Raw genomic sequence first — 56,246 nt, 5'->3', positions numbered from 1 at the left:
CCGGAGAAACAGAGCGGCCTGGCTGAACATGCCGAACGCAGGCAGATGCAGCAGTGGTATGTGCAAGAGCAGGGCGGTGCGCGCGATCTGCCCTTGCTGTACCGGCAACTGATAGCGGCCATTCGCGAAGAAGACGCTGATACGCCGATCATGGTCGATGCCGGCTGGTATGCAGGTGCAGACGCGTTCGGCTACTGGCCAGCCCCGCTGGAAGATGCGCGAGTGCTGTACAGCGTGCACATGTACGAGCCCTATGCCGCTACCAGTGCGCCGAACATGGCGCGCAAACATCCCATTGCCTATCCAGGTCCCGTACCTTTTGCCGGGCAGATCCAGCTGTGGGATGGGCAACGAGTGGAACGCTATCTGCGCCAGCCGCTGGCATGGGCCGAAGCCATGGGTGTGCCGCTTTCTCGCCTGGTGGTGGGCGAGTTTGGCTGCATGCGCAGGCTGCCGGGTTGCCGGCAGTATCTTGAAGATGTGCTCGTCGTGCTGGATCGCAACCGGTTGCACTGGGCGTTCTATAGCTTCCGTGAAGACAACTGGGATGGCATGGACTACGAACTGGGCACTGCGAAGGTGCCGTGGCGCTACTGGCAGGCGATCGAGCAGGGCGCGCCAGACCCCTTGGCGCGCAAGGCCACGATTGAGTTCGAGCCGATCCGCAGGCGCTTGAACCCGGACTGACGCTTCTCATCCCTTGTGAAACTTCTTGCAACAGTCAGTATGCGGGTATATACACGTATCCATGCTGACCAGTGAATGTATCTGTACCCATCTGCGTCGTGCCGCCCGCGGGGTGAGCCGGCATTACGACGAAGCCCTGGCCGGCTTTGGGGTCAATGTCGCCCAGTTTTCCCTGCTGCGGCACCTGCAGCGGCTCGACCGGCCCAGTATCACAGCATTGGCCGAAGCCATGGGGCTCGAGCGCAGTACCCTGGGCCGCAACCTGCGTGTGCTGGAGGCGGATGGGCTGGTCGCTCTGGGCGATGGCGACGACCAGCGTAACCGCGTGGTGCTGTTGACCGAGGCGGGTAAGCAACTGCTGCACGTTGCCCACCCAGCCTGGGAGCAGGCCCAGAAAGAACTGGTTGAACGGCTTGGGGTGGGGCAGCGGGATGAACTGGTACGACTGCTGGAACAACTGGCCTGAATTGATACGACTATAAGCGGGTATATACCCGTAAAAACCTTGCGATGTGCTGGAGATAACGACAATGACTTCGGTGTGGCGAACCAGCGGATGGGTATTGGTGGGGGCGGCCTTGATACTGGCGCTGTCTCTGGGCGTACGGCACGGCTTCGGACTGTTCCTGGCGCCGATGAGTGCTGACTTTGGCTGGGGGCGTGAGGTGTTTGCCTTCGCCATTGCCCTGCAGAATCTGATCTGGGGGCTGGCGCAGCCGTTCGCTGGTGCCTTGGCCGACCGGCTTGGCGCGGCACGGGTGGTCATCATCGGCGGTATCCTCTATGCCGTCGGTTTGGTCCTGATGGGCATGGCTGATTCGGCCTGGTCGTTGTCGCTGAGTGCGGGCTTGCTGATTGGCATCGGCCTGTCCGGCACGTCGTTCTCGGTCATCCTCGGTGTGGTCGGGCGTGCTGTGCCGGCTGAAAAGCGCAGCATGGCCATGGGTATCGCCAGCGCCGCCGGGTCATTCGGCCAGTTCGCCATGTTGCCGGGCACCCTTGGCCTGATTCAGTGGCTGGGCTGGTCGGCAGCGTTGCTGGTGCTGGGGCTGATGGTGGCGTTCATCGTGCCTTTCGTCGGCTTGCTGCGCGATCGCCCGTTACCCAGTCACGGTGGCGAGCAGACCCTGGGCCAGGCGCTGCGCGAGGCGTGCACGCACTCCGGTTTCTGGTTGCTGGCGCTGGGCTTTTTTGTCTGTGGCTTCCAGGTCGTATTCATTGGCGTGCACCTGCCGGCCTATCTGGTTGACCAGCACCTGGCTGCGACCACCGGTACAACAGTGCTGGCGCTGGTCGGCCTGTTCAACATCGTCGGTACCTTCACCGCTGGCTGGTTGGGCGGGCGCATGTCCAAGCCACGCCTGCTGACCGGGTTGTACCTGCTGCGTGCGGTGGTGATCGTGCTGTTTCTGTGGGCGCCGGTGAGCGAGTTCAGTGCTTACCTGTTCGGCATTGCCATGGGCCTGTTGTGGTTGTCCACGGTACCGTTGACCAATGGTACCGTGGCCACCGTGTTCGGGGTGCGCAACCTGTCCATGCTGGGCGGTATCGTGTTCCTGTTCCATCAGTTGGGCGCGTTCCTGGGAGGCTGGCTGGGAGGGGTGGTGTATGACCGCACCGGTAGCTACGACCTGGTTTGGCAGATTTCCATCCTGCTCAGCTTGCTGGCTGCTGCCCTTAACTGGCCGGTGCGTGAACGCCCGGTCTCACGCCTGCAGGCCCAGGCTGCATGAACCGCTACCTGATACGCGGCCTGTTGGCTATTGCCGCTTTGCTGCTGCTGGCACTGGTGTGGTGGGGCTGGCATCAGGGTGGGATGGCGCTGATGCAACTGGGCATGAGTGTGTGTTAGGCGCTACCCTGCAAGCTCAAGGATTGTCATGCGGGAGAAACGAGTCATGCGTGCACATTGGTTGACGGTGCCGGTGCTGGCCCTGCTTGCCAGTACATCGAGCTGGGCAGCGGATTGCCCGGCGTTGTTGCAGGGCAGCCTGCCGGAATTGCGCGGCAAGGGGCAGGTCGAGCTGTGCGAGCGCTTTGCCGGCAAGCCGCTCGTGGTAGTGAACACTGCCAGTTATTGCGGTTTTGCCCCGCAGTTCGAGGGGCTTGAGGCGACGTACAAGGAATATCACGAGCAAGGGCTGGAAATGCTCGGCGTGCCGTCCAATGACTTCAAGCAGGAGGACGCCGACAGTGAGAAGACGGCCAAGGTTTGCTATGCCAACTACGGTGTCACCTTCACCATGACCAAGACGCAGGCGGTGCGGGGCAAGGATGCGATACCGCTGTTCGCGGAGCTGGCCAGCCAGAGCAGTGCACCGAAGTGGAATTTCTACAAGTATGTTGTCGACCGCAAGGGCAAGGTGATCGGTAACTTCTCCAGCCTGACCAAACCGGATGATCCCGCGTTCCGCGCCGCTATCGAAAAGGCCATCGCCTCTCAGCAGTAACCGGACTGCACCGGCATCGCCAGCTGGACGGCCTGTGCTTCGAAGCGGCATTCGGCAGTGTATTTCGATGCCCTGAGTTAGATGGCATCGTGCGTCGAACCTGGCATTAGGTGCCTGGGTAGTGCCCGGGCGACAGCTGGCAAGTGCAGGCATGAAAAAAAACCGCCACGAAGGCGGTTTTCATGTAACGCGCAAGAATCAGAAGCGGTAGGTGAGGGAAGCACCGATGCCGTGAGCGCTGTTCTCGTACTTGGCCTGGTAGCTGCCTTTCAAGGCGCCTTCCGTCAGTGAGTCTGGCTGATTATTGACCTTGGTGTCCTCTTCCCACAGATAGGAGTAGGCAACATCGATGGTCATGTCATCGTTCGGGCTCCAGCCGGCACCAAAGCTGACCGCTTTGCGGTCGCCGGTAGGAATACGTGGCGAGCGATCATGGTTGTTGGTGGGCGACTGATCGACGGAGAAGCCTGCACGCAGGGTCCATTCCTTGTTCACCTTGTAGGCAGCACCGATGGCGTGTGCCCAGGTGTCATGCCAGTTCTGTTCCTCGGTGATGGTCTGCAGCGGGTAGCTTGCTAGTGCTTCGTTTTTGACGACGATGCTTTCCAGGCGGCTCCAGCGCGTCCAGGTGCTCCCCGCATACAGTGTCCAGTGGTCATCCAGTTCATGCGTGACCGAGAAGTCTACGGACTCTGGTGTCTTGATTTTCAGGCTGGCGTCGAACTTGCCACTGAGACCAGCAAGGGCAACCGGGTAGGAAACACGGGTATCGCCTTCAAGCTTGTAGTCGACCATCGAGTGGTAGGTCAGGCCCAGGCGGGTGCGATCTGTGGCTTGAACAAGGACGCCGATGTTGTAGCCGATAGCGGTGTCGTCGCCCTTGATTTTGACTTCGCCATCAGGGCCGCCACCCACAACCCCGGGGAAGGCCTTGCTGCTCAGGTTCGAACCCAGTTCACCCTTGATGCGGTTGATGGTCGGGCCAAAACCGATCGACACCTTGTCGTTGAAGGCGTAGCTGACGGTTGGCTGGAAGGTGACAACCTCGACCTTACTCTTCTTGCCCCAGTAGCGCGCGGCATCGTCGCTGCCGTAGTCGGTTACCAGGCCGAACGGTACGTAGACACCAAAACCGACGCTCCAGTGGTCATCGATCGGCTTGACGTAGTAACCCATGGGTACGCCAACGACAGGCACCATGTCACCATCGGTTTCCCCCCCGAAGTTGCTGCCTGGGCCCGATATATCGGTCTTGGCGATGACGGCAGCGCCGCCCACGGTGAATTGTTCGCGTTTGAGGCGGGACATGCCGGCCGGGTTGCCATACACAGTGCTGGCATCTTCGGCAGAAGACGAGCGCCCCGCGAAACCGGTTCCCATGCCGCTGATACTTTGTTCGTTCAGCGCGAACCCGGCGGCGAACAGTTGGCTGGAAGCAAGCGCAACAGCTACGCCGAGGGAGGTTTTGAGCATTACTTTTTTCATTATTAGAAAACTCCTTGGGATCTCCGGGGCGAAAAGCTACCAACAAATCACGCGCTGCGCTATAGGCTCAATCGCAGGAGTTAGAGCTGTTTTGTAGGACAATCCGACCAAAATTCCCTTTTTTCCGGTTTAGTTGTAGGACGCGTCTCAAGATGCCTGTGGCATTTTCTGATTTATGCAGGCCTGCCAGGCGTGGGTGAAGTCGCGCAGGCGACCTTGGGGGTTGAAAATCTGTCGCCAGATCCGCGCCAGTGCCAATAGATCGTCCGCCGCAGGCAATGGTGTGGCCTGCTCTTCGATGAGCATCCAGGCAATGGCGGTGGAATAGCGCAGGTTGACGGTGAGCTCCAGGTGCGGGCCACCAAGGAAGGCGTGCTGGCTGGCCAGGCCGCGGACCAGGCTGGCCAGGTCGGGGTCACGGGCCAGGTAATCGTCCCAGAGCGCCTGGTGACGCTGTTCACCGATACGGTAAAGACCATGGCCGCGTCGGTCATGCAGGGCTGAGCCGAGGGCTGACTGGCTGGCAGCGATGCCCAGTAACAAGGCTTCGGCGCTGGCGCAGTGACGGTTCAGGTAGACCAAGGTGGGTCGGATCACATACTGACACAATTCATTCGCCGCAATACCCATGATGCCCTCGAGCAGGTAAGGGCCGGACGGGCGCTGGAGCTTGGCAGCTGGTGAATGATCAGGCCCGCCGGGAGCGGAAAGCACCGCTCGAGTTGAAGTGTAGTGTGATAATCGTGGTGTAAAGAGCTGTTTTTAAATCGATTGCTGCCTGATGCTCCGGGCTATATGCCCTACGGCAATTATGCCGCGAGCGTTCAGGCAGGCTTGCGATGGGATGATTCAGCGCTTGAATACACCGGTATTCGCCGGTCACGCGGTGAGCGACTGACGAGTCCGGGCGATCACCGCCTGCAGCGGTTCGTTGCGGCTGTACTGCTCGTGGTACAGGCGTTCGGTATGGCAGGCAACGCCGTGTTCGTCTACCAGGGTGAAGCTGAAGCTGCCCTTGCGTGGGGCAACGATAAGGCACTTCAACGGCGAGAAGGCCTGGGAGAGGGTGCCAATGGCAGCCTGAATCTGATGATGAGTTTGCATATTGTTGGAGGTTCCTGCTTTAAACACGGGGGATATGATCCGTGCATGATAGAAACGTTCCAGTGACGCCTTTATTAAGGGACGAACGAACCTGACTGGAACAGGGCAGCCAGAGGGGGCGCAATCAAATGTAGGCGCTTGGGCTGACTGGTAGGTACTTCGGAAGGCAGGCAGCACGCCGGGGCCAAGGTTCTAGGCCGTCGAGGTGGGATCCTGATCAATCTGTCATGTGATTCGTGCTTGCGCAGCGCTAGGCTGGCGAGTGAACCATTGAATGGGCCGGTCCTGGTTTCAGCAGAGCTGCTTTTGGGGGAGCGAGTCTGCAAGGACGCTTGCGGCCAGAATTGACTTTCAGCTTGGTACTAACGAGGGGCACCTTACCGGAAGTGCAGATGTTTGGCAAGCACTACGTTTGTTCAGGTGAGCCGCGCAGTATGGCGCGAATTCTCGCTGCTGGGAAGAGGGGGTAAATGGCCCAAATGCCGGCCGATGTGCCCTTTTCGGGCACCCAAATGGAGGTTTATGGTGCACTTGTTCACATTCGGGGCAGCGCTTGTAACGGCTTGGCAACACCACCCCGCAGCCTCGCCAATGCCTTGACTGCGTGGTTAAGTCAATGAAAAAAAACACTATTTTTAGCTGGTGAAAAAATCGTCAGTTTGACCAAAACCCCCAATTCATGGGGGTTTGAGGGGTGTGAGAGGGGGTTGTCCACCGAGTTATCCACAGGAACTGTGGATTGTCCCGAGCGCTTGCTCTAGCACGGGCGTGCCAGCAATGGGATGAACTGTCCGACAATCGTCATGCTCCAGCAGACCGGTTGGTCATCCACCTGAAAACGTCAAGAAAAGATCATTGAATTTTTTTTCAATCCGCCAGAAATCGACAGGCCAAGGCGAAAAAAAAAGAGTAGAGTGGCGCGCCTTTCGAGTCACCAAACCTGTTGCTCATGAAGTTTCGCGGTAAACACCTCGCCAGCCCCACTGCATCGACACTTGCACCTCCCGCTAAACGCTTTTCCCTGAAAGTGGCCCTGTGGTTGCTCGACAGCCCGCGCCTGGGCGACAAACCTCAGGTCAAGCACCTAGCCGGGCACCTTTTGAAGCAGCCGGCGCGCGAGGGGGTGGTAGTGGCGCAAAGCCGACTGGGGCAGATGTTGTGCCGCGATTGTGGCAACGCCCGCGACCGCCGTATTGGCCATGAGCTGCTGCGTCAGGCAGCCCGCGCAGGGGATCGGCGGGCGCAGCTGGAGTACGCTCGGCTGTGTCAGCACAACGAGCCGGAGCAGGCGCGCTATTGGCTCGAGCTTGCCGCAGGGCAGGGGTCGCAGGAAGCGCGCCGGTTGCTGCGACAGTGGTTTGCTGCCTGAGCGCTGTTGCCTGCGCGGGCCCTTTCGCGGGCAAGCCCGCTCCCACCAGATTACCTCTGTCTTCAGGCTTGCGCGGCACTTGCAGAAGCGGGTTTACCCGCGAATACGGTAGCAGCAGCAAAGGTGGACGGCGGGTGATAATTGGCCAGCAGGCCCGGTCCTTTCGCGGGTAAACCCATCTACAGGCGACCGCGCAGGCTTTTCAGATTTTGAGCAAGACAGTTGCTTCCACCTGTGGGAGCGGGCTTGCCCGCGAAGAGGCCGATGCAGGCAACACACCAGTCAGGCTGATAAGCTGCACTCAATTTGCATCAGAGCGTTCGGGGTAAGCATGACAGTGGATCTGGCCAGCATTCTGCTGGGCTTGGTGGCAGGCGCAATACCCTGTCTGGTGTGGGTCATGCAGGTGCAGCGCCGCCAGGGCGCACGGCAAGGTGAGCAGGCCTTGCTCGAAGAGCGCCTCAACGCTGCCCAGTTGGCCCAGGCCGGTCTGCAGGCGCAACTGGATGCCAGTCGCGACGAGGTCAGCGACCTCAGTGAAGCCAATGCCGTCAAACAGGCCCAGCTGGCCGCCCAAGGCCGTGAGCTGGAGCTGCTGCAGATCGACCGCGACAATGCCCGTGACGCCGCCCACGCCTGGAGCCTTGAGCGCGCCAACCGCGAAGCTGAACTGCGCCGCCTGGAGGCGCAAACGGCGCGCCTGGACGCAGAACTGCGTGAACAGCAGGAAAGCCACCAGCAACGTCTGGAAGACCTGCAGGAGGCCCGTGACACCTTGCGCGCCCAGTTCGCCGACATGGCCACCAAAATCTTCGACGAGCGCGAACAGCGCTTCGCCCAGACCAGCCAGCAGCACCTGGGCCAGTTGCTCGACCCGCTCAAGGAGCGCATCCATGCCTTCGAAAAACGCGTGGAGGAAAGCTACCAACAAGAGGCCCGCGAGCGCTTCTCGCTGGGCAAGGAGCTGGAGCGCCTGCAACAGCTCAACCTGCGTCTGTCCGACGAAGCCACCAACCTTACCCAGGCCTTGAAAGGCCAGAAGACCCAAGGTAACTGGGGGGAGCTGATCCTCGAACGTGTGCTGGAGCATGCCGGCCTGGAAAAGGGCCGCGAATACCAGACTCAGGTCAGCCTGAAAAGCGCCGACGGCGAGCGCTTCCAGCCGGATGTGCTGATCATGCTGCCCGGCAACAAGCAGGTGGTGGTGGACGCCAAGGTCAGCCTCACGGCGTACCAGCAGTTCGTTGCCGGCAACGACGAAGCCGCGCTCAAGCAGCATGTGCAGTCGCTGCGCAGCCACGTCAAAGGCCTGTCGAGCAAGGACTACAGCCGCCTCGAAGGCCTGCACAGCCTGGATTTCGTGTTGTTGTTCGTGCCCATCGAGGCGGCCTTCTCGGCGGCCCTGCAGGCCGAGCCGAACCTGTTCCAGGAGGCCTTCGACCGGCAGATCGTGATTGTCAGCCCTACCACGTTGCTGGCGACCTTGCGGGTCATCGACAGCCTGTGGAAGCAGGAACGTCAAGGACAGAACGCCCGCGAGATTGCCGAGCGTGCCGGCTGGCTCTACGACAAATTCGTGCTGTTCATCCAGGACCTGGACGAGCTGGGCAGCCGCCTGCAGCAGGTGGACAAGGCTTATGCCGCAGCGCGCAACAAGCTGTGCGAAGGGCGTGGCAACCTGGTCAGCCGAAGCGAGCAGCTGAAGCTGCTGGGGGCCCGCGCCAGCAAGAGCTTGCCGGCAGACCTGCTGGAGCGGGCGCTGTCCGACGAAGCGCTGCCCGACGTAGCGGTTACTGAGCCAGGCTCAGATGGCGATTGAGCAGGGCGCGCAAGGCCGCCGGCTTGACCGGCTTGGCCAGGTAGTCCAGGCCTGATGCGTGTACCAGGGCAATGGTTTCCTTGCTGCCGTCGGCGCTGATCACTACACCGGGTACCGGCTCACCCAGCCGTGCTCGAAGCCAGCCCATCAGCCCTGTGCCGGTCTCGCCGTCGTCCAGGTGATAGTCCACCAATGCCAGGTGCGGGCGCATGCCCTTGGCCAGCAAGGCTTCGCATTCGGCCTGGTTGCGCGCGGTCCATACCTGGCAACCCCAGCGGCTCAGCAGGCTGTTCATGCCGATCAGGATGCTGTCTTCGTTGTCCACGCATAGCACTTGTAGCCCGGCCAGTGGCTGGCCGCCCTGTTGTTCCACGGGGGCGCTTGGCGCCGCGGCGGCCTGGCGCGCAATCGGTACGCTGACGCGGAACACCGTGCCTTTGCCCGGCCATGAGCGCACTTCCAGCGGATGCCCCAATACCCGGCACAGCCCGTCTGCGATTGCCAGACCCAGGCCTAGCCCCTTCTCGGCGCGGGTCTGGTGGCTGTCCAGGCGCTTGAACTCCTGAAAGATCACTTGCAGCTTGTCGTCAGCAATGCCCGGGCCACGGTCCCAGACCTCCAGCCACAGGCGCTCGCCCTGTCGGCGCGCGCCCAGCAGGATCGGGCTCTTGCCATAGCGCAGGGCATTGGTGAGGAAGTTCTGCAGCACCCGGCGTAGCAGTTTCATGTCGCTGTCCACCCGCAGGCGGCTGCCGCGCAGGCGGAACTCCAGGCCCTTCTCGGCCGCCAGCAGCTTGAACTCGGCGCCCAGGGTGTCGAACAGCTCATTGAGGGCGAAGGGTTTGGCATCCGGGGTGATCTTGCCGTTTTCCAGGCGCGAGATGTCCAGCAGGTCGCTGATCAGCTCTTCAGCCGAGCGCAGCGAGCTGTCCATGTGCTGTACCAGTTGCTGGGCCTCTTCGTTCATGCCCTCGGCCTGTTGCGACAAGGCGGCAGAGAAAAGCCGTGCGGCGTTCAAGGGTTGCATCAGGTCATGGCTGACGGCGGCCAGGAAGCGGGTCTTGGACTTGCTCACTGCTTCGGCCTGGCTCTTGGCTTCGGACAGCGCCTGGTTCAACTGCGACAGTTCGTGGGTGCGCTCCGCCACGCGTTGCTCAAGGCGTTCGTTGGCATCGCGCAGGGCCTGCTCGGCCTCGCGGAACGGGGTGATGTCGGTGAAGCTCATGACAAAGCCGCCGCCCGGCATGGGGTTGCCGATCAGCTCGATCACCCGGCCATTGGGGAACAGCCGCTCGGAGGAGTGCGCGCGGCCCTGGCGCATCCAGTGCAGCCGCCGCGCCACATGCACCTGCGCTTCGCCGGGGCCGCACAGGCCGCGCTCGGCGTTGTAGCGGATGATGTCGGCAATCGGTCGCCCTACGCTGATCAGCCCGTCCGGGTAGTTGAACAGCTCCAGGTAGCGGCGGTTCCAGGCCACCAGGTGCAAGTTCTGGTCGACCACGCTGATGCCCTGGTTGATGTTTTCGATGGCGCCTTGCAGCAGGGCGCGGTTGAACTGCAGCACCTCACTGGCTTCGTCAGCGATGCGCACCACGTCTTCCAGCTGCATGTCGCGGCCTTCGATGGCTGCTTTGACCACGGCACGGGTCGAGGAGGTGCCGAGCACCCCGGCCAGCAGGCGTTCGGTGTGCTCGATCCAGTCGCCATCGGCGTTCTGGTTCGGGTTGAAGCCCTTGCCCTGGCGGTAGGCAAAGCGGATGAAGCTCTGCCGTGCGCGCTCTTCTCCGACAAAGCGCGAGGCCAGGGTCAACAGGTCGTCGATCTGCACCGCCAGCAGCGGCTTGCTGCTGGGCCGCGCGCTGGTCTGCTGGCCAATGAAGCGGCCGGCCTGCCAGTGCTCGGAAACCCGTGTGCGCGACAGCACCGAAACCCAGGCGAACAGGGTGAAGTTGCCTGCCAGTGACAGCACCACACCTTGGGTCAGCGGACTGATCGGCAGGTTCAGCGGGTTGCCATGCAGCCACGCAAGGCCAGGGAACAACTGCAACGACCAGCCCAGGCTGTGCGCGGCAATCGGCAGCACCAAGGTGTAGAACCACAGGAAAATGCCGGCGGCCAGGCCGGCGAACACACCGCGACGGTTGGCCTGCTTCCAGTACAGCGCGCCAAGCATGGCCGGGGTGAGCTGGGTCACGGCGGCAAAGGCGATCTGGCCGATGGTCGCCAGGCTGGCGGTGGAACCCAGCAGGCGGTAGCTGACATAGGCCAGCAGCAGGATCACCACGATGGTTACCCGGCGTACCGAAAGCATCCAGTGGCGGAATGCTTCGAAAGGCCGCTCGGCGTTATTGCGGCGCAGCAGCCAGGGCAGCAGCATGTCGTTGGACACCATGGTCGACAGCGCCACGGCCTCGACGATCACCATGCCGGTGGCCGCCGAGGCGCCGCCGATGAACGCCAGCAGGGCAAGGCTCGGGTGCGCCTCTGCCAGCGGCAGACTGATGACGAACGAGTCGGAGATCACCGTGCCTGGCAGCAGCATCTGCCCGGCCAGGGCAATCGGCACCACGAACAGCGCGGCCAATGCCAGGTACATGGGGAATACCCAGCGCGCCAGGCGCAAGTCCTGCGGCTCGATGTTCTCCACCACGGTAACGTGGAACTGCCGGGGCAGGCAGATGATTGCCATCATCGCCACGGCGGTTTGCACCACCATGGACGGCCAATTGATGGTTTCTTTCCAATAGTCCTGCAAGTGGATCGACTGGCGGGCCTGGCTGAACAGGTCGTCGAAACCGTCATACAGGTTGAAAACGATGAAGATGCCCACGGCAAGGAACGCCAGCAGCTTGATCATTGATTCGAAGGCGATCGCCAGGACCATGCCACGGTGGTGCTCGGTCACATCCAGGCTGCGGGTACCGAAGACGATGGCGAACAGCGCCAGTACCAGCGATATCACCAGCGCGGTGTCCTGCACGCGGGTGCCGGTGGCATCGGCGTTGGCGCCGATCAGCAGGTTCACGCCCAGTACGATGCCCTTGAGCTGCAAGGCGATGTACGGCAGCACGCCGACCAGGCAGATCAGCGCCACCACCACTGCCAGGGTCTGCGACTTGCCGTAGCGCGCGGCAATGAAGTCGGCGATCGAGGTGATGTTCTGCTGCTTGCTGATCAGCACCATCTTCTGCAGCACCCAAGGCGCGAAGATCAGCAGCAATACCGGGCCCAGGTAGATTGGCAGGAACGCCCAAAGCTGTTCGGCGGCCTGGCCCACCGCGCCGAAGAAGGTCCAACTGGTGCAGTACACGGCCAGCGACAGGCTGTACACCCAGGCGCGCAGCTTTGGCGGCAAGGGCGTGCTGCGACGGTCGCCGTAGAAGGCGATGGCGAACATGATGGCCATATAGGCCAGGGCGACCACGGCGATCAGCCCGCTGGACAACGACATGAAGACTCCGAAGCAAAAAGGTAACGCGGTCCCGATCAATCAGTCTGGCACGCAAGTGCCGCTTCGTCAGCGCAGACGATGGTTGTAGGAGCGGGTTCACCCGCGAATAGGCAGGAACAGGCAACATCAAACCGTGCGGGTACCCAACCCGTAAAACACCCCTGCCAGTATCACCGACAACACCAGCAGGTAGAAGACCGCCCCTGGCCACAGGTGTGCCAGTGCAAACCCCACCATCACTGGGCCCAGCGCCGCCCCCAGATTGGACAGGTTCTGTGCGCCGTAATACACCCCGCGCAAGTGCTCCGGTGCAATCAGGTCGATGAACATGTACTCGGCCGGGATCACGATGATTTCACCCAGCGTGAACACCAGCATCGCCAGGCACCAGGCCAGCACCGAGCCAGCCAGTGCAAAACCCAGCAAGCCGGCGATAAACAGGCCCATGCCGGCCAACAGCCACGGCATCAGGCGCTGGCGGCTGATACGCCGGCCAATCAGATACTGCAAGGCAATGACCGTCACGGCGTTGGTGGTGACCAGATAGCCGATCAGCCGTGCGGCTGCGGTGGGGTTGCTGGTTACCACCAGGTACTGGGACAGGTAGGCGGTGAACTGGCCGAACACCACCGCGCTCAGCACCCCTCCCGCGGTAAAGCACACCAGCCGACGATCCCGCGCCAGCCCCAGCGCCACTTGGCCGAAGCCGGCCGCAGGTTTGTCCGGCGCGCTGGCCTGCAGGCTGCGATCACCCAGGCGCCAATAAGCCAGGCACATGGCCAGGCCAAGCAGGGCAGAGGCGAGGAACGGCACATGGTCGTTCAGTTCAAGCATGGCCACGCCCAGCAACGGGCCGGCGGCGTAGCCAACGTTGCTGAGGGTGTACTTGATGGCGAAAACCTCGGCCCGCTCATCCACTGGCAGTAACGCGCAGAAGCCCGCCTTGGCGGCGATGTCGACCACTGCCAGGGCCAGGTTGATCAACACCAGACAAAAGAAGAACGGCAGTGCCGAACGGCTGGCGACCGCGCCGACGAAGGCCAGGGCGAACAGCAGGGTACTGATGCTGACCAGCGCGTGGTTGCTCAAGGTGTCGACCAGATGGCCACCGTACAGACTCAATAGCGAGGCGACGATCAGCGCGCCACCGATCAGCAGGCCGATCTGGCTGATCGGCAGCTGGAAATTGTCTGCCAGGTAAACCACCAGGTAGGGCAGGGTGAGGGCGCGGGCGATGGTAAGCGTGAAGGTGGTGGTGAGCAGCAGGCGAACGGTGTGCGGGTAGCGTTTTATGGCGGCGAGCATTGCCACGTCCTTGTTATGCGGGTTTGCCGGGCACAAGCATAAGCCACAAGCGGCCCTTGCAGCAGCACCGACAACATTCGAGTGAATGCGGGAATTCTCCGGCCGCTTCACAGCCCTCCGCGACACAAGGCCGCGTCACAAGCAAAAGGGCGACGGGCGGAGGATTGACAGCCCGACAGGCTGGGGGAATACTCTTGAAAAATTCATATATATGTTTATATAACAAGACGAGAGCGAGACCCATGCACCCATTGACCGGTGATGCTCGACTGCCCCGCTACCAACAACTGCGCGACCACATGGTCGCGCAAATTGCCAACAACCGCTGGCGTCCGGGGGAAGCGATCCCGACCGAAGCAGCCTTGGCCACCGAGTTCGACCTGTCGATCGGCACCGTGCGCAAGGCTGTCGATGTGCTGGTAGCCGAAGGCGTGCTGGAGCGTCAGCAGGGTCGCGGCACCTTCATTCGCCGCCCGCAGTTCCAGTCGTCGCTGTTCCGCTTCTTCCGTTTCGAAGCCGCCAATGGCGAGCGCGTGGTGCCGGAAAGCCGCATTCTCTCTATCGAGCCGCTTCCGGCGCCTTCGGCGGTGGCCGAGGCATTGGGCCTGGCGGGGGAGGCTGATGTGATCCGCATCGTTCGCACCCGTCTGCTTGGCGCCCAGCCGGTGCTGGCTGAAGAGATCTGGCTGCCGCGTCAAACCTTCCAGCCGCTGCTGGACGTGGATTTGAACAGCAAGGGCCCACTGCTGTACCCGATCTACGAAGCGCTGTGCGGTCAGGTGGTCGCCTACGCCGAAGAGACCCTGACCGCCGAAGCGGTCGACGCGGTGCATGGCCGCTTGCTGCAACTGCCGGCCGACAGCCCGGTGGTAGTGATCGAGCGCCTGGCCCGGGATTACGCCGGCAAACCTCTGGAATGGCGCCGCTCGCGCGGCCATGCGCAGCACTTCCGCTACCGCATCGACATTCGCTGAACCGGTCGCTTCACCCTTTTACCTGTCTGCGCCGTGCTGCCACGGCGCAGTGGCTTCGCCTGCCCGTCACACCCACGACTAGAAGGATAACAATCATGTTCAGCTGGTATCGCGAGATCACCTCACGGGAACGCAAGACATTCTGGGCCTGTTTCGGCGGTTGGTCGCTCGATGCGCTGGAAGTGCAGATGTTCGGCCTGGCCATCCCCGCGCTGATCGCCGCGTTCTCCCTGACCAAGGGCGACGCCGGCCTGATCAGTGGCCTGACCCTGGTGACCTCGGCAATCGGCGGCTGGCTGGGTGGCACCCTGTCCGACCGCTATGGTCGCGTGCGTACCCTGCAATGGATGATTCTCTGGTTCTCGTTCTTTACCTTCCTTTCGGCATTCGTCACCGGTTTCTACCCGTTGCTGTTCGTCAAGGCCATGCAAGGCTTTGGCATTGGTGGCGAATGGGCAGCCGGCGCTGTGCTGATGGCCGAAACCATCAACCCCAGGTATCGCGGCAAAGTCATGGGTACGGTGCAGAGTGCCTGGGCTGTGGGGTGGGGGCTGGCGGTGGCACTGTTTACGCTGATTTACTCACTGGTACCGCAGGAGTTTGCCTGGCGGGTGATGTTCTTCGTCGGTCTGCTGCCATCGCTGCTGATCATCTGGGTACGCCGCAACGTGCCTGAGCCGGACAGTTTCCAGCGCCTGCAGAAAGAAAAAGCCATCCCCTCCAGCTTCTTGCAGTCGATGGCTGGCATCTTCCGCCCGGAACTGCTGCGTGTGACCCTGCTGGGCGGCTTGCTCGGCCTGGGTGCCCACGGTGGCTAGCACGCGGTGATGACCTGGTTGCCGACCTTTCTCAAGACAGAGCGCAACCTCTCGGTGCTTAACTCTGGCGGTTACCTGGCGGTGATCATCCTGGCCTTCTGGTGTGGCTGCGTGGTCAGCGGCCTGCTGATCGACCGTATTGGCAGGCGCAAGAACATCCTGCTGTTCGCCCTGTGCTGTGTACTGACCGTGCAGGCCTACGTGTTCTTCCCGCTGAGCAATACCCAGATGCTGTTCCTCGGCTTCCCGCTGGGCTTTTTCGCCGCCGGCATCCCGGCCAGCCTTGGCGCGTTTTTCAATGAACTGTACCCGGCTGACGTACGCGGCGCCGGGGTGGGCTTTTGCTACAACTTCGGTCGCGTGCTGTCGGCCGTGTTCCCCTTCCTGGTCGGGCACATGAGCGAATCGATGTCGCTGGGGAGTGCCATCGGCATCGATGCCGGCATCGCGTATGGCGTTGCGGTGATCGCAGCCCTGTGCCTGCCCGAAACCCGTGGCCGCAACCTTGAATCTGCACCTGCGCCGGAAGCGGCCGGTGCCGTCGCCAAGTAACCTGAACGTGTTTGTATGAGAACCATGCCCCACGCACCCGCTTTGCACCTGACCGCCATCGACAGCCACGCCCACGTGTTCAGCCGTGGCCTGAACCTGGCCAGCCAGCGGCGTTATGCGCCCAGTTACGATGCGCCGCTGGGCGACTACCTGGGCCGGCTGCGGGCTCATGGTTTCAGCCATGGCGTACTGGTCCAGCCCAGCTTCCTGGGTACCGACAACCGCTATTTGCTCAGCGCCTTGCAGACCGTGCCTGGGCAACTGCGCGGGGTGGTGATGCTGGAGCGGGATGTCGAGCGCGCGACGTTGGCGGAAATGGCCCGGTTGGGGGTAAGGGGTGTACGCCTCAACCTCATGGGGCAGGATATGCCTGACCTGACCGACGCGCAGTGGCGGCCGCTGCTGGAACACATCGGCGAGCAGGGGTGGCACGTGGAACTGCACCGTCAGGTGGCGGACATTCCAGTGCTGGTGCGGGCATTGCAGCCCTATGGCCTGGACATCGTGATTGACCATTTCGGCCGGCCAGATGCCCGCCTTGGCCTGGGCCAGCCGGGGTTTGCCGAACTGCTCACCCTGAGCGGTCGGGGCAAGGTATGGGTGAAGGTGTCCGGCATCTACCGGCTGCAGGGCTCGCAGGAACAGAACCTGGCATTCGCCCGTCAGGCGCTGTGCGCGCTGGAAGCCCATTACGGCGCAGAGCGGTTGATGTGGGGCAGTGACTGGCCGCATACCCAACATGAGTCGGAGGTCAGTTTCGGCACCGCTGTCGAACAGTTCGAGGCCTTGGGGTGTTCAGCGCAGTTGCGCCAGGCACTGTTGGTGGATACCGCGCGGGCGTTGTTTGGCTTCGAGTGACTTAGCGCCAGTGCTGCAACTGCCAGCAGGTCCTTGAAAGCAATCTCGCCTGGCCATGCCTGAGCTGGTGCTTGCCAGCCAGCGCATTTCCCATGCAGATTTGTGGCCCGGCGCGCTTGGCGAGCCTCCAATTGAAAAGCCCTCAGGACCAAGGACGATGAGTCACTCTTCGCAATTCACCTTGCTCGGCAAGCGGCGTTTCCTGCCGTTTTTCATCACTCAGTCGCTGGGTGCCTTCAACGACAACCTGTTCAAGCAGTCGCTGATCCTGGCGATTTTGTTCAAGCTCAGCCTGGGCGATGGTGACCGATCGATCTGGGTCAACCTGTGTGCCTTGCTGTTCATCCTGCCGTTTTTCCTGTTTTCGGCGCTGGGCGGGCAGTTTGGCGAGAAGTTCGCCAAGGATGCGCTGATCCGCGCAATCAAGCTGGCCGAAATCGTGATCATGGCGATTGGTGCGCTGGGCTTTGTCACCAACCATCTGGCGCTGATGCTGGTGGCGCTGTTCGGTATGGGGACCCACTCGGCGCTGTTCGGCCCGGTGAAGTATTCGATCCTGCCGCAGGCCCTGCGCGAGGAAGAGCTGGTGGGCGGTAACGGGCTGGTGGAAACCGGTACCTTCCTCGCCATCCTCGCCGGCACTATCGGCGCCGGGGTGATGATGTCGGCCGACAGTTACGCAACGGTGGTGGCCGGTGGCGTGGTCGGCACGGCGGTACTCGGCTACCTGGCCAGCCGCTGGATCCCCCGGGCTGCTGCCGCCTCGCCGCAAATGCCGCTGGACTGGAACATCTTCAAGCAGTCGTGGGTGATCTTGCGCATGGGCCTGGGCCAGCCGCCGGCGGTGTCGCGTTCGATCGTCGGCAACTCGTGGTTCTGGTTTGTCGGCGCCATCTACCTCACGCAGATCCCGGCCTATGCCAAGGATTGGCTGCACGGTGACGGCACGGTGGTGACCCTGGTGCTGACACTGTTCTCGGTGGGCATCGCCCTGGGCTCACTGCTGTGCGAGCGGCTCAGTGGACGTAAGGTGGAAATCGGCCTGGTGCCGTTCGGCTCGTTCGGCCTGACCCTGTTCGGCCTGCTGTGGTGGTGGCACTCCGGTGATGTGCCGGCTGCAGCAGCGCCGCACGACTGGCTGGCATTGCTGGGCATGAGCCAGGCCTGGTGGATCTTGCTGTCGATCATTGGCCTGGGCGTGTTCGGCGGCTTCTACATCGTGCCATTGTATGCGTTGATCCAGGCCCGCACGGCCGAGGACGAGCGCGCCAGGGTGATCGCGGCCAACAACATCCTCAATGCCTTGTTCATGGTGGTGTCGGCGGTGCTCACCATCATCCTGCTAGGCGTGGCCAAGCTGAGCATCCCGCAGCTCTTCCTGGTGGTGTCGCTGCTCAATATCGCGGTCAACACCTATATCTTCAGGATCGTCCCCGAGTTCACCATGCGCTTCCTGATCTGGCTGCTCAGCCATTCGATGTACCGCGTGCAGCACCGAGACCTTGAGCGCATCCCCGACGAGGGTGCAGCGTTGCTAGTGTGCAACCACGTGTCGTTCGTCGATGCGTTGCTGCTGGGCGGGGCTATCCGCCGGCCGATCCGCTTTGTCATGTACTACAAGATCTACAACCTGCCGGTGCTCAACTTCGTGTTTCGCACTGCCGGTGCCATCCCGATTGCCGGGCGTAACGAAGACCAGGCGACGTACGAGCGGGCCTTCGCGCGCATTGCCGAGTACCTGGCGGATGGCGAGCTGGTGTGCATTTTCCCGGAAGGCAAGCTGACGGGCGATGGCGAAATCGATGTCTTCAAGGGTGGGGTCAGCCGCATCCTCGAAGAAACGCCGGTACCGGTGATTCCGCTGGCCTTGCAGGGGTTGTGGGGAAGCTTCTTCAGCCGTGACCCGGCCAAGGGTTTCTTCAAGCGCCTGTGGTCGCGGGTGACCATCGTGGCAGGCGCCGCCGTCCCGGTGGAGGCGGCGCAGCCTGAAGTGTTGCGTGAACAGGTCAGCCGCCTGCGCGGCCATCTGCGATAGGGGCTAGCTGGCGCTGACTTTCAGGCCGACAAGGCCGCAGACGATCAGCGCCACACTGACCAGCCGCACCAGGGCCATGGACTCGCCGAACAGAATGATCCCGGCGATGACCGTACCGACTGCGCCTACGCCGGTCCAGATGGCATAGGCGGTGCCCAGCGGCAATTCCTTCATGGCCAGGCCCAACAGGCCCAGGCTGATGACCATGGCGCCGACGGTAAGGACAGTGGGTAGCGGTCGAGTGAAACCGTCGGTGTATTTGAGGCCGACGGCCCAGCCGACCTCGAACAGGCCGGCGAAAAACAGGATGATCCAGGACATGAGTGTGTCTCCATCGTTTGAATGATGGGGCCGTCCCCGGAGTGGTCACGCGGTGCGTCGTGAGGTCGTCCTCACCGTGGGCATCATGGTGCCTGTCTGCGGCCTTGCGGGCAAGACCGCGCCTGCAAGGGGTTACCACTTGCAGGCGCGGGTTTACCCGCGAAGAGGCCGGTGCTGGCAGAAAACGATTCAGGCCAGCACCTGCATTTCATACCAATCAGACCCCTTGCGGGATCTCTTCCCCACCCAGCGCCTCGAACAGCACCGGCAGGAATTCGGCAAAGGTCATCATCATCAGCTGGAAGCTGGCATCGAACTGCTGCGCAGCCTCATCGCCACCGTCCTGCTCGGCCTGCTCCTGCAGCAGCTCTTCGAACTTCAGGCGCTTGATGACCATCTTGTCGTCGAGAATGAACGACAGCTTGTCTTGCCAGGCCAGGGCCAGCTGGGTCACCACCTTGCCAGTGGAAAGGTGCAACTGGATCTCTTCGCCGGTCAGGTCCTGGCGCTTGCAACGCACGATACCGCCATCTTCGGCGGTGTCACGCAGTTCGCACTCGTCCAGTACATAGAAGCCTTCGGCGGCTTGCTGCGATTTGACCCAGTCGGTCATGGTGGCCACCGGCGCAATCTTCACCGTGGCCGGGCGCACCGGCAGCGAGCCCATCACTTCACGCAGGGTCGACAGCAGGTCTTCGGCGCGCTTGGCGCTGGCCGAGTTGACCAGGATCACGCCCAGGCGCGGGGCAATGGCAGCGAAGATCATCGAGCGGCGGATGAACGCACGCGGCAGGAACGCCTGGATGATTTCGTCCTTGATCTGGTCGCGCTCCTTTTTATAGACCTTGCGCATTTGCTCGGTCTCGATCTCTTCGACCTTTTCCTTGACCGCGTCGTTGACCACGCTGCTCGGCAGGATGCGTTCTTCCTTGCGCGCGGCAATCAGCAGGTACTCGCCGCTGACATGCACCAGGGGAGCGTCTTCGCCTTTGCCGAACGGCGCGACGAAACCATAGGTGGTCAGCTCCTGGCTGGCGCAGGGGCGGGCCGGCTTGCTGGCCAGGGCGGCTTCCAGCGCTTCAGGCTCGAACGGAACTTCCTGGGTCAGGCGGTAGGTCAGCAGGTTCTTGAACCACATGAGGGGCAATCTCTCCTTAATGCATAAGGCGGGCATTATTCTCCGAGCGGTGAGTTGAGGCCAGCCCTGTCAGAGGGCCAGCAGTGGCTTATGCATGAAAGAATCGGCCGACAACGCTAGGTCTTTGAAAGGCCTGAGGTTTTTTTTGCAAAAAGTTTAAAAAGTGCTTGCCAGGGTGCGGGACGCTCCGTAGAATGCGCGCCACACCGAGACGAAGGGTGATTAGCTCAGCCGGGAGAGCATCTGCCTTACAAGCAGAGGGTCGGCGGTTCGATCCCGTCATCACCCACCACTCGATGTATAGCGCAGCGGTAGTTCAGTCGGTTAGAATACCGGCCTGTCACGCCGGGGGTCGCGGGTTCGAGTCCCGTCCGCTGCGCCATATTCCACTTCCAGGGCCCACTGAACACCCGGAAGTAACAAAGAAAGCGACCTTAGGGTCGCTTTTTTTGTGCCTGATTTTTGGTGTTTGACCGAAGTGTGAAAAAACTTCGATAAGTGCTTGCCAGAGCGCCAAGTCGCCCGTAGAATGCGCGCCACACCGAGAGACATGGGTGATTAGCTCAGCCGGGAGAGCATCTGCCTTACAAGCAGAGGGTCGGCGGTTCGATCCCGTCATCACCCACCACTCGATGTATAGCGCAGCGGTAGTTCAGTCGGTTAGAATACCGGCCTGTCACGCCGGGGGTCGCGGGTTCGAGTCCCGTCCGCTGCGCCATATTCCACTTCCAGGGCCCACTGAACACCCGGAAGTAACAAAGAAAGCGACCCTAGGGTCGCTTTTTTTTGTGCCTGAATTTTGTACTCATACCTGCAAGCGTTTGCCGCAGCTTCAGCCACGACGTTCCTCCTCCCGCAATGTCAGCACCTCATACCCACCCTCAGTCACCGCCACGGTATGCTCCCACTGCGCCGACAGGCTGTGGTCACGGGTAATCACCGTCCAGCCATCCTTCAGCGTGCGCGTCCCACGCCCACCCTGGTTGATCATCGGCTCGATGGTAAACACCATGCCCGGTTTCAGTTTCATGCCCATGCCACGTTGGCCAATGTGCAGCACCTCTGGCGCTTCATGCATCTGCTGGCCAATACCGTGCCCGCAATACTCGCGCACCACGCTGTAACCCGCCGCCTCGGCATGTGCCTGCACGGCATGGCCGATATCGCCCAGCGTTGCCCCAGGGCGCACCTGCTCGATGCCTTTCCATAACGCGTCATAGGTGGTGTCGACCAGGCGCCGGGCTTCATCGCTGATCTTGCCGATGCCATACATCTTCGACGAATCGGCAATGTAGCCGCCCTGTTCCAGAGTGATGTCGACGTTGATGATCGAGCCTTCCTTGGAGTACCTCATCGACCTTGGGGATGCCGTGGCATACCACGTGGTCCACCGACGTATTGAGCGAGTAAGGGAAACCGTACTGGCCTTTGCTTGCAGGCCGTGCCTTAAGCGTATCGACGATGAACGCCTCGGCGCGGTCGTTGATCTGCATCGTGGTCACTCCGGGGCGGATGAAGCTGTCGAGTTCGGCGAACACCTGGGTCAGTAGCTGGCCGGCGCGGCGCATCAGGTCGAGCTGGGTGGGGGTCTTGAGGATCACCTGGGACATGGGGGGAGGGTAGTTGCTCATGCTGGAAATTGCCCCAGCATAGCGCCAGCGGGTACCGGCTTGCCACCGCATGGTGCGTAGCCTGTGCAGGCCTCTTCGCGGGCGTGCCTGCTTCCATAGGTACGGCGCCGCCCTCAGGCCTTGCGATATCCCTGTGGGAGCGGGCATGCCCGCGAAATGGCTGGTATAGCTGGCCCATAAATTGCTGATTTACCCTCATCCCGGGCTATCAACGTCGACAGCCCTCACCACTTCACGACAAAGGCGCCGTGTTGCCCCGCGTGCATCAGCATGCCGGGGCAGCCGGCGCCTTTTTGCGTTTTCACAGGAGCCCGCCCATGGCCAACAGCGAAGTACGCAGCGTCTGCCCCTACTGCGGCGTGGGCTGCGGCATCGTCATGAGCGTTGCCGATGGCAAGGTCGGCAAGATCAGCGGCGACAAGCTGCACCCGAGCAACTTTGGCCGCCTATGCACCAAAGGCCTCACCGCACACCTGCCACTGAGTGCCAGCGGGCGCATGGCCGATGCCTACGTGCGCCAGCAACGCAGCCAGCCGCCAGTGCGCACCAGCATGGACCAGGCCATCGCTGCCACCGCCGAGCGTCTGCGCGGCATCATCGACCAGCACGGCCCGGATGCCATGGCGCTGTACGTGTCCGGGCAAATGTCGCTGGAGGCCCAGTACCTGGCCAACAAGCTGGCCAAGGGCTTTATCCGTACGCGCCACATCGAGTCCAACTCGCGCCTGTGCATGGCCAGCGCCAGCAGTGGCTACAAGCTGTCGCTTGGCGCCGATGGCCCACCTGGCAGTTACCAGGACTTCGAGCACGCCGAGGTATTTCTGGTGATCGGCGCCAATATGGCTGACTGCCACCCGATCCTGTTCCTGCGCCTGCTTGACCGGGTCAAGGCCGGCGCCAGGATGATCGTCGTCGACCCGCGGCGCAGCGCCACGGCCGACAAGGCCGACCTGTTTCTGCAGGTGCGTCCCGGCAGCGACATGGCCTTGCTCAACGGCCTCTTGCACCTGCTGCATCGCAACGGCCACACCAACCCCGACTTCATTGCCCGCTACACCGAAGGCTGGGACGAACTGCCGGCCTTCCTCGACGACTACACCCCCGAGCGCGTAGCCGCCATCACCGGGCTGGCCGAGGCCGATATCATCAAGGCCGCCGAATGGATCGGTAGCGCCAGCAACTGGATGAGCTGTTGGACCATGGGCTTGAACCAGAGCATTCACGGCACCTGGCACAGCAACGCCATCTGTAACCTGCACTTGGCCACGGGGGCTATCTGCCGCCCCGGTAGCGGCCCGTTCTCGCTGACCGGCCAGCCCAATGCCATGGGCGGCCGCGACATGGGCTACATGGGCCCTGGCTTGCCAGGCCAGCGCTCAGCGTTGGTGGAAGATGACCGCGCATTCGTCGAACGACAATGGCAACTTCCACCCGGCAGCCTGCGCAGCGAGGGCGGCGAGGGTACGGTGGCGCTGTTCGGGCAGATGAAAACCGGTGAAGTGAAAGCCTGCTGGGTCATCTGCAGCAACCCGGTGGCCAGTGTCGCCAACCGCCAGCAAGTGATCGACGGCCTGCGCAAGGCCGAACTGGTCATTACCCAGGACGCCTTCCTCGACACCGAAACCAATCGCTACGCCGACATCCTGCTGCCGGCCGCGCTGTGGGCCGAAGGCGAGGGTGTGATGATCAACAGCGAGCGCAACATGACCCTTATGCCACGCGCTGTCGAGCCGCCCGGGCAAAGTTTGCCGGACTGGCAGATCATTGCCCGCGTGGCGTGTGCCATGGGCTATGCGGACGCCTTCGACTACCCCAATGCCGAAGCGGTGTATGAGGAAATACGCCGCTTCCACAACCCTGTGACCGGTTATGACCTGCGCGGTATCGGCTATGCCGAATTGCGTACGCAGCCGCGCCAGTGGCCCTGTGCGCCGGGCAGCCAACAGCAGCGCAGCCCGCTGCGCTACCTCAACGACGGCAGCAGCCAGGCGCTCCTGCTCGATGCCCAAGGTGGGCGGCCGGCACTGGCTTTCCCCACCGCCAGTGGCAAGGCGCGCTTCTTTGCGCGGCCCTGGTTACCGGCAGCGGAATTGCCGGACGATGACTACCCCATGGTGCTGAACACTGGCCGTGTGCAGCACCAATGGCACACGTTGACCAAGACCGGCAAGGTGCCGGCACTGAACAAGCTGGAGCCCGGCCCCTACCTTGAGATTCACCCCGAGGATGCTGCCCGGCTGGGTGTTGCTGAAAAGGACCAGGTGGCCGTTCGTTCGCGTCGGGGTCAAGCCGTGCTGCCGGCGCGCATCAGTGACCGGGTCATGCCGGGCAACTGCTTTGCGCCGTTTCACTGGAACGACCTGATCGGCGAGCAATTGGCGATCAATGCCGCGACCTGCGATGCGGTCGACCCGCTGTCGCTGCAGCCTGCCTTCAAACACTGCGCCGTAGCCCTGGAGCGGGTCGCAGGCGAGCGCATCGACGCCCTTGATCTGAACACTGCCACTGTAGAGCCTGTCCGCATGCCAACCGCCACCCTGTCCCGTCTGCTTGGTCTGCACACCCTGCCGGTTCCGGTGCTGGCCGAAGAAGAGCGTCATTACCTGCAAGGGTTCCTGCTGGGCCTGGACCAGGCCCGCGCTGAGGGCGTACCCCGCCTGCCGGCCAGTGCGCCGCTGGCTGCCAACCGTCGTTTGTTTGTCGACGGCTTGCTGGCCGGGCTGTTCGCCCAGCCTGCAACTGCACCCATCGCAGCACAGGCCGCGCCATGGCATCAGGTGCTGTGGGCCTCGCAGACCGGCAATGGTGAGCAACTGGCCGAACGCTGTGCCGCGCGCCTGCGCGATGCCGGTCTGAACGTGCAACTCAGCTGCCTGGAGGCGGTCAGCCCAAGCCAACTGCAGGGTGTTGCCAGTGTGGTGTTGATCGCCAGCACCTTTGGCGATGGCGACGCGCCCGACAGCGGCGCGGCATTCTGGCAGGCCTTGCAGGGCGAGGAGGGCGCCCACTGCGCCGGGCTACCCTATGCCGTACTGGCCTTGGGCGACTCCAGTTACGACCAGTTCTGCGGTTTTGGCCGCAAGCTCGACCAGCGCCTGGCCGAGCTGGGAGGGCAGCGCCTGCTGCAACGGGTGGACTGCGAGCCAGACTTCGACGAAGCCTTTGCCAGTTGGCTCGAAGCGTTATTACCTGCACTGGGCACTGCCGCGGCGCCACCTCCGGCGAGTGAACCTGCACCCGTATCGGCCTTCAGCAAGCAGCAACCCTGGATGGCCACCGTACTGGAAAATCGCCTGCTCAATGGCCCCGGCGCCAGCAAGGAAACCCGCCAGCTGGTCTTCGACCTGAGCGGCAGCGGCTTCAGTTACGCTGCCGGCGATGCCCTGGGCGTATGGCCGCGCAACTGCCCGGTCCTGGTAGAAGAACTGCTGACGCTGATGCAGCTCGATGGCCAGGCGATGGTCGAGCTTAAAGGTCATTGCGCCATGCCATTGGCCGAAGCCCTGCAAGCACATCTGGAAATTGCCAAGGTCACTGCGCAACAACTGCAGGCATTTGCCAGCAATGCGCCTGACCTGCAGCGGTTGCTGCAGCCTGAATGCAAGGCCGAGCTGCAAGATTGGCTGTGGGGCCGGCAGTTGGTCGATGTGCTGCGCGCCTTCCCCCAGCAGTTGCCGCTGGCTAGCTGGCTGGAACTGCTCAAGCCATTGCAGCCGCGGCTCTATTCGATCAGCTCCAGCCCACTGGCGCACCCAGGCCAGGTGCATCTGACGGTGTCGACGGTGCGTTATGGCGAACGTAAAGGCGTGTGCTCAAGCTACCTTGCCGACCGTGCGCAGGTGCAGAAAGTGGCGATCTTCCCGCAGGTGTCGAAGCACTTCCGCTTGCCCGAGGACGACAGCGTGCCGGTGATCATGGTGGGCCCTGGTACTGGCATTGCACCGTTTCGTGCGTTCCTCGAGGAGCGAGAGGCACGGGGGGCAAAAGGTGACAACTGGCTGTTCTTCGGTGAGCAGTACGCAGCGACCGACTTCTATTACCAGGAGCAGTTGCAGGCCTGGCAGGCGGCGGGGCACCTGCGGCTGGACACGGCGTTCTCGCGGGACCAGGTCGAGAAGATCTATGTGCAGCAGCGCATGCTCGAGCAGGGTGCGCAGCTGTGGCAGTGGCTGCAGGCGGGGGCGTATTTCTATGTGTGTGGCGATGCGCAGCGTATGGCCAGGGATGTGGATGCGGCGTTGCGGGTAATCGTCGCCGAGCATGGCCGGATGGATGCGGCGGCGGCGGCGGTGTATGTCGAAGGCTTGAGCAAGGCCGGGCGTTATCGGCGCGATGTGTACTGAAGTGCTCCAAAATGGGGTGTTGTGCCCTTGGAATGTGCATTGGATGGGCTGACCCCTTCGCGGGTGAACCAGTGGAGGCCAGTGTAGGAGCGGGTTTACCCGCGAAGAGGCCGGCACAGGCAACCCAGACAACCCGATTGGCACGCTCCCTGCTTAACCTCGAATACAACAAAGCCCACTGATCAACGGCGATCAACCCGGGCCCCCCACCGTGATGAATACAGGCAAAGGCGCCTGGAGCTTCGGCTCCAGGCGCTTTTTTTTTGATCGAGGATCGGCTTATGAAGGCAACAGCGAGCAGCGGGCAACGAGAGCGACTGGTCATCGTCGGCAACGGCATGGTCGGCCACCATTGCGTCGAACAACTGGTCAGTCGCGGCGCCCTGCAGCGCTTCGAGGTGCGGGTATTTGGCGAAGAGCGCCAACGCGCGTATGACCGCGTGCACCTGTCCGAATACTTCGGTGGCAGCTGTGCCGAAACCCTGGCCCTGTGTGAGCACGATTTCTATGACGCCAATGGCGTGCACCTGCACCTGGGTGAAGCCGTGCTGGAGATCGACCGTGAGCGCCGCGAAGTCGTCACTGTCGAAGGTCGCTATGGCTACGACCAACTGGTGCTGGCCACCGGCTCCTATCCCTTTGTGCCGCCAATCGAAGGCTCCAGCGGCAATGCCCGCCTGGTCTACCGCACCCTGGACGACCTCGATGGCATTCGTGCTGCCGCAGCCGGTGCCCGCCGAGGGGTGGTGGTCGGCGGTGGCCTGCTTGGCCTGGAAGCGGCCAACGCCCTCAAGTCGCTGGGGCTGGAAGCCCACGTGGTGGAATTCGCCCCACGGCTGATGCCGGTGCAGCTGGACGGCGAGGGCGGTGCCGCGTTGAAGGCGCAGATCGAAGCGCTGGGTGTGGGGGTGCACCTGTCGCGCGCCACCCAGTCGGTCAGTGCCGGTGAAACCTACCGCTACCGCATGAACTTCGACGGCGGTGAGCACCTGGAAACCGACCTGATCGTGTTCTCCGCCGGTATCCGCCCACAGGATGCACTGGGCCGGGGCTGCGGCCTGGACATTGCGGCGCGCGGTGGCGTGGTCATCGACAACCACTGCCGCAGCAGCGACCCACGCATCTTCGCCATTGGCGAGTGCGCCTCGTGGAACGGCAGCGTGTTCGGCCTGGTCGCCCCGGGCTACAGCATGGCGCGCAACTTGGCTGGGCTGCTGATGGGCGAGGCGGCGGTGGCGTTCACCGGCGCCGACATGTCGACCAAGCTCAAGCTGCTGGGTGTGGATGTCGGTTCGATCGGCGATGCCCACGGTGCCACGCCGGGCGCGCGCAGCTATCGCTTCATCGATGAAGCCAACAGCGCTTACCGCCGTTTGGTGGTGGATGCCAGCGGCAAGCACGTGCTCGGCGCGGTGCTGGTCGGCGACAACAGCTATTACGACACCCTGTTGCAGTACGCCCAGAACGGCATCGCCCTGCCGGCCGACCCGGCAGCGCTGATCTTGCCACAAGGCGGTGGTGCGCCGGCCCTGGGCGCCGATGCGCTGCCCGACAGTGCGACCATCTGCTCCTGCCACAACGTCAGCAAGGGGGCGGTGTGCGCCGCGATCGACAGTGGCTGCAGCGACCTCGCTGCGGTCAAGGGCTGCACCAAGGCCGCAACCGGCTGCGGCGGTTGCGCGGCCCTGCTCAAGCAGGTCTTCGAGCACGAACTGACGGCCCGCGGTGTGGCGGTGGACAAGAGCCTGTGCGAGCATTTTGCCTACACCCGGCAGGAGCTGTACGGGTTGGTGCGGGTGGAGGGTATCCGCACCTTCAGCGAACTGCTCGAGCGCCATGGCAAGGGCCATCTGGGGTGTGACATCTGCAAGCCGGCGGTGGGCAACATCCTTGCCTCGTGCTGGAACCAGCCGATCATGGACCCGGCGCTGGTACCGCTGCAGGACACCAACGACACCTTCATGGCCAACATGCAGAAAAACGGCACCTATTCGGTGGTGCCGCGCATTCCCGGTGGTGAAATAACCCCCGACAAGCTCATCGTCATCGGCCAGGTGGCCAAGAAATACGACCTGTACACCAAGATCACCGGTGGCCAGCGCATCGACCTGTTCGGCGCCCAGTTGCACGAGCTGCCGCTGATCTGGGGCGAACTGATCGAGGCCGGTTTCGAAACCGGCCACGCCTACGGCAAGTCGACCCGCACGGTGAAGTCGTGTGTGGGCAGTACCTGGTGCCGTTACGGCGTGCAGGACAGTGTCGCCATGGCCCTGCGCCTGGAAGACCGCTATAAGGGCCTGCGCAGCCCCCACAAGCTCAAGTTCGCGGTATCGGGTTGCACCCGTGAATGCGCCGAGGCGCAGAGCAAGGACATCGGCGTTATCGCCACCGACAAGGGTTGGAACCTGTACGTGTGCGGCAACGGCGGCATGCGCCCGCGGCATGCCGAGCTGTTCGCCACCGACCTGGACGACGAAACCCTGGTACGCCTGATCGACCGCGTGCTGATGTTCTACATCCGCACGGCCGACAAGCTGCAGCGCACCTCGGTGTGGCGTGAAAACCTGGAAGGCGGGCTGGACTACCTGAAGCAGGTGATCATCGACGACAGCCTGGGCCTGGCGGGCGAGCTGGAAGCGCAGATGCAGCATGTGGTCGACCAGTATGAATGTGAGTGGGCCAATGCCCTCAATGACCCGGAGAAGCTCAAGCGCTTCCGCACCTTCGTCAACGACCGTCGTGCTGACCCGGACGTGCACTTCGTGCGCGAACGCGAACAACGCCGGCCCGCTGCACCGCTGCACCTGATCCCAACTGTCGAGGAGGCTGTCTGATGAACCTGGCCAATGCTGCTGTGAACACGCAAGAAAACTGGCAGGCGGTGTGCCAGGCACAAGACCTGGTGGCCGACTCTGGCGTCGTGGTTTGGCTCGATGGGGCCCAGGTGGCGTTGTTCTACCTGCCGGGGCAGGCGCAGCCGTTGTACGCAGTGGACAACCGTGACCCGCGCTCCGGCGCCAACATCATCGGCCGTGGGCTGGTGGGTAGTGTGCAAGGTGAGTTGGTGGTGGCAGCGCCGCTCTACAAGCAGCACTTCAGCCTGCTGAGTGGGGAGTGCCTGGAGGATGCCGGGCAGAGGTTGCGGGTATGGCCGGTGCGGTTGAAGGGTGAGGCGGTGGAACTGGCGGTGGCTTGATACCCCTTTGCTGCCTGTGCCGGCCTCTTCGCGGGCAAGCCCGCTCCCACAGAGTCTGCACCGTCTTCAAATACGGCGCTGGGCGAGCTGGCGCGGCTTTGTTGAATTGCCGACGAAGCCTGCTTTTCTCGGTATTTCCGCCAGATCCTCGGACTGCCGCTCGGGTCATCCCGCCGCCAGCAGCGCGACCCGGATACGCCGCAGGTAGCGATGCGGTAAGCTTGCTGCCATGAACCTCGACACCCGCATCAAATACCGCCACCTGCTGTGCTTCCTGGAGATTGCCCGGCAGGGCAGCCTGGCCAGGGCGGCCGATAGCCTGTCGATCAGCCAGCCGGCGATTTCCAAGACCCTCAAAGAGCTTGAGGACCTGCTCGAGGCGCGCCTGTTCGAGCGCAGCCGGCAGGGTGTCGAGCTGACCCCGGCCGGCACCCGCTTCATGCGTTACGCCGGGCCCAGTGTGCAGGCACTGCGCGATGGCGTCAGCAGCCTGCGCGGTGAAGCGCGGGCGCCGTCGCAGGTGCGCATTGGTGTGCTGTCCACGGTCGAAGGCCTGCTCATGCCCGAGGTGCTGTGCCGCCTGCATCAGCGCCATGAAGCGCTGGTGATCAGCGTGGTCACCGGGGTCAGCGCGCAGTTGCTTGGCCAGCTTCACCTGGGGGAGCTGGAACTGGTGGTGGGGCGCATGACCGACAGTCCGCAAATCCAGGGGTTGTCCTTCGAGCACCTGTACAGCGAGTCGATGAGCCTGGTGGTGCGCCCGGGTCACCCGCTGCTGGCCTGCACACCCGTGGAGCGGGGGCAGGTGGGGCGTTACCCGCTGGTGCTGCCACCCGTCGGCACCACCATCCGCCAGCACGCCGACAGCCTGTTTGTGCAATGCGGCATCCAGATGCCGGCGCAGCGCCTGGAAACCCTGTCGCTGGCCCTGAGCCGGCGCTATCTGCTGGGCAGCGATGGCCTGTGGGTGGCGCCGCGTGATGCCGTGCTGCTCGACCTGCGCCGTGGCGAACTGGTCGAGCTTGACCTGGGTGTGCGCGAGCCGGGAGGGTCGGTGGGGATTTGCCGCAATGCCGCCTTGCCGTTGAGTTTGCCGGGGCAGTGGGTGGGCGAGGTGCTGCGGGAGGTGGCGGGGGAATATCGAGAGGGTCGGTATCCTTGAGGTTTTCCGAGGCCTGCCTGCCCTGATATTTCCGCCCTCAGAACCCGCAGAAATAAAAGGCCACAAAAGCCCGGCGAGCCCGGCACAAAGGGTCAATACTGGCCAATGGCTGTAAAGCTTCGATGAAGAAGCTTTTAACGACTGAACTTCCTTACGAAAACCCGCTCCTATGCCGGTAGCCATTGGTCATGGCCGCCTGCTAAGCTCGCGGCTTTACCCTGATTGCCCTTATGGCGCATGAACAAGGAAATAGCATGAAACAGCATCGTTTGGCGGCTGCGGTTGCCCTGGTAGGCCTGGTACTGGCTGGCTGCGATCAACAAGCCAGCAGCCCCGAGCTGAAGACTCCGGCGCAGAAAGCCTCCTACGGTATCGGCCTGAACATGGGCAAGAGCCTGGCTCAGGAAGGCATGGAAGACCTTGATTCGAAAGCAGTCGCCCTCGGCATCGAAGACGCCGTTAGCAAGAAAGAACAACGCATCAAGGACGAAGAGCTGGTAGAGGCCTTCACCGCATTGCAGAAACGCGCCGAGGAGCGCCTGGCCAAGGCCAGCGAAGAAGCCGCCTCCGCCGGCAAGAAGTTCCTCGAAGAAAACGCCAAGAAGCCAGGCGTGGTCACCACTGCCTCGGGCCTGCAGTACGAAGTGGTCAAGAAGGCCGACGGCCCGCAGCCCAAGCCGACTGACGTGGTCACTGTCCACTACGAAGGCAAGCTGATCGACGGCAAGGTATTCGACAGCTCCGTCGAACGTGGCAGCCCGATCGACCTGCCGGTTAGCGGTGTGATCCCAGGTTGGGTCGAAGGTTTGCAGCTGATGCACGTCGGCGAGAAGTACAAGTTGTTCATCCCGGCTGAACTGGCCTATGGCGCACAAAGCCCAAGCCCGCTGATCCCGGCCAACTCGGTACTGGTGTTCGATCTGGAACTGATCGCCATCAAGGACCCGGCCCAGTTGCAAGGCGCCGAGCCGCAAGCCGAAGCCCCTGAAGAAGCACCTGCCAAGTAACATTGGCTGGTTGTCGAAAACGCCCCACATTGATGGGGCGTTTTCGTTTGTGCCGATTGGACGAACCTGCAACAGCTGATACTGTCCGAAGAAATGCAGCGTGAAGAAGTAGGATGTTTCTGACGCAAATCGTTTGCGGCGCAGGTAGCCATGGCGTGAAACGACTGTGTAAAAAACGCCCGATCTGACTGGGCCCCTTGCCTGGCAGGCACCTGGGGTCGGAAACCTCGCCCTGTTCACAAGGTTATCCACAATAAATGTGGATAACCTTTTCCTCTCGGAGGCTCCATGAGCGCACCCTGGAATTTTGCCCGTTTCCTGCCATTGGCCGAGCGCCTGCTCAGCCGAGGTCGGTTGCCGGCCTTGCTGTTCGCGGTAGCGCGCAAAGGCCCGCGCCTCGGCCAACTGCGCGAAGACGTGAAGCTGCTGCAGTCGCTATGCCTGGCCTGGTGGAGGGGGGAGTACCGCGCCATCAGCCCCAAGGCACTGGTCACTGTCGTGGCTGGCCTGCTGTATTTCGTCAGCCCTATCGATGCCATCCCGGACTGGTTGCTGGGGGTGGGTTTCCTTGATGACATCGCGGTGCTGGGCTGGGTGCTGAAAACCGTGGCCGACGAGTTGGCGCGTTTCAAGGCTTGGCGCGATAGCCAGGCACCCGAGCGGCTGCGCGTGGTCGAGCGCCTGCCGGCTACCCCGGAAGCGCTGCGGCTGGAGCGCAACAGCTGATGAAACTGGCCTGAATCTCACCTCAACTGCACAGACCTCGGAGTTGGTAATATAATTGGCATAAGGGTTATGCCTACGGATTACATGCTGTAATCCTTTTTAAAGGGGTTTGTAATGGGTATTCAGGTCATCAGCCGGGACGGTCAACCCGAGTACGCCGTCGTTCCCTGGGAGCAATACCAGGCGTTGCTCAGGGCTGCAGGGCAGGCACCTGCCGACGCGGTTTCCAGTGAGGCGCAGGGCGTTGTTGCCAGTGCACCTCTGCCAGCCTTCAGCGAAGTCGCCCATATTCGCCAGGCCAAGGGCATTGCCCCTGAGCAACTGGCGCGCAACGTCGGGGTGAGCCCGGCGTATCTGGCCATGATCGAATCGGGTGAGCGCCAGCCAGATGCTGCCATCCGCCGCGCCTTGGCCTGGCATCTGGGGGTGGCTGGCTGGAGCGAGCCATCATGAGCCAGGTCAGGATCAGCCGTCAGCACTGGGATAACCTGCTGGGTGAGCTTGACCTGGCCCGTCGTCAACGTCACTTGCTGACCTACCGAGCACTAATCGAGCGCTTGCAGTTGCCCAGCCCGGCCATGCAAACGCTGACTGCCGCGCTGGAATACCTGGCGGTGCTGGATGCCCGTGCCGAGCAGCCATTGCGCAGTTCGCTGGTGATCAGCCAAGGCGCCAGCCGTTTGCCGCGTACTGGGTTCTTTGAGTGTGTCGAGCGCCTAGGGCGGTTTACCGGGCCGGTCGATGGCCTGGAGGCCGCCTCGTGGCATGCCTCTGAGGTGGTTCGGGTGTTCGAGTACAGCTATCCCGAAACAGCCTGAAGCGTTACCCACTCCAGCCTATTCGCTACAGGTGGTGACCCTGAGCGAAAGGGCAGGGCCTGCTGGCCAATTCCCATCCGCCGTTCACCGTTGCCGCCGCCACCGTATTCGCGGGTAAACCCGCTCCTACACGCCTGATCGAGGGTGGACACAGGTCGGTGGTTGGAATCAGGCTGTTGTAGGAGCGGGTTCACCCGCGAAAGGGCCGGGCCTGCTGGCCAATTTCCACCCGTCGTTCTCCGTTGCCGCCGCTACCGTATTCGCGGATCAACCCGCTCCTACGCCTGATCGGTGGTTGGGCACAGGCCCCCGTAGGAGCGGGTTCACCCGCGGATAGGCCGGCACAGGCAGCGCATCCCTGTGAATCAACCCGCACACTCTGCCATCGGCATCCACCACTTCCAATGCCTCCAGGTGCTGGTGCCGGCCAAACAGCTCCAGCAGCTGCCCGATCGTGGCATTCAAGCGCACTGTCGGTTGTTCGGCCAGTGGCACCTGCGTCAGTGCTGGTAAAAGCCCGTTGTCGCGTACCCCCAGCTCCTGTGGCCGCCCTAGCAAGTAGCCCTGCACCAGGTCCACGCCCATCTCCACCAGCACTGCCAGCTCTTCCGCCAGCTCGATGCCCTCGGCAATCACTTGTGCCTTCGACGCCCGGGCGATCTGCAGAATGGAGCCAACAAACTCGCGCTTGAGCGGGTCACGGTGGATGCCGTCAATGAAGTGCCGGTCGATCTTCACGTATTCGGGGCGCAGCTCCGACCACAGGCGCAGGCTGGAATATCCCGCGCCCAAGTCGTCGATGGCAATCGAGAAGCCCATGTCGCGATAGTGGTGCAGGGCATTGGACAGCAGCTGGAAGTCGTCGGTGGGTGTGTGCTCGGTCAACTCGATCACCACCCGGCTTGGCGGCAGGCCAACCTGTTCGAGCAGTTTCAGGGTCAGGCCGGAGGGGTAGTGCGGCTCCAGCAGCGACTCGGGCGAGATGTTGAGAAACAGTTTGCCCTGCAGTTGCTGCTCGCTGAAGCGTCGGCAGGCGCTTTCTCGGCAAGCGGCTTCCAGCTCGGTCAGGCGGCCGGCCTGGCGGGCGATGGTAAACAGGTTGAGCGGCGCATGCAGTGGGCTGTTGGACGGGCCACGGCTCAGCGCCTCATGGCCGAACACCCTATGTTCACTCAGGCACACGATTGGCTGGAACAGACTGTGAATACTGCGTTGAGCCAGGATGGCACTCAAGGCACTGAGCTGTTCGGCAACGGTCATGACGTATTCCTGAAAATGAAAGGGCCGGACATCTGCATGCCCGGCCCCCATATTTCACGACAGCACGATGACTGTTTGATGACAGGTCGCATTATTCTGCCATCATTGCTGACGTGCCTTACTTCTTGGCCACCTTGGTGCTGGCACTGAGGTAGTCGATCAGGATGCGACCGGTCTCGGCGAGGTAAGCGTCGTCTTCCGGTTTGGTGTTTTCATCCTCGACCGGCAGAGCGTCTTCGTCCTCTTTCTTCAGCTCTTTCAGCGGTTCTTCACCCTTGGCCTTGCGGCGGATGTTTTCCAGCGCCAGTTGCTTGGTCTCGATGCTGTCGTGGCGTGCACGGCGTTCCTGCTCGTTGAGGCTGACGGTTTTCTCGTTCATCAGCTTCTGGGTCAGGGCCAGGCGGTCGCGTATGTAGGTGAACTCGGCATCCTTGACGCTACGTGCCTCATGCTGCGCTTTGAGCTGGGCCAGGAACGGCCTGAACGGATCGGCGGCAGGCTTGACCACTGGGCGGATGGTGTCCCACGGCATGGCCTCTGGCAGGGCGCTCTCGCCGATTTCCTTGGTGTCGATGATCGATGGGTAGTCGATGTCTGGCAGTACCCCCTGATGCTGGGTGCTCTGCCCGGAAACCCGGTAGAACTTGGCCAGGGTCAGCTTCAGCTCGCCATGGTTGAGCGGCTGGATGGTCTGCACGGTGCCTTTGCCGAAGGTCTGGCCACCGATGATCAGCGCGCGGTGGTAGTCCTGCATGGCACCGGCGAAGATCTCCGATGCCGAGGCCGACAGGCGGTTGACCAGCAGTGCCAGCGGGCCCTTGTAGAAGGCCCCCGGGTTTTCGTCTTCCAGCACGTCGACGCGGCCGTCGCTGTTGCGCACCAGCACGGTCGGGCCTTTTTCGATGAACAGGCTGGTCAGCTCGGTGGCTTCCTGCAGCGAACCACCGCCGTTGTTGCGCAGGTCGATGACCACGCCGTCGACTTTTTCTTTTTGCAGTTCGGTGAGCAGCTTCTTCACGTCACGCGTGGTGCTCTTGTACTCCGGGTCGCCAGCGCGGTAGGCCTTGAAGTCCAGGTAGAAGGCCGGGATCTCGATGATGCCCAGCTTGTAGTCACGCCCGTCCTGCTTGAGCTTGAGCACCGACTTCTTCGCCGCCTGCTCTTCAAGCTTCACCGCTTCACGGGTGATCGACACAATCTTGCTGGTCTGGTCGCTAGGCGCATTGCTGGCCGGGATGATTTCCAGGCGCACCACCGAGCCTTTCGGGCCGCGGATCAGCTTGACCACTTCGTCCAGGCGCCAGCCCACCACGTCGACCATTTCCTTGTTGCCCTGGGCCACGCCGATGATCTTGTCGGCCGGGGCCACCTGCTTGGTCTTGGCTGCCGGGCCGGCCGGCACCAGGCGCACGATCTTGACCTGGTCGTTGTCGCTTTGCAGCACCGCACCGATGCCTTCGAGCGACAGGCTCATGTTGATGTCGAAGTTCTCGGCGTTGTCCGGCGACAGGTAATTGGTGTGTGGGTCGTAGGACTGGGCGAAGGTGTTGATGTAGGCCTGGAAGATGTCCTCGGCACGGGTCTGGTCCAGACGCGCGAGCTGGTTCTTGTAGCGCTTGATCAGGGTTTCCTGGATCTGCTTGGGTTCCTTGCCGGCGATCTTCTGGCGCAGCACTTCGTCTTTCACGCGTTTGCGCCACAAGTCGTCGAGCTCGGCCTGGTTCTTCATCCACGGTGCGTCCTTGCGGTCGATCAGCAAGGTTTCCTTGGTGGTGAAGTCCATCTTGTCCACGCCCTTGTTCAGTTCGGCCAGGGCGAAGTCCAGGCGTTGCTTGACGCGGTCGAGGTAGCGTTTGTAGATGGTGAAGCCCGGGTCCAGGTTGCCGCTCTTGAGAAAATCGTCGAATTGCGTTTTCCATTTATCGAATTCGGCAATGTCGGCAGCGGTGAAGTAGCTGCGCGCCGGGTCCAGCAGCTTGATGTAGCTGTCGTAGATAATGACCGAACGGGCATCGTCCAGGGGGGGCTTGCTGTAGTGGTGGCGCTTGAGCAGCTCCACCACATTGAGGCTGGCGACGATCTCGTCGCGGTCCGGCTGCAGGCTGTCCCACTTGTTGGCGGCCACTGCATTGCCGCCGAGCGTGAGGCTGCCCAGGCCGATCATCACAGCCAGTGCGGTGCTTGGAAGGAAATGCTTCATGCTGATTCGACGTGGAGGCAATTGATCACGCATAGTAGGCCGTCTTTTCCGTTGCCGGTTCCATGGAGCCGGGCAAATACTGCAAAAGGCCTGAGGTAAGCGACCTCAGGCCCAGTCATGATTCAACTATGGAGGCACTGTGAAGGCATTGCAAGGCGTTGACGGACATGTGGAGTGGGTCGAGGCCGAACGCCCGACCTGTGACGCGGGCCAAGTGCGCATTCGCGTGGCCGCTGCGGGGCTGAACCGCGCCGACCTGCTGCAGATGAAAGGTTTGTACCCGCCACCGCCAGGTGCCAGCCCGTACATGGGGCTGGAGTGTGCCGGGGTGGTTGAAGAGGTGGGGGCTGGTGCCGATTGGCGCGTGGGTGATCGCGTTTGCGCCCTGCTGGCCAGCGGCGCCATGGCCGAGGAAGTGGTGGTGGATGCCCGTCATGTGCTGCCGGTGCCCGAGGGCCTTGGCCTGCATGAAGCGGCAGCGTTGCCGGAGGTGTATGCCACCGCCTGGCTGAACATCTTCCAGCTCGGTGCAGTGAAGGCTGGCGAGAAGGTGCTGGTGCACGCCGGCGCCAGTGGCGTTGGCTCGGCCGCTATCCAGCTGTGCAAGGCGTTCGGCAGCCCGGTATGGGTCAGCGTCGGTTCGCAGGATCGTCTTGCCTACTGCCAGGCGCTGGGCGCTGCGGGTGGTGTGGTACGTAACGAGAACCTGGAAGCGCTGGAAGGTTTTGGCCCGTTCGATGTGATTCTCGACCCGGTGGGCGCCAGCTACGGTGAGCTGAACCTCAAACTGTTGGCCCGCGACGGTCGCTGGGTGATCATCGGCCTGATGGGCGGACGCAAGTTTGAGCTGGACCTGGCCCAAGTGCTTGGCAAGCGTCTGGAAATTACCGGTTCCACCCTGCGCAACCGTGACGACGGCTTCAAGGCCGAGCTGCTGAGCGAACTGCAGCAGCAAGTATGGCCGCTGTTCGCCGAGGGGCGGTTGTCGCCGCAGCTGGTCGATACCTATCCGGTGGAGTTTGCCCAGGCGGCGTATGCCGAGCTGGAGACCAACCAGGTGTCGGGCAAGCTGGTGATGGTGATCGACCCTAGCCTGGTGTAAGCAGGCCCGGCCTCTTCGCGGGGTCACTCGCGAAGAGGCCTGCACAGGCCATGAAGACCTTCAGCTCCAGCTCAGAATCGGCCACCCGTTGATCTCGGCATGCTCGCGCAACACCGCATCCGGGTTCACCACATGTGGGTGATCCACCTTCAACAGCAACGGCAAGTCATTCCTCGAATCGGAATAGAAACTCGCGCCCTCCAGGTTTTCCTGCTCCTGATCCAGCCACTCCAGCAATCGGGTGATCTTGCCCTCACGATAGGTCAGCACCCCGTGGGTCTTGCCAGTGTACACCCCGTTCACTGCCTCCAGTTCGATGGCCAGGTACTCATCCACGCCCAGTCTCGCGGCAATCGGCCCGACCAGATGCGTACCCGAAGCGGAAATGATCAGGATGCGATCCCCACGCTTGCGGTGCTCGGCAATGCAGCGGCAGGCGTCACCGTAGATGATCGGTTCGATCACTTCTTCGACCCACGGGGCCACCAGGTGCTCGACTTCTTCCAGGGTGCGCCCGGCAATCGGCTCCAGGCTGAAAGCCATGTAGTCCTCCATCTGCAGGTGGCCCCTGCCATAGGCTTCCATCAGTTCATGGTCGCGGCGCAGGAAGTCCTTGCCGTCGACCCAGCCCAACCGGGCCATCTGCTCGCTCCACAGTGATGCGCAGTCGCCGTGGATCAGGGTTTCATCCAGATCGAAAATTGCCAGTGCCATTGTGGTGAGTCTCCTTAAGCCACTTCCCGCAGCGCAGTGGGGTCGATCGACACGCTTACCCGTTTCCCGTCCGCGTGCAAGTCGGCCGGCGAGCGGTTGAGCACATCGACCACCAGCTCCACTTCACGCACCCGCACCCGGTAGCGGATCACGTTGCCCAGCAGGCTGTGGCTGCGTACCTCGGCGTCAAGCTCGCCGTGCTCGCCAAGGGTGATCGACTCTGGGCGGATCGCCAGGCGGCTGGCCACCGGGCGCTGCAGCAGGCGGCTGGCGCTGTCGGCGTCGAGCAGGTTGTAGTTGCCGATAAAGCCGGCGGCAAACAGGTCCACGGGTGCGGTGTAGAGGGTTTCGGCATCGCCGCTTTGGACGATGCGCCCCTGGTTCATCAGGAAGATGCGGTCGGACATGGTCAGCGCTTCCTCCTGATCGTGAGTGACGAATATGGTGGTCAGCCCCAGTTCGCGCTGGATGGCGCGAATCTGCTCGCGCAGGTGCTTGCGGATACGCGCATCCAGCGCCGACAACGGTTCGTCGAGCAGCAGCAGGCGCGGGCGTGTGACCAGTGAGCGGGCCAGGGCCACACGCTGGCACTGGCCGCCGGAAAGCTGGTGTGGGTAGCGCCCGGCGAACTTGCCCAGCTCCACCAGCTCAAGCGCCTCGTGTACCCGCAGTTGGCTTTCATCGGCCTTGACCTTCTGCATGCGCAGGCCAAAGGCGACATTCTGCTCCACGGTCATGTTGGGGAACAGCGCGTAGCTCTGGAACACCATGCCGATGCCACGCTTTTGCGGGCTTAGCGGCACGATGTCGTGGCCGTCGAGCAGTATCTGCCCGCTATCCACCGAGGTCAGCCCGGCAATGCAACGCAGCAGGGTGGACTTGCCGCAGCCGGACGGGCCGAGCAGGGTGACGAATTCGCCGCGTTCGATGTGGCAGTCGATACTCTCGAACACCGGGCTACCGGCGTAGCTTTTCTGCAGTTTCTTTACGCTGACGAAGCTCATGTCAGGTCTTGTCCTTGTTCAGGCGGTTGGCGACCCAGGTCAGTACCAGCACGAAGGCGAAGTAGGAGATCACCAGCGCGCTGTTGAAGTGGCCGCTGCTGTTGCGCATGTTGTTCAGGTACACCTGCAGGGTCTCGTAGCGCGTGCCGACCAGCAGGTTGGCAAACACGAATTCGCCGAACAGGAACGAGAACGACAGCAGCAATGCCACCATCAGGCCCTGGCGCAGGTTCGGCAGCACCACCAGCAGTGCGGCCTGCCAGGTGCTGGCGCCAAGCAGCTGTGCGGCGTCCATCAGGTCGCGCAGGTTGATGGCCTGAAGGTTGTTGGTGATGGCCCGGTACATGAACGGCAGGGCGATGGTGAAGTAGCAGCCGATCAGGATCCACGGTGTGCCGACCATGGCCATCGGCCCGCTGCCATACAGTTGCAGCAGCCCCACCGACGACACCACCGGCGGCACCGCAAAAGGCAGCAGGATGAGGATGTTCATCAGCGCGTCGAGCCGCGGGAAGTGGTAATGCACCACGAACAGCAGTGGCAAGATCAGCACCACCGACAGCAGCAGTGCGCCTACGCACACCAGCAACGACTGGCCGAAGGCCGCAAGGAAGCGCGGCTCGCTCCACAGTGCCGCATACCACTTGAGGGTCAGGCCGCTGGGCAGCAGGGTCGCCGACCAACTGGTGGCCAGCGAGTAGAGGAGGGTGCCGGCCAGGGGCAGCAGCAGGATCAGGAACAGCAGGTAGACCACGAGGCGGTGGTACCAGCCGCCGGAGCGGATGTCAGCGCGCATGGTAGCTCCTTTTCAGCAGCCATTGATGCACCACCGTGACCAGCGTCATCAGCCCCACCAGCACCATCGCCAGGGCGCTGGCCAGGTTCGGATCGAGGCTGATGTCGCCCGCCACCAGGCCGGCGATGCGGATTGGCAGTACGTTGAAGTTGCCGGTGGTCAGTGCGTACACGGTGGCGTAGGCGCCGAGGGCGTTGGCCAGCAGGATGACGAAGGTGCCCAGCAGTGCCGGGGCCAGTACCGGCAGGCCGATGTGTCGCCAGTACTGCCAGTGGTTGGCGCCCAGCAGCGCGGCTGACTCGCGCCAGTCTTCGCGCAGGGCATCGAAGGCGGGGTACAGCAGCAATACGCCCAGCGGGATCTGGAAGTAGGTGTACACCAGGATCAGCCCGCTTTTGGAATAGATACTGAAGTCTTCCAGCAGGCCGATCTGTTTCAGCAGCAGGGTCAGCGCGCCGTTGAAACCGAGCAGGATGATGAAGGCAAAGGCCAGTGGTACGCCGGCAAAGTTGCTGGTCATGTTGGCGAAGGCGCTGACGAAGTCGCGCAGCTTCGAGTCCACCTGGCGCAGCGAGTAGGCGCCGAGGGTAGCAATGACGATGCCGAACACGCTCGACCAGAAGCTGATTTCCAGGCTGCGTTGCAACGCCTGCAGGTAGAACTTGGAGGCGAACACCTTGCTGAAGTTGTCGATGCCCCAGCCGGCTTCCGATTGCAGGCTGTTGATCGCCACCCAGGCCAGCGGGGCGACCTGGAAGATGACGAAGAACACGGCGAACGGCAGCAGGCAGAGCAGGGCCAGGTAGCGGCCACGTATGCCGCCACTCACTTCAGCAGCTCCCGGCAAACCGTCTTGTCATGCGCGGCGCCCAGCAGTTCACAGATGGTGCCGCACAGTTCGGTCTGCAGCGGCTTGGCGGCCGGGTCCAGGCTGAAGGCGTCGCCGAAGACGAACAGCGGCACCTCACGTTCTTCAGCCAGCAGGCCGTTGTGCGAGCGGTCGTTGTTCATGCCGTGGTCGGCGGTGACCAATACCTGATAGCCCTCTTCGAGCCAGCCGGGCAGGTAGTCGGCCAGCAGGATGTCGACGCTGCGCGCAGCGTTGCGATACTGGCTGCTGTCCAGGCCGTGGCGGTGACCCACGTCGTCAACGCTCATCGGATGCACCAGCAGGAAGTTGGGCGCGTGGCGGCGGCGCAGGTACTCGCCATCGGCCAGAAGGTGCGAATCGGGGTAACGGTCGTCCCAGTAGAACAGCCCGTGCTGGATCGGCAGTTTCGGCGCGTGGGTATGGCGGTCGCGCTGCGGATCGAAGGGCGAGCGGTTGTACAGCTCGCTCATCCAGTGGTACGCGGCCGCCGCAGTGCCCAGATTGGCCTCGCGTGCGTAGTGAAACACGCTGCGCTGGTTGGACAGGCGGTTGATGTTGTTGTGCACGATGCCGCTGTCGATTGGCGGCACGCCGGTGAGGATGCATTCGTACAGCGGCCGCGACAGCGATGGCAGCTCGCATTCCACGCGGTACAGCGCGGCACGGTCGGCCTCGACGTAGGCGTGCAGGTGGCCCATCGCATGGTGGGCGACCTGGTAGTTGAGGCCGTCGAGCAGGACCAGGATGACGTTGTGTTGCATGTTTTCTCCAGTCATGAACCGCGTTGGCATCTTCGCGGGTAAACCCGCTCCTACATGTATCGCGTATCCCTGTGTAGGAGCGGGTTTACCCGCGAAAGGGCCGGATCAGGCGCTACAAAGCCCGGCCCCTTACTCCATCTCGATGATCACCTGCTCCTGCCACATCTGCGGCAGTTTCTTCGAGGTGGCTTCCCAGGCCTCGGCATTCTTGATCGGCTGGGCGGCACCGTACTGGTCGTTGGGCAGCAGCTTGGCCTGCACATCCGCCGGCAGTTTCAGGTGCTCGGCCCGGATCGGCCGCGCGTGCCCCTTGGCCAGGTTGATCTGCCCGGCATCGCTGAAGATGTATTCACGGGTCAGTTTGGCCGCGTTGGGGTGCTTGGCGTACTTGTTGATGACCGTGGTATAGCCGGAAATCACCGAGCCGTCCGAGGGGATCAGCACTTCAAAACGCTTGGGATCGATCTGTTCACGGTAGCTCAGGCCGTTGAAGTCCCACACCACGCCAACTTCCACTTCGCCCTTTTCCAGGGTCTGGATGGTCGGGTTGGCCAGCGACAGGCGCTTCTGCTGCGCCAGTTTGGTGAACAACTGCAGGCCCGGCTGGATGTTCTGCTCGTCACCTTTGTAGGCGATGGCCGCAGCCAGCACACCGTTGGCGGCCTGGGCGGCGGTGCCGACGTCGCCAATGGCAACCTTGTACTTGCCTTTTTCCAGGTCATGCCAGGTTTTCGGCCGTTCTTCTTCCTTGACCAGGTCCTTGTTGATGATGAAGGCGATGGTGCCGGTATAGGCCAGCGCCCAGTGGCCGTCCTTGTCCTTGGCCCATTCCGGCACCTGGTCCCAGGTGCTTGGCTTGTAAGGCTGGCTGACGCCCTTGGTCACCGCGATCGGGCCGAAAGCGGCACCCACGTCACCGATGTCGGCGCTGGCGTTGTCTTTCTCGGCTTCGAACTTGGCCAGTTCCTGCGCCGAGCTCATGTCGGTGTCGCTGTGCTTGAGGCCGTACTTGCTGGCCAGGTCTTCCCAGGTGCCTTTCCAGTTGGCCCAGGCGTCGGGCATGCCCACGCTGTTGACAGTGCCTTCCTTGCGGGCGGCGTCTTCCAGGGCCTTGAGGTCAGTGCCGGCGGCCATGGCCGTGGTGCACAACGCGATGGCCGAACCGAGCAGTGACGCCATGAAGAACTTTTTCATCCGAAGCTCCTTTGGGTGGGTGCCTTGCGATCATTATTCTGGGTAAAGCCGTTGCAAGCCTTTGACTGGCACCTTTGGTCTAGGTCAGCAAACCTTGAGCCAAGGTAGGCCGCTTGCGTGACAGTTTGATGTAGGCAGGGGGCCGGCAAGGGCCCTGAAGCTACAGCGTAGACCAGGTAATCGCCCCGGCTCTGCTGGCTTGGCGCGTTTCTGGCAATGGCTGGCCTAAGCTTTGTCACGGGATGTTCATCAGCCCTGCATAGGCTTGCACTGTTCTCCAAATGCCCTGTGATGGGGCTGGACTAGTCCAGATAGGTAACCTTTTGATGCAGTCGACGCCCCCGCGTGCGGTAACAGCCATCTGTCATGCCCTGCAGGAGCAGATCGAGCATGGTCTGCTGGCGCCGGGCGGCAAGCTGCCGGCCGAGCGGCGGCTCAGCGAGGTGTTCGACACCACGCGCATTACCCTGCGTGAGGCGTTGGTGCAGCTGGAGGCCCAAGGCCTGATCTACCGCGAAGAGCGCCGAGGCTGGTTCGTTGCACCGCAGCGCTTGACCTACGACCTGATCGAGCGCAGCCACTTCCATGCCATGGTGCGCGATCAGGGGCGGGTGGCCAGTACCGAACTGCTGTCGGCGAGGCTGCAGCCGGCTTCGGCGGCCATTTGTGCACGCTTGCAGCTGCCGGCGTTGTCCAGCGTGGTGCGCGTCTGCCGGTTACGGCGGATTGACGGGCGGGCGGTGCTGTATGCCGAGCACTACCTCAACCCCCGGTACTTTCCCGGCATTCTTGAACACGACCTGGCGCAGTCACTGACCGAGATTTATGGGCGGGTGTATGGCATCGAATACGGGCAGGTGTGCTTCGAGATCCTGCCGACAGCGTTGCCGGTGGAGGCGGCCAGTGCCTTGAAAGTGTCGGCGGGCAGCCCGGGGTTGCACATTACCCGGGTCAACAGTGACCAGCATGGGCACCTGATCGACTGCGACCTCGAGTATTGGCGGCATGATGCCATTCGCATCAGGGCGCAGGCAGGCTAGCGTGCTGGCTGCTCCTGCGAACCGGCCTCTGTCATTCCACCCCCACCGGCTGTCACCACCTGCACCGACAACCGCGGCGTTGCCAGGTCAAGCCCGGCCTCGTCCAGTTGCCGCTTCAAGGCCAGGTTGAATGCCCGCGACACCTCCCACTGCTTGATCGGCGCGGTCTTGAACCGCGCCCGCAAGATCGCCGAGCCTGACTCGAAGCTCTCCACCCCCTGCAGCTCCAACGGTGACCAGATGTTGCGGCGCATCAGCGGGTCATTGCGCAGCTTCTGCCCCACTTCGCGAATCAGCGTGATCGCCTGGTCGATGTTCATGCTGTGCGGGATTGCCACGCGGAAGATCGCGTAGCCGAACTCTCGCGAGTAGTTCTTGATGCTCTTGATCTCGCTGAACGGGATGGTATGCACAATGCCGTCGATGTCGCGCAGGCGCACGGTACGAATGGTCAGCCCTTCCACCGTGCCCAGGTGGCCGCCGACATCCACATAGTCGTCGATGGCCAGCGAATCCTCGATGATGATGAACAGGCCGGTGATCAGGTCGGCCACCAGCGACTGCGCGCCAAAACCGATGGCCAGGCCGATCACACCGGCACCGGCCAGCAGCGGGGTGACGTTCATGCCCATGTTGGCCAGTGCGACGATGACCGCGATGATGAAGATGACCACGAACATCACGTTGCGGATCAACGGCATCATGGTTTGCGCACGGGCGTTGGCCAGCCCCCGACGCGAGCCCACCAGGGCATGGTGTACGGCGGTGTCGGCAAGGATCCACACCAGCCAGGCCACCATCAGTGTACCGGCCAGGCCCAGCAGGCGCAGGCTGACGTCATGGCCGTCGCCCTCGGCGAAGCTGATCATCGACACGCCCCACACGCGCAGGCCCAACTCGATGAACACCAGCCAGATGAACAGGTGCACCAGCAGGTAGCCGAAGTTGCGCAGGCGCTCGGTGTACACCGCCTGGCGCTTGCTGGCCCGCTTGGGGTTGGCAGTATGGCGGCGCACCAGGCCGTTGAGCACCATGCACACCACCACCAGCACCGTGCACATCAGCGACTGGCGTAGGGCGGTGCTGGTGTCGCCGGCGGAGACGAAGGTGGCGAACAGCGAAATGGCCACAAGGATCAGCGCCGGAATGAACCAGAAGCTGCCGAGGATCTCGATGGTATCGCTGAGGGTGCGTCGAGTCAGTCGCCTCGACAGTGGCTGGTTGCGGATCAGGTGGGCGATCGGGCGGCGGAAGCGCAGGATGAACAACCCGGTGCACAGCGCCGCAATCACATTGGCCAAGGTAGCCAGGGCGTGGGCCAGGTGAGTACCGAGGGCCACCAGCATGCGTGGATCGCTCATCGCCTCGCCAAACGCGGCGAAGCTGCCGATCAGCCACAACGGGCGAAACGCCTGGCGCCGCAGGATGTGCAGGGCACGGTGGCGGTGTGGGCCGTCCAGCAAGGAAAAGGCGATGACGCAAATGGCCGAAAAGCAGGTACCGACCACCAGTGCGTAGGCCAGCACCATGGCCAGGGATTTGCCCAGCGATGGCGGCAGCACGAAACTCAGGTAGACCGTGAACACCAGCGCGACCAACCATGGGCCGAGCTTGCGCAAGGCAAAGCGTACCAGGTCCCAGGTACGCGGGTGCTGTGGCAGTTCCTCGCTCAGGCCAAAGCGCAGGCGGACCCGATGGCCGACCCAGTTGAAGGCATAGGCCAGCAGGCTCCATACGGCAATCACTGCAGCAAAACCGAACAGGATCGCCGGCCACTGGTGCACGGGCACCACCAGCTCGGTGAGTTCGGCCTGGGCCTGTTCGATTTCCGCGGCCCAGCGGTGGAATGGACTGGCATCGCCGCTGAACTGTTTTTCAAAGTCGTGCAGGGCACCGCCGATCAGGCCGAGCACACCCTGTTCAACGCTGGGTTGCGATTGCCGGGTGGCGTCGCGCAGCTTTTTCAGGTCGGCCAGCAGCTTGGCCCGTTGCTGATCGTTTTCGAGGTTCTTGATCACCTCGTCCAGCGATTTGCCCAGCGGCTCGGTGGCCTCTGGCTGCGCGGGCGCGCTGCCGCCCAGCAGGCCAGGCAGGCCCGCCGCTTGTGCCGGGGCAATGAAAAGCAATAGCAGCAGGAACAGGTAACGCAGGAGGGCAGGCACTGGAAAATCTACCTCAGGTCAAACGATTGACCGAGTGTAGAGGTTTATGTCGGCAGTTTCTCGAGGATCTTCCAGCAGGTGAGGCCGAAAATACCCAAGGTGCCGATCCACATCATCAGTACACCGATGTTGCGTTCGCGCATGCTGAAGCCGATGGTCAGCAGCATCAGGAACAGGAACACCGGCACGAACAGAGACAGGAACGGGGACATGGACAGCAATCCTTTTGCAGTGGGGCCATGTAACAAGCATAGCGCTTGGCAAACGAGGCGTGATTGACCTTGAGCACGTTCAGGCAGGCCCGGCCTCTTCGTGGTTATACCCGCGAAGAGGCCGGGCCTGCTTGCATCAAGGCAGCTCGCGGCTACGGTAGAACGCGGTCAGTACCTTCACCAGGTGCGCCAGGTCATGGCTGCCGCACAGCTCGCGAATGGAATGCATGGCAAATGTCGGCAAACCGATATCCACCGTGCGCACACCCAGGTGGCTGGCGGTGATCGGCCCGATGGTCGAGCCACAGCCCATGTCGCTGCGCACCACGAAGCTCTGCACCGGTACTTCCTCGGCCATGCACAAGTGGCGGAAGAACCCTGCAGTCTCGCTGTTGGTGGCGTAGCGCTGGTTGTTGTTCACTTTGATCACGGGCCCGGCGTTGAGCTTGGGGCCGTGGTTGCCGTCATGCTTGTCGGCGTAGTTGGGATGCACGCCGTGGGCGTTGTCGGCCGACACCATCAGCGAGCGCTGGAGGGTGCGCACATAGGTGTCGCCATCGGGCAGCAGGCGCTGCAGGGTCTGCTCCAGCATCGGGCCATCGGCACCGCAGGCCGAGCAACTGCCGACTTCTTCGTGGTCGTTGCACACCAGCACACAGGTTTCGTCGCTATCGGCGGCCAGCAGGGCCTGCAAACCGGCGTAGCACGACAGCAGGTTGTCCAGGCGGGCGCCGGCGATGAAGTCGCCATTCAGGCCGATCAGCGCGGCGTCCTGCGTGTCGTAAAAGCTCAGCTCGTAGTCCAGCACCACGTCGGCGATCAATTCATGCTCGCGGGCCAGTTGCTCGGTGAGCAGGGCGCGGAAGTCGATGCGCTCGTCACCAGCCACTTGGGCGAGGATGGGGGGCAGTTCGTTCTGCGGGTTGATCGCCCAGCCTTCGTTGGCGGTGCGGTTCAGGTGGATCGCCAGGTTGGGGATGATCGCGATTGGCAGCTTGAAGTCGATCAGCTGGCTTTCGACCTTGCCGTCACGGCGGTAGGTGACGCGGCCGGCCAGCGACAGGTCGCGGTCGAACCAGGGTGCCAGCAACGCGCCGCCATACACTTCCACGCCCAGTTGCAGGAAGCCCTGGCGCTGAAGCTCGGGCTGAGGCTTGACCCGCAAGCACGGGCTGTCAGTGTGGGCGCCGACCATGCGGATGCCACTGAGCAGCGGCGACTGCGTGCCCAGTTTGATGGCGATGATTGAAGAATCGTTGCGGGTGACGTAGTAGCGGCCGCCGCCCTCGGGGTCCCAACTGTCGCGCTCGTCCAAGCGCTTGTAGCCGGCCGCCTCAAGGCGCTGGACCAGGCTGGCGGTGGCGTGGAAGGGCGTGGGGGAGGCCTTGAGAAAGTCGATAAGGCCGGTATTCAGTGCATCGCGCATAGCTCACTCCAGACAGCAGTGGCGCGAGTTTAACGCACAATGTCGACAATTGGTGTCTGCATCTTCGCGGCCAAAGCCGCTCCCACAGGTATAACACAGCCCCTGAGAGCGGCGCGGTACCTGTGGGCGCGGCTTTAGCCGAAGAGGCTGGTACAGGCCCTGCGAAATCAGAACGGTGCCGGGCACTCGAACTTCAACCGCTGCCCGGACACCGGGTGGGTAAAGCTCAGCATCGAGGCATGCAGACAAAGCCGCTCATGAGCTGCCAGGGCTTGCGGGTTGGCGTATAACCGATCACCCAGCAGCGGGTGCCCGATCGACAGCATGTGCACGCGCAGCTGGTGCGAACGCCCGGTAATCGGTGTCAGCTCCACCCGGCAGTGATCGCCGCAGCGCTCGACGATACGCCAGAAGGTCAGGGCGTGCTTGCCCTGCTCGTGGTCCACCACATGCCGTGGTTTGGTCGGTGGGTCGTAACGCAGCGGCAGGTCGATGCTGCCGCTGTCGAGCGCCGGCTGGCCCCAGCACAGTGCGGTGTAGGCTTTTTCGGTTTCACGGTCGTGGAACTGGCGCGACAGCTCGCGGTGGCTGTCGGCATCGCGTGCCAGCAGGATGATGCCGGAGGTTTCCCAGTCCAGACGGTGCACGATCAGCGCATCGGGGTAGCCGTTTTCCTGCAGGCGGGTGATCAGGCAGTCCTTGTTGTCCTCGGCACGGCCAGGGACCGACAGTAGCAGGGTCGGTTTGTTGATCACCAGGATGGCGGCGTCTTCGAAGAGGATCTGGACATTCGACAGCGGCATTACAGGTCTCACGAAAATAGCAGTAAACGCTGGGGCCGCTTTGCGGCCCTTCGCGGGCAAGCCCGCTCCTACAAAGGATATGCATTCCCCTGTAGGAGCGGGCTTGCCCGCGAAGGGCTGCAAGGCAGCCCCAAATTGTCGACTACGCGGATCAGCGATCCGGCAGGGTGATGTTCAGCTCCAGAATCGAGCAGCTGCCCTGGTTTTCCAGTTCGATATGCACGTCATCGTTGCCGATGTTCACATATTTGCGGATCACTTCCAGCAGTTCTTTCTGCAGCGCGGGCAGGTAGTCCGGCTCGCTGCGTTGGCCGCGCTCGTGCGCCACGATGATCTGTAGACGCTCTTTCGCTACCGACGCGCTGGACTGTTTCTGTCTGCCACGAAAGAAGTCAAAAAGGTTCATGGTTTATTTGCTCCCGAAAATGCGCTCGAAGAATCCCTTCTTCTGTACATCGATGAAGCGCATCGGCTTCTCTTTGCCCAGCAGGCGGTCGACCGCATCACTGTAGGCCTGGCCGGCATCGCTCTGGTCATCGAGAATGACCGGGATACCTTGGTTGGACGCCTTGAGGACGGCCTGCGATTCCGGGATCACACCCTTGAGCTTGATCGACAGGATTTCTTCGACGTCGGCCACGCTCAGCATTTCACCCTTGACGACGCGCTCTGGGTGGTAGCGGGTGATCAGCAGATGCTCCTTGATCGGCTCTTCGCCGTTTTCGGAGCGGCGCGACTTGCTCGACAGAATGCCCAGCATGCGGTCGGAGTCACGTACCGAAGAAACCTCCGGGTTGGTTACCACGATAGCTTCGTCGGCGAAGTACATGGCCAGGTGGGCACCTTTTTCGATACCGGCCGGCGAGTCGCAGATGACGTACTCGAAGTCTTTCTTCAGGTCCATCAGTACCTTTTCCACGCCTTCCTGGGTCAGCGCGTCCTTGTCACGGGTCTGGCTGGCGGCCAGCACGTACAGGTTCTCGAGGCGCTTGTCCTTGATCAGGGCCTGCTGCAGGTTGGCTTCGCCGTTGACCACGTTGACGAAGTCGTACACCACGCGGCGTTCGCAGCCCATGATCAGGTCGAGGTTACGCAGGCCCACGTCGAAGTCGACAATGACGGTCTTGTGGCCGCGCAGTGCGAGGCCGGTACCAATGGCGGCGCTGGTAGTGGTCTTGCCCACACCCCCCTTGCCGGAAGTAACCACGAGAATCTTGGCCAAGGTGTTTCACCCCTAAAAATAGTCGGGACACTTGTCCCTGCAAAAAACTGAAATAGCTAAATAAAGGCAACGGTAAAAAAGTTGCTCTAAAAATGCTGGCAAGTATCCGTTAAAGACGGGTGATGTTCAACACGTCACCAGACAGGCTGACTTGCACGCTGGTACCCCACAGTGGATCCCGGCGCAGGTCTTCGCAGACCTTGTACTGGCCAGCGATCGAGACCATTTCGGCGGTCATCTGCTGGCAGAAGATACGCGCCTTGGTGTTGCCTTTGATGCCGGCCAGGGCGCGGCCGCGCATGGCGCCGTACACATGGATGTTGCCATCGGCCAGAAGTTCCGCACCTGGGCTGACCGAGGCGGTAACAATCAGGTCCCCCCCCTGAGCATAGATCTGTTGGCCACCGCGTACTGGCGAAGTAATGATGCGGGTCGGGCGCACCTCGGGTTCGGGGGGCGGTGGTGGCGCCGGGGCCGGTTCGGGCTTTTTGACCACCTCGGGCTCTGGCTCCAGCGGCCGTTCGCGGGCCCCTGACGGCGGCAGCACCGGCAGGTCGATGGCGATGGCGGCGGCGATGTCCTCGATGCGGTTGGCGCGGATGGCCAAGGTACGCAGGCCGTGGTGGCGGCAGATTCGCATCAAGCCGGGCAGGTCGACCGCCCCTTCGTCGGCCGGCAGCTTGTCCAGCGCCAGCACCAGCGGTGTATTGCTGAAGAAGTTCGGGGCCTGGGCGACTTTGGCCGCCAACTGGCGGTCGAGGGCTTCAAGGTCATTGCGTGCCAGTTCCAGTACCGTAATGGCGAGCATGCTGCCCTTGAGCTGGAACACGGAGGCGGTGTCGGGTGTGTGGTTTGGGCTCATGGTCTGCATAGACGGCTTGTTGCGAAAAAAGTGCCCTGACTTATAACGAGAACACCGGTTGCCCGCAACATGCGCTGATCCGTTGTAGAATGCGCGGCCTTTGTCTTTCCGGATGCTTCAATGGAACGCCCGCGTTTTCGTCCCTATTACCTTCACCCCAAGTTCTGGGGCCTGTGGCTGGGCCTGGGCCTGCTGTGGCTAGTAGTCCAGTTGCCGTACCGGGTGCTGCTGAAAATCGGTGCCGCGCTGGGCGCTGTCATGTATCACTTTGCCGGTGAACGTCGGCGCATTGCCGCGCGCAACCTGGAACTGTGCTTCCCGGAGCTGTCGGTCGACGAACGGCAGCGTTTGCTCAAGGCCAACTTTGCCTCAACCGGCATCGCCTTCTTCGAAATGGCCATGAGCTGGTGGTGGCCCAAGGCCAGGTTGGCGCGCCTGGCCCATATCGAGGGCCTTGAGCACCTGCAAGCCGCCCAGCAGGCGGGGCAGGGCGCGATCCTCATGGCGGTGCACTTCACGACCCTGGAAATCGGCGCCGCGCTGCTCGGCCAGCAGCACACCATCGACGGCATGTACCGCGAACATGGCAATGCGCTGTTCGATTTCATCCAGCGCAGCGGCCGCGAGCGGCACAACCTCGACTCGCTGGCGGTGGAGCGTGAAGACGTGCGCGGCATGCTCAAGCTGCTGCGTTCGGGCCGGGCGATCTGGTACGCACCGGACCAGGACTATGGCGCCAAGCAAAGTATCTTCGTGCCACTGTTCGGCATCCCGGCAGCGACGGTAACGGCCACTACCAAGTTCGCCCGGTTGGGGAAGGCGCAGGTGATTCCGTTCACCCAGAAGCGCCTGGAGGATGGTAGCGGCTATCGGCTGGTCATCCACCCGCCGCTGGCGGATTTCCCCGGGGAAAGCGAAGAGGCCGATTGCCTGCGCATCAACCAGTGGGTCGAGAGCGTATTGCGCGAGTGCCCCGAGCAGTACCTGTGGGCGCACCGCCGTTTCAAGTCGCGGCCCGAAGGGTCGCCGCGGCTGTATGACAAGAAAAAGCGCTGAACCTTGTAAGCAGGCCTGGCCTCTTCGCGGGTAAACCCGCTCCTGCAGGATTACCACAGGTTCTGCATATTGCGGGGCCCTGTGGGAGCGGGTTTACCCGCGAAGAAGCCGGGCATGAAAGCACCTTGACCCCAGGAAGGACTCCATGGCTCCACCCCCGGTAACCGGTCTCATCCTTTCTGGCGGCGGCGCCCGCGCCGCCTACCAGGTCGGCGTGCTGGCGGGCATCGCCGAGTTGCTGCCCGCCGGCGCGCACAACCCGTTCCCGGTCATTGTTGGCACCTCCGCCGGGGCCATCAACGCTGTCACCCTGGCCAGTGGTGCGGTGCACTTCAACGACGCCGTGCAGCGGCTCACTGCCTTCTGGCAGAATTTCCGCAGCCATCTGGTCATCCGCAGCGACTGGCCCGGGGTCGTGCGCCAGGCCAGCCGTTTCGTCGGCCACAACCTGCTGGGGCTGGGTGGCCAGGCCCCTGTGGCGTTGCTCGACAGCAGTCCGTTGCGCAGCCTGCTGCAAACGCACCTGAACCTGGATGGTATCGGCCACGCCTTGGCCGCCGAGCAACTGCGCGCCGTGGCGGTGACCGCCTTTGGCTACGAGTCTGGCCAGGCGGTGACCTTCTACCAGGGCCGCGGCACCATCGAGGCCTGGCTGCGTCACCGGCGTATTGGTGTACCCGCACCGCTGACCATCGACCACCTGCTGGCCAGCGCGGCGATTCCGCTGCTATTCGCCCCGGTGCAACTGGGCGGTGAATATTATGGCGACGGTGCAGTGCGCCAGTCGGCGCCGATCAGCCCGGCCTTGCATCTGGGCGCCAGCCGGGTGCTAGTGGTCGGGGTCAGCGGAAACCCGCAGCGGCCAGCGCCACCGGTGCCGCCCCAACGTGTGTTCAGCGGGCAGCAACCGAGCCTGGCGCAGATCGGCGGGCACCTGCTCAACAGTACGTTCATTGACAGCCTGGAAGACGATATCGAACTGCTGCAGCGCCTCAACCACTTGAGCGGGCTATTGCCGGCGCACCTTGATGCCCGGCGCCTGGGGTTGGCACCGATCGATGTTCTGGTGGTGGCGCCCAGCCAGCCGCTGGATGAGATTGCCGCTCGGCACCGCCGTGAGTTGCCGGCGGCGTTGCGCCTGTTTTTACGTGGGCCAGGGGCGACGCGCACCAGCGGGGCGGGGGTGTTGAGCTATTTGCTGTTCGAGGCCAGCTATTGCAGTGAACTGATCGAACTGGGGCGGCGCGATGCCCTGGCCAAGAAGCGCGAGCTTTGTGAATTCCTGGCGATTTGATGTTGTCTGTGCGGGCCCTTTCGCGACAAGGGGTGCGCCAATACCTGTGTAGGAGCGGGTTCACCCGCGAAAGGGCCGCAGCAGGTTTACTCGGCTATCTGCAACTTGCGCGCCTGGGTATATACATACCGCACCTTTTCATACTCGAACGGCGAGTTGAGCTGGCCATAGCGGAATTTGGTCGTATAGCGCTTGTCCACCACGCGCAGGGCGAAGATTTCCGGGTGGTCGCTGCTGACTTCAGCCACGTTCAGGTAGTTGACTGCCTGCTCTCCCGCATAGTCCACCACAATCCCGGTGGTATCGCGCAGGTTCGATGGCCCTAGCACCGGCAGCATCAGGTACGGCCCCTCGGGTACGCCATAGAAGCCCAGGGTCTGGCCAAAGTCCTCACTCTGGCGCGGCAGGCCCATGCTGGTCGCCGGGTCCCACAGCCCACCCACGCCGATAATGGTGTTGAACATCAGTCGCGCAGTGATTTCTGCCGAGCGCTTGGCTTTGAGCTGCAACACGCTGTTGAACAGGTTCGGCACATCGCCAAGGTTGTTGAAGAAGTTGCTCACCCCCGTGCGCACGAAGCTTGGGGTGACATACTGGTAGCCATTCACCAGCGGCAGCAGCACCCATTGGTCCAGTCGGTAGTTGAAGTGATAGATGCGCCGGTTGATCGACTCCAGCGGGTCGTACACGTTAAGCGCCGCCAAGGTTGAGCGCTCGAACTCGCGCTGATCCAGCCCAGGGTTGAATTTCAGCTCACGCAGCGGGTCGAGGAAGCCATCGGCTTCAGGCGCCAGGGGCGCGGTACCGATCACCTGCGGGTCGGCCTCGACCACGCTGGCTCGTGGTGCGGTTTCGGCGGCCAGGGTGTGACCCGCGGCAAGCAGGGCAGTGGCGAAGAGGAGTTTGTTAACCACGGAAGAACTCCAGCATGGCGTCACTGTTGACGCGATAGTTGAGGTTGCCGCAATGGCCGCCATGGGGGTAAAGGGTCAGTCGGTCACCGAACACCTTGCGTAAAAAGCCAATGTCGCCCGGGCCGAGAATGACGTCATCGGCGTTGTGCATCACGGCGATCTTGTCACTGCTGCGCAGGTAGTCTTCCAGCGCATACAGGCTTACCTGGTTGACCAACTGCAGGATGCTGTTGCCGTCGGTGCGGGCGCGCCACATCGGAATCACCTGCTCGGTCATGTAGCAGTCGAAGTCGCACTGCAGGGCGCGCTTGAAGAACGGCGTGAGGCTGCTGCCTTCGGTGATCGGGAACTTCGGCGGAATGATCAGGCCGCGGCGGTTGATCAGGTCGGAGGTAAAAGCAATGTCCGCTGCCGAGAAGCGGAACGAAGTACCGATCAGCATGGCCATCTGTTCGTTGGACAGGTGCTGGCGCGACTGCTGGAAGTCGTACAGCAGGGCGTCGTTCAGGTCGATGTAGCCCTTGTCCTGGAAGTAACGGGTGAGTTTTTCCAGCATCAGCTCGTAGAACGTGGTGCTGCGGTCGATGCCCTTGACCTGGGTTTGCACCAGTTTGTCGAGGTTGTTGATCGAGGTGTAGAGGTTGACCGGTGGGTTGAGCAGCAGCACACGCTTGAAGTTGAAGCTGCGGCGGGTTTCGTCCAGGTGGCTGACGAAGGCGGCGTCGAGCGCACCCAGGCTGTAACCGGTGAGGTAGAAATCACTGACCGGCAGGCGTGGATGCTGGGCGCGCACGGCCTGCATCACCCGGTACATGTCTTCGGCGTCTTCCTGGCTGATGCCGGGGGTAGCAAAGCGCGAGGCTGCACTCATGAAGTCATAGCTGGTGGGCGATGACAGTTGCACCACGTGGAAACCCGCCTTGTAGAACAGCTTTTTCAGGTATTCATTGATGCTGCTGCTGTAGGGCGCGCCGGTGCCGGCGATGATGAAGATCAGCGGCGCTTCGCGATCCTGTCGAGCCAGGCGGTACTTGAGCTTCTTCACGGCCCAGAAGTTGTCGGGCAAGGTGAACTCACGTTCCGGGCGCAAGTTCAGGCTGTAGTCGGACTGATTGATTTCATCGTCGTTTGGCAAGTCAGGGCGCTTGTCCGGCGGCGTGGTGGCGATGGTCGCCTCGAACGGGTTGGTCAAAGGGTAGCCATAGCTGGCAGCGTCGATATCCCGCGCTGAAGCGGCCACAGCCATGAGCAGGCTGCCGAGCAGGGCAGCGAGGCGCAAAGATCGAAGCATTTAATCCCCCAAAAGAACGCAAGGTCGAGCAGTGTGCAGGCTAGGACCACAGCCAGGCGGGCAAAGTTGCCCGCTGCGGTGGCCTTTGGCGTACTTGCTATCTGCAACATAGCTGCCGGGGTGTGATTTTGCCTTAGAAACGGGCATAAGCGATCATGGACGTTTTCGATTACCGCTATTGGAGAACAGGATGTCTCGTTCGCTGCCGACGGTGCTGCTGGTGCTGTTTCTGGGGCTTTGGCTCGCGGCCAGTTATGGTGTGCGTTACGGCCTGATGGAGGATGGCCAGTGGGTAGGGCTGTGCGCAGTGCCGACGGCGTACTGGCAGTGCGAGGTGCGTTCGCTGCTGGGGTTGGGCATTCACCATCAGGTGATGGCCTGGGGCGGGCTGGGTCTTGCGCTGCTGGCGCAGGTGGCTCCCGGCCGCGCTGGCTGGTGGCTGGCGGTGCTGGCCCTGGTGTTCGCGGTGCCGGCGCTGGTGCTGTATACCGCCAGCATTGCAGTGTTTGCGCTGGTATTGGCGGGGTTGCGCCTGGTCAGGTAATTGCGGTGCGGCTGACAGGCGTCCGTTTTGGAATTTGTGGTGGGGCGGAGATCGAGCGCCGCCCGCGCGGCGCATCGCGAGCTACGCTCGCTCCTACGTTTGTTTTTGGCCAGTAACGCCTGTGGCAGGCGCGCGCGACCGCCTTCTCGTACGACGCGATATCGAGCCATGCGCCAAGGCGTTCGCGCACAGATCTCACAGGCATGATTGGCCCGAAACAAACGGAGCGAGCGTAGCTCGCGATGCTGCGGTGCGGCTGACAGGTGTCC

The 56,246-nt window shown here is 62.6% G+C and carries 47 protein-coding genes, 4 tRNA genes and 2 pseudogenes (1 of these 53 running past the window's edge); 28 read left to right on the top strand and 25 right to left on the bottom strand.

What is annotated here, in order from left to right; all coding sequences use genetic code 11:
• The 5 genes from ACE4QZ_RS20855 to ACE4QZ_RS20835 form a co-directional block, all read left to right on the top strand.
• Window positions 1-687 carry the 3' portion of a glycoside hydrolase family 5 protein gene (locus ACE4QZ_RS20855; protein ID WP_021782512.1) on the top strand. Its footprint begins 429 nt before the window's first position, so the window shows 687 of its 1,116 coding nt (coding positions 430-1,116); the start codon falls outside the window, past its left edge; it ends in the stop codon at window positions 685-687.
• 61 nt (window positions 688-748) lie between these two features.
• Window positions 749-1,153 (top strand): MarR family winged helix-turn-helix transcriptional regulator, encoded by a 405-nt coding sequence (locus tag ACE4QZ_RS20850; RefSeq protein ID WP_003252473.1) that lies wholly within the window; start codon window positions 749-751, stop codon window positions 1,151-1,153.
• A 64-nt stretch (window positions 1,154-1,217) separates the two neighbouring features.
• Window positions 1,218-2,420 (top strand): MFS transporter, encoded by a 1,203-nt coding sequence (locus tag ACE4QZ_RS20845; RefSeq protein ID WP_021782511.1) that lies wholly within the window; start codon window positions 1,218-1,220, stop codon window positions 2,418-2,420.
• A complete protein-coding gene (locus tag ACE4QZ_RS20840) occupies window positions 2,417-2,539 on the top strand; it encodes a hypothetical protein (RefSeq protein ID WP_010952738.1) in 123 nt (40 codons plus the stop codon). Before ACE4QZ_RS20845 ends, ACE4QZ_RS20840 begins: the two co-directional genes overlap by 4 nt.
• A gap of 46 nt (window positions 2,540-2,585) precedes the next feature.
• A complete protein-coding gene (locus ACE4QZ_RS20835) occupies window positions 2,586-3,137 on the top strand; it encodes a glutathione peroxidase (protein ID WP_014592086.1) in 552 nt (183 codons plus the stop codon).
• Between the two features lie 198 nt (window positions 3,138-3,335).
• Here the strand turns inward: ACE4QZ_RS20835 and ACE4QZ_RS20830 are convergent, their stop codons facing one another.
• The 3 genes from ACE4QZ_RS20830 to ACE4QZ_RS20820 form a co-directional block, all read right to left on the bottom strand.
• Window positions 3,336-4,622, bottom strand: coding sequence for an OmpP1/FadL family transporter (locus ACE4QZ_RS20830; RefSeq protein WP_101196191.1), 1,287 nt, complete (start codon window positions 4,620-4,622; stop codon window positions 3,336-3,338).
• Between the two features lie 147 nt (window positions 4,623-4,769).
• Window positions 4,770-5,252 (bottom strand): hypothetical protein, encoded by a 483-nt coding sequence (locus ACE4QZ_RS20825; RefSeq protein WP_021782509.1) that lies wholly within the window; start codon window positions 5,250-5,252, stop codon window positions 4,770-4,772.
• 249 nt (window positions 5,253-5,501) lie between these two features.
• Window positions 5,502-5,726 (bottom strand): hypothetical protein, encoded by a 225-nt coding sequence (locus tag ACE4QZ_RS20820; RefSeq protein WP_016501083.1) that lies wholly within the window; start codon window positions 5,724-5,726, stop codon window positions 5,502-5,504.
• 949 nt (window positions 5,727-6,675) lie between these two features.
• On the opposite strand from ACE4QZ_RS20820, the gene ACE4QZ_RS20815 reads away from it, so the two are divergent.
• Both ACE4QZ_RS20815 and rmuC read left to right on the top strand, forming a co-directional pair.
• Complete coding sequence (locus ACE4QZ_RS20815; protein WP_028698010.1) at window positions 6,676-7,095, top strand: tetratricopeptide repeat protein; 420 nt, start codon at window positions 6,676-6,678, stop codon at window positions 7,093-7,095.
• 445 nt (window positions 7,096-7,540) lie between these two features.
• Window positions 7,541-8,914, top strand: coding sequence for a DNA recombination protein RmuC (gene rmuC / locus ACE4QZ_RS20810; protein WP_162149588.1), 1,374 nt, complete (start codon window positions 7,541-7,543; stop codon window positions 8,912-8,914).
• On the opposite strand, the gene ACE4QZ_RS20805 is transcribed toward rmuC, so the two are convergent.
• Both ACE4QZ_RS20805 and ACE4QZ_RS20800 read right to left on the bottom strand, forming a co-directional pair.
• Window positions 8,886-12,365 carry a PAS domain-containing hybrid sensor histidine kinase/response regulator gene (locus ACE4QZ_RS20805; RefSeq protein WP_021782506.1) on the bottom strand — a complete coding sequence of 1,160 codons (3,480 nt, stop codon included), beginning with the start codon at window positions 12,363-12,365 and terminating at the stop codon, window positions 8,886-8,888. The genes rmuC and ACE4QZ_RS20805 overlap by 29 nt on opposite strands.
• 126 nt (window positions 12,366-12,491) lie before the next feature.
• Window positions 12,492-13,670: an MFS transporter gene (locus ACE4QZ_RS20800; RefSeq protein ID WP_021782505.1), complete on the bottom strand. Its 1,179-nt coding sequence runs from the start codon at window positions 13,668-13,670 to the stop codon at window positions 12,492-12,494.
• A 242-nt stretch (window positions 13,671-13,912) separates the two neighbouring features.
• Here ACE4QZ_RS20800 and ACE4QZ_RS20795 point away from each other — a divergent pair, with 242 nt between their 5' ends.
• The 4 genes and pseudogenes from ACE4QZ_RS20795 to ACE4QZ_RS20780 all read left to right on the top strand — a co-directional run bounded on the left by ACE4QZ_RS20795 (window position 13,913) and on the right by ACE4QZ_RS20780 (window position 18,907).
• On the top strand, window positions 13,913-14,644 hold the full coding sequence (locus ACE4QZ_RS20795; protein ID WP_028698008.1) for a GntR family transcriptional regulator: 732 nt from the start codon (window positions 13,913-13,915) through the stop codon (window positions 14,642-14,644).
• Between the two features lie 95 nt (window positions 14,645-14,739).
• Window positions 14,740-16,014: pseudogene (locus tag ACE4QZ_RS20790) on the top strand (MFS transporter).
• Window positions 16,015-16,038: 24 nt separating this feature from the next.
• On the top strand, window positions 16,039-16,872 hold the full coding sequence (locus ACE4QZ_RS20785; protein WP_101196190.1) for an amidohydrolase family protein: 834 nt from the start codon (window positions 16,039-16,041) through the stop codon (window positions 16,870-16,872).
• 157 nt (window positions 16,873-17,029) lie between these two features.
• Complete coding sequence (locus ACE4QZ_RS20780; protein ID WP_028698006.1) at window positions 17,030-18,907, top strand: MFS transporter; 1,878 nt, start codon at window positions 17,030-17,032, stop codon at window positions 18,905-18,907.
• Between the two features lie 3 nt (window positions 18,908-18,910).
• On the opposite strand, the gene sugE is transcribed toward ACE4QZ_RS20780, so the two are convergent.
• Complete coding sequence (sugE, locus tag ACE4QZ_RS20775) at window positions 18,911-19,228, bottom strand: quaternary ammonium compound efflux SMR transporter SugE (protein WP_010952753.1); 318 nt, start codon at window positions 19,226-19,228, stop codon at window positions 18,911-18,913.
• Window positions 19,229-19,445: 217 nt separating this feature from the next.
• Window positions 19,446-20,366 carry a recombination-associated protein RdgC gene (gene rdgC, locus ACE4QZ_RS20770; RefSeq protein ID WP_003252510.1) on the bottom strand — a complete coding sequence of 307 codons (921 nt, stop codon included), beginning with the start codon at window positions 20,364-20,366 and terminating at the stop codon, window positions 19,446-19,448.
• Between the two features lie 216 nt (window positions 20,367-20,582).
• Here rdgC and ACE4QZ_RS20765 point away from each other — a divergent pair.
• The 4 genes from ACE4QZ_RS20765 to ACE4QZ_RS20750 all read left to right on the top strand — a co-directional run bounded on the left by ACE4QZ_RS20765 (window position 20,583) and on the right by ACE4QZ_RS20750 (window position 21,084).
• Window positions 20,583-20,658: transfer RNA gene (locus ACE4QZ_RS20765), tRNA-Val, on the top strand.
• Between the two features lie 13 nt (window positions 20,659-20,671).
• Window positions 20,672-20,748, top strand: a tRNA-Asp gene (locus tag ACE4QZ_RS20760).
• 170 nt (window positions 20,749-20,918) lie between these two features.
• A tRNA-Val gene (locus tag ACE4QZ_RS20755) sits at window positions 20,919-20,994 on the top strand.
• 13 nt (window positions 20,995-21,007) lie between these two features.
• A tRNA-Asp gene (locus ACE4QZ_RS20750) sits at window positions 21,008-21,084 on the top strand.
• Window positions 21,085-21,198: 114 nt separating this feature from the next.
• Here the strand turns inward: ACE4QZ_RS20750 and map are convergent.
• Window positions 21,199-21,997, bottom strand: a pseudogene (map, locus tag ACE4QZ_RS20745) (type I methionyl aminopeptidase).
• A gap of 317 nt (window positions 21,998-22,314) precedes the next feature.
• On the opposite strand from map, the gene ACE4QZ_RS20740 reads away from it, so the two are divergent.
• The 8 genes from ACE4QZ_RS20740 to ACE4QZ_RS20705 all read left to right on the top strand — a co-directional run bounded on the left by ACE4QZ_RS20740 (window position 22,315) and on the right by ACE4QZ_RS20705 (window position 33,249).
• Window positions 22,315-26,340: a molybdopterin-dependent oxidoreductase gene (locus ACE4QZ_RS20740; RefSeq protein ID WP_410480167.1), complete on the top strand. Its 4,026-nt coding sequence runs from the start codon at window positions 22,315-22,317 to the stop codon at window positions 26,338-26,340.
• A 281-nt stretch (window positions 26,341-26,621) separates the two neighbouring features.
• Window positions 26,622-29,174 (top strand): nitrite reductase large subunit NirB, encoded by a 2,553-nt coding sequence (gene nirB / locus ACE4QZ_RS20735; protein ID WP_410480166.1) that lies wholly within the window; start codon window positions 26,622-26,624, stop codon window positions 29,172-29,174.
• Entirely contained in the window at window positions 29,174-29,536 is a 363-nt protein-coding gene (gene nirD, locus ACE4QZ_RS20730; protein WP_103443854.1) for a nitrite reductase small subunit NirD, read from the top strand. The genes nirB and nirD overlap by 1 nt, the downstream gene beginning before the upstream one ends.
• 229 nt (window positions 29,537-29,765) lie before the next feature.
• On the top strand, window positions 29,766-30,698 hold the full coding sequence (gene pcaQ, locus ACE4QZ_RS20725) for a pca operon transcription factor PcaQ (RefSeq protein ID WP_021782489.1): 933 nt from the start codon (window positions 29,766-29,768) through the stop codon (window positions 30,696-30,698).
• A gap of 254 nt (window positions 30,699-30,952) precedes the next feature.
• Window positions 30,953-31,705 carry an FKBP-type peptidyl-prolyl cis-trans isomerase gene (locus ACE4QZ_RS20720; RefSeq protein ID WP_010952765.1) on the top strand — a complete coding sequence of 251 codons (753 nt, stop codon included), beginning with the start codon at window positions 30,953-30,955 and terminating at the stop codon, window positions 31,703-31,705.
• Window positions 31,706-31,993: 288 nt separating this feature from the next.
• The gene (locus tag ACE4QZ_RS20715; RefSeq protein ID WP_021782488.1) at window positions 31,994-32,431 is read left to right on the top strand and encodes a YkvA family protein; all 438 of its coding nucleotides are present in this window, start codon (window positions 31,994-31,996) and stop codon (window positions 32,429-32,431) included.
• 114 nt (window positions 32,432-32,545) lie between these two features.
• Window positions 32,546-32,884 (top strand): helix-turn-helix domain-containing protein, encoded by a 339-nt coding sequence (locus ACE4QZ_RS20710; protein ID WP_021782487.1) that lies wholly within the window; start codon window positions 32,546-32,548, stop codon window positions 32,882-32,884.
• Entirely contained in the window at window positions 32,881-33,249 is a 369-nt protein-coding gene (locus tag ACE4QZ_RS20705; RefSeq protein ID WP_028698000.1) for a hypothetical protein, read from the top strand. Before ACE4QZ_RS20710 ends, ACE4QZ_RS20705 begins: the two co-directional genes overlap by 4 nt.
• Window positions 33,250-33,516: 267 nt before the next feature.
• Here the strand turns inward: ACE4QZ_RS20705 and ACE4QZ_RS20700 are convergent, their stop codons facing one another.
• Both ACE4QZ_RS20700 and ACE4QZ_RS20695 read right to left on the bottom strand, forming a co-directional pair.
• Window positions 33,517-34,509 (bottom strand): EAL domain-containing protein, encoded by a 993-nt coding sequence (locus ACE4QZ_RS20700; RefSeq protein WP_410480165.1) that lies wholly within the window; start codon window positions 34,507-34,509, stop codon window positions 33,517-33,519.
• A gap of 118 nt (window positions 34,510-34,627) precedes the next feature.
• On the bottom strand, window positions 34,628-36,709 hold the full coding sequence (locus ACE4QZ_RS20695; RefSeq protein ID WP_172402795.1) for a carboxy terminal-processing peptidase: 2,082 nt from the start codon (window positions 36,707-36,709) through the stop codon (window positions 34,628-34,630).
• 139 nt (window positions 36,710-36,848) lie between these two features.
• Here ACE4QZ_RS20695 and ACE4QZ_RS20690 point away from each other — a divergent pair, with 139 nt between their 5' ends.
• Complete coding sequence (locus ACE4QZ_RS20690) at window positions 36,849-37,811, top strand: NAD(P)H-quinone oxidoreductase (RefSeq protein ID WP_028697998.1); 963 nt, start codon at window positions 36,849-36,851, stop codon at window positions 37,809-37,811.
• A 60-nt stretch (window positions 37,812-37,871) separates the two neighbouring features.
• Here the strand turns inward: ACE4QZ_RS20690 and ACE4QZ_RS20685 are convergent, their stop codons facing one another.
• The 6 genes from ACE4QZ_RS20685 to ACE4QZ_RS20660 form a co-directional block, all read right to left on the bottom strand.
• Window positions 37,872-38,525: an HAD family hydrolase gene (locus tag ACE4QZ_RS20685; protein WP_019436775.1), complete on the bottom strand. Its 654-nt coding sequence runs from the start codon at window positions 38,523-38,525 to the stop codon at window positions 37,872-37,874.
• A gap of 14 nt (window positions 38,526-38,539) precedes the next feature.
• Complete coding sequence (locus ACE4QZ_RS20680; RefSeq protein ID WP_103462933.1) at window positions 38,540-39,529, bottom strand: ABC transporter ATP-binding protein; 990 nt, start codon at window positions 39,527-39,529, stop codon at window positions 38,540-38,542.
• Window position 39,530: 1 nt separating this feature from the next.
• Window positions 39,531-40,325 carry an ABC transporter permease gene (locus ACE4QZ_RS20675; RefSeq protein ID WP_339444564.1) on the bottom strand — a complete coding sequence of 265 codons (795 nt, stop codon included), beginning with the start codon at window positions 40,323-40,325 and terminating at the stop codon, window positions 39,531-39,533.
• Window positions 40,315-41,154, bottom strand: a complete 840-nt coding sequence (locus ACE4QZ_RS20670) for an ABC transporter permease (protein WP_021782480.1) — start codon at window positions 41,152-41,154, stop codon at window positions 40,315-40,317. Before ACE4QZ_RS20670 ends, ACE4QZ_RS20675 begins: the two co-directional genes overlap by 11 nt.
• Window positions 41,151-41,957 (bottom strand): alkaline phosphatase family protein, encoded by an 807-nt coding sequence (locus tag ACE4QZ_RS20665; protein ID WP_003252558.1) that lies wholly within the window; start codon window positions 41,955-41,957, stop codon window positions 41,151-41,153. The genes ACE4QZ_RS20670 and ACE4QZ_RS20665 overlap by 4 nt, the downstream gene beginning before the upstream one ends.
• 129 nt (window positions 41,958-42,086) lie before the next feature.
• Window positions 42,087-43,151 (bottom strand): ABC transporter substrate-binding protein, encoded by a 1,065-nt coding sequence (locus ACE4QZ_RS20660; protein WP_021782479.1) that lies wholly within the window; start codon window positions 43,149-43,151, stop codon window positions 42,087-42,089.
• 326 nt (window positions 43,152-43,477) lie between these two features.
• Between ACE4QZ_RS20660 and ACE4QZ_RS20655 the strand changes: the two genes are divergently transcribed.
• A complete protein-coding gene (locus tag ACE4QZ_RS20655) occupies window positions 43,478-44,191 on the top strand; it encodes a UTRA domain-containing protein (protein WP_003252562.1) in 714 nt (237 codons plus the stop codon).
• Here the strand turns inward: ACE4QZ_RS20655 and ACE4QZ_RS20650 are convergent.
• The 7 genes from ACE4QZ_RS20650 to minC all read right to left on the bottom strand — a co-directional run bounded on the left by ACE4QZ_RS20650 (window position 44,188) and on the right by minC (window position 50,887).
• Entirely contained in the window at window positions 44,188-46,353 is a 2,166-nt protein-coding gene (locus tag ACE4QZ_RS20650; protein ID WP_410480164.1) for a mechanosensitive ion channel family protein, read from the bottom strand. The genes ACE4QZ_RS20655 and ACE4QZ_RS20650 overlap by 4 nt on opposite strands.
• A 44-nt stretch (window positions 46,354-46,397) precedes the next feature.
• Window positions 46,398-46,565 (bottom strand): hypothetical protein, encoded by a 168-nt coding sequence (locus tag ACE4QZ_RS20645; protein WP_016501052.1) that lies wholly within the window; start codon window positions 46,563-46,565, stop codon window positions 46,398-46,400.
• Window positions 46,566-46,701: 136 nt separating this feature from the next.
• The gene (locus ACE4QZ_RS20640; protein WP_021782477.1) at window positions 46,702-47,991 is read right to left on the bottom strand and encodes a M18 family aminopeptidase; all 1,290 of its coding nucleotides are present in this window, start codon (window positions 47,989-47,991) and stop codon (window positions 46,702-46,704) included.
• Between the two features lie 167 nt (window positions 47,992-48,158).
• Entirely contained in the window at window positions 48,159-48,794 is a 636-nt protein-coding gene (locus tag ACE4QZ_RS20635; RefSeq protein WP_019436776.1) for an RluA family pseudouridine synthase, read from the bottom strand.
• Between the two features lie 151 nt (window positions 48,795-48,945).
• Window positions 48,946-49,200, bottom strand: coding sequence for a cell division topological specificity factor MinE (minE, locus tag ACE4QZ_RS20630; protein WP_021782476.1), 255 nt, complete (start codon window positions 49,198-49,200; stop codon window positions 48,946-48,948).
• Between the two features lie 3 nt (window positions 49,201-49,203).
• A complete protein-coding gene (minD, locus tag ACE4QZ_RS20625) occupies window positions 49,204-50,016 on the bottom strand; it encodes a septum site-determining protein MinD (RefSeq protein WP_003252574.1) in 813 nt (270 codons plus the stop codon).
• A 109-nt stretch (window positions 50,017-50,125) separates the two neighbouring features.
• Window positions 50,126-50,887 (bottom strand): septum site-determining protein MinC, encoded by a 762-nt coding sequence (gene minC, locus ACE4QZ_RS20620; protein WP_021782475.1) that lies wholly within the window; start codon window positions 50,885-50,887, stop codon window positions 50,126-50,128.
• 111 nt (window positions 50,888-50,998) lie between these two features.
• On the opposite strand from minC, the gene ACE4QZ_RS20615 reads away from it, so the two are divergent.
• On the top strand, window positions 50,999-51,934 hold the full coding sequence (locus ACE4QZ_RS20615) for a lipid A biosynthesis lauroyl acyltransferase (protein ID WP_103469326.1): 936 nt from the start codon (window positions 50,999-51,001) through the stop codon (window positions 51,932-51,934).
• Window positions 51,935-52,079: 145 nt separating this feature from the next.
• Window positions 52,080-53,228, top strand: coding sequence for a patatin-like phospholipase family protein (locus ACE4QZ_RS20610; RefSeq protein ID WP_410480163.1), 1,149 nt, complete (start codon window positions 52,080-52,082; stop codon window positions 53,226-53,228).
• Window positions 53,229-53,314: 86 nt separating this feature from the next.
• On the opposite strand, the gene ACE4QZ_RS20605 is transcribed toward ACE4QZ_RS20610, so the two are convergent.
• Window positions 53,315-54,061: a VacJ family lipoprotein gene (locus ACE4QZ_RS20605; protein ID WP_374755685.1), complete on the bottom strand. Its 747-nt coding sequence runs from the start codon at window positions 54,059-54,061 to the stop codon at window positions 53,315-53,317.
• A 73-nt stretch (window positions 54,062-54,134) separates the two neighbouring features.
• A complete protein-coding gene (locus ACE4QZ_RS20600) occupies window positions 54,135-55,433 on the bottom strand; it encodes a serine protein kinase PrkA (RefSeq protein WP_021782471.1) in 1,299 nt (432 codons plus the stop codon).
• A gap of 190 nt (window positions 55,434-55,623) precedes the next feature.
• Here ACE4QZ_RS20600 and ACE4QZ_RS20595 point away from each other — a divergent pair, with 190 nt between their 5' ends.
• Window positions 55,624-55,977: a hypothetical protein gene (locus ACE4QZ_RS20595; RefSeq protein ID WP_021782470.1), complete on the top strand. Its 354-nt coding sequence runs from the start codon at window positions 55,624-55,626 to the stop codon at window positions 55,975-55,977.
• Window positions 55,978-56,246 lie beyond the last annotated feature (269 nt).

This window comes from Pseudomonas sp. DCA-1 (assembly GCF_046523955.1).
Classification (GTDB): domain Bacteria; phylum Pseudomonadota; class Gammaproteobacteria; order Pseudomonadales; family Pseudomonadaceae; genus Aquipseudomonas; species Aquipseudomonas putida_Y.
This window is presented reverse-complemented; position numbering and strand designations above follow the sequence as displayed.

What these genes read in the sequence shown, in the direction of transcription:
- ACE4QZ_RS20850 (WP_003252473.1), top strand. Translation starts at nt 749, where the DNA reads ATGCTGACCAGTGAATGTATCTGTACCCATCTGCGTCGTGCCGCCCGC.
- ACE4QZ_RS20845 (WP_021782511.1), top strand. Translation starts at nt 1,218, where the DNA reads ATGACTTCGGTGTGGCGAACCAGCGGATGGGTATTGGTGGGGGCGGCC.
- ACE4QZ_RS20840 (WP_010952738.1), top strand. Translation starts at nt 2,417, where the DNA reads ATGAACCGCTACCTGATACGCGGCCTGTTGGCTATTGCCGCTTTGCTG.
- ACE4QZ_RS20835 (WP_014592086.1), top strand. Translation starts at nt 2,586, where the DNA reads ATGCGTGCACATTGGTTGACGGTGCCGGTGCTGGCCCTGCTTGCCAGT.
- ACE4QZ_RS20830 (WP_101196191.1), bottom strand. Translation starts at nt 4,622, where the DNA reads ATGAAAAAAGTAATGCTCAAAACCTCCCTCGGCGTAGCTGTTGCGCTT.
- ACE4QZ_RS20825 (WP_021782509.1), bottom strand. Translation starts at nt 5,252, where the DNA reads ATGGGTATTGCGGCGAATGAATTGTGTCAGTATGTGATCCGACCCACC.
- ACE4QZ_RS20820 (WP_016501083.1), bottom strand. Translation starts at nt 5,726, where the DNA reads ATGCAAACTCATCATCAGATTCAGGCTGCCATTGGCACCCTCTCCCAG.
- ACE4QZ_RS20815 (WP_028698010.1), top strand. Translation starts at nt 6,676, where the DNA reads ATGAAGTTTCGCGGTAAACACCTCGCCAGCCCCACTGCATCGACACTT.
- ACE4QZ_RS20805 (WP_021782506.1), bottom strand. Translation starts at nt 12,365, where the DNA reads ATGTCGTTGTCCAGCGGGCTGATCGCCGTGGTCGCCCTGGCCTATATG.
- ACE4QZ_RS20800 (WP_021782505.1), bottom strand. Translation starts at nt 13,670, where the DNA reads ATGCTCGCCGCCATAAAACGCTACCCGCACACCGTTCGCCTGCTGCTC.
- ACE4QZ_RS20795 (WP_028698008.1), top strand. Translation starts at nt 13,913, where the DNA reads ATGCACCCATTGACCGGTGATGCTCGACTGCCCCGCTACCAACAACTG.
- ACE4QZ_RS20785 (WP_101196190.1), top strand. Translation starts at nt 16,039, where the DNA reads ATGCCCCACGCACCCGCTTTGCACCTGACCGCCATCGACAGCCACGCC.
- ACE4QZ_RS20780 (WP_028698006.1), top strand. Translation starts at nt 17,030, where the DNA reads ATGAGTCACTCTTCGCAATTCACCTTGCTCGGCAAGCGGCGTTTCCTG.
- sugE (WP_010952753.1), bottom strand. Translation starts at nt 19,228, where the DNA reads ATGTCCTGGATCATCCTGTTTTTCGCCGGCCTGTTCGAGGTCGGCTGG.
- rdgC (WP_003252510.1), bottom strand. Translation starts at nt 20,366, where the DNA reads ATGTGGTTCAAGAACCTGCTGACCTACCGCCTGACCCAGGAAGTTCCG.
- ACE4QZ_RS20740 (WP_410480167.1), top strand. Translation starts at nt 22,315, where the DNA reads ATGGCCAACAGCGAAGTACGCAGCGTCTGCCCCTACTGCGGCGTGGGC.
- nirB (WP_410480166.1), top strand. Translation starts at nt 26,622, where the DNA reads ATGAAGGCAACAGCGAGCAGCGGGCAACGAGAGCGACTGGTCATCGTC.
- nirD (WP_103443854.1), top strand. Translation starts at nt 29,174, where the DNA reads ATGAACCTGGCCAATGCTGCTGTGAACACGCAAGAAAACTGGCAGGCG.
- pcaQ (WP_021782489.1), top strand. Translation starts at nt 29,766, where the DNA reads ATGAACCTCGACACCCGCATCAAATACCGCCACCTGCTGTGCTTCCTG.
- ACE4QZ_RS20720 (WP_010952765.1), top strand. Translation starts at nt 30,953, where the DNA reads ATGAAACAGCATCGTTTGGCGGCTGCGGTTGCCCTGGTAGGCCTGGTA.
- ACE4QZ_RS20715 (WP_021782488.1), top strand. Translation starts at nt 31,994, where the DNA reads ATGAGCGCACCCTGGAATTTTGCCCGTTTCCTGCCATTGGCCGAGCGC.
- ACE4QZ_RS20710 (WP_021782487.1), top strand. Translation starts at nt 32,546, where the DNA reads ATGGGTATTCAGGTCATCAGCCGGGACGGTCAACCCGAGTACGCCGTC.
- ACE4QZ_RS20705 (WP_028698000.1), top strand. Translation starts at nt 32,881, where the DNA reads ATGAGCCAGGTCAGGATCAGCCGTCAGCACTGGGATAACCTGCTGGGT.
- ACE4QZ_RS20700 (WP_410480165.1), bottom strand. Translation starts at nt 34,509, where the DNA reads ATGACCGTTGCCGAACAGCTCAGTGCCTTGAGTGCCATCCTGGCTCAA.
- ACE4QZ_RS20695 (WP_172402795.1), bottom strand. Translation starts at nt 36,709, where the DNA reads ATGAAGCATTTCCTTCCAAGCACCGCACTGGCTGTGATGATCGGCCTG.
- ACE4QZ_RS20685 (WP_019436775.1), bottom strand. Translation starts at nt 38,525, where the DNA reads ATGGCACTGGCAATTTTCGATCTGGATGAAACCCTGATCCACGGCGAC.
- ACE4QZ_RS20680 (WP_103462933.1), bottom strand. Translation starts at nt 39,529, where the DNA reads ATGAGCTTCGTCAGCGTAAAGAAACTGCAGAAAAGCTACGCCGGTAGC.
- ACE4QZ_RS20675 (WP_339444564.1), bottom strand. Translation starts at nt 40,325, where the DNA reads ATGCGCGCTGACATCCGCTCCGGCGGCTGGTACCACCGCCTCGTGGTC.
- ACE4QZ_RS20665 (WP_003252558.1), bottom strand. Translation starts at nt 41,957, where the DNA reads ATGCAACACAACGTCATCCTGGTCCTGCTCGACGGCCTCAACTACCAG.
- ACE4QZ_RS20660 (WP_021782479.1), bottom strand. Translation starts at nt 43,151, where the DNA reads ATGAAAAAGTTCTTCATGGCGTCACTGCTCGGTTCGGCCATCGCGTTG.
- ACE4QZ_RS20655 (WP_003252562.1), top strand. Translation starts at nt 43,478, where the DNA reads ATGCAGTCGACGCCCCCGCGTGCGGTAACAGCCATCTGTCATGCCCTG.
- ACE4QZ_RS20645 (WP_016501052.1), bottom strand. Translation starts at nt 46,565, where the DNA reads ATGTCCCCGTTCCTGTCTCTGTTCGTGCCGGTGTTCCTGTTCCTGATG.
- ACE4QZ_RS20640 (WP_021782477.1), bottom strand. Translation starts at nt 47,991, where the DNA reads ATGCGCGATGCACTGAATACCGGCCTTATCGACTTTCTCAAGGCCTCC.
- ACE4QZ_RS20635 (WP_019436776.1), bottom strand. Translation starts at nt 48,794, where the DNA reads ATGCCGCTGTCGAATGTCCAGATCCTCTTCGAAGACGCCGCCATCCTG.
- minE (WP_021782476.1), bottom strand. Translation starts at nt 49,200, where the DNA reads ATGAACCTTTTTGACTTCTTTCGTGGCAGACAGAAACAGTCCAGCGCG.
- minC (WP_021782475.1), bottom strand. Translation starts at nt 50,887, where the DNA reads ATGCAGACCATGAGCCCAAACCACACACCCGACACCGCCTCCGTGTTC.
- ACE4QZ_RS20615 (WP_103469326.1), top strand. Translation starts at nt 50,999, where the DNA reads ATGGAACGCCCGCGTTTTCGTCCCTATTACCTTCACCCCAAGTTCTGG.
- ACE4QZ_RS20610 (WP_410480163.1), top strand. Translation starts at nt 52,080, where the DNA reads ATGGCTCCACCCCCGGTAACCGGTCTCATCCTTTCTGGCGGCGGCGCC.
- ACE4QZ_RS20600 (WP_021782471.1), bottom strand. Translation starts at nt 55,433, where the DNA reads ATGCTTCGATCTTTGCGCCTCGCTGCCCTGCTCGGCAGCCTGCTCATG.
- ACE4QZ_RS20595 (WP_021782470.1), top strand. Translation starts at nt 55,624, where the DNA reads ATGTCTCGTTCGCTGCCGACGGTGCTGCTGGTGCTGTTTCTGGGGCTT.